This window comes from Aquimarina algiphila, from assembly GCF_947494415.1.
GTDB lineage: Bacteria > Bacteroidota > Bacteroidia > Flavobacteriales > Flavobacteriaceae > Aquimarina > Aquimarina algiphila.
Map to the genome: position 1 here is coordinate 57,672 of NZ_CANLVC010000013.1, position 57,671 is coordinate 115,342.

Annotated in this window: 55 protein-coding genes (2 of these 55 cut by a window edge); 37 read left to right on the forward strand and 18 right to left on the reverse strand. The window is 31.3% G+C overall.

The annotated features are described in order from the left end of the window. From PQF96_RS27220 to PQF96_RS27230, 3 genes are all read left to right on the forward strand, one after another. A protein-coding gene (locus PQF96_RS27220) for a peptidylprolyl isomerase (protein ID WP_271770133.1) crosses the window boundary here: on the forward strand, positions 1-426 show its 3' portion. The gene continues 507 nt to the left of window position 1, outside the view; the window shows 426 of its 933 coding nt (coding positions 508-933); its start codon lies beyond the left edge, outside the window; it ends in the stop codon at positions 424-426. A gap of 315 nt (positions 427-741) precedes the next feature. Next, positions 742-1,536 (forward strand): hypothetical protein, encoded by a 795-nt coding sequence (locus PQF96_RS27225; protein WP_271770136.1) that lies wholly within the window; start codon positions 742-744, stop codon positions 1,534-1,536. An 11-nt stretch (positions 1,537-1,547) separates the two neighbouring features. Beyond that, a complete protein-coding gene (locus PQF96_RS27230; protein ID WP_109438013.1) occupies positions 1,548-2,063 on the forward strand; it encodes a YfiT family bacillithiol transferase in 516 nt (171 codons plus the stop codon). On the opposite strand, the gene PQF96_RS27235 is transcribed toward PQF96_RS27230, so the two are convergent. After that, a complete protein-coding gene (locus PQF96_RS27235; protein WP_271770138.1) occupies positions 2,060-2,587 on the reverse strand; it encodes a GNAT family N-acetyltransferase in 528 nt (175 codons plus the stop codon). The two genes, PQF96_RS27230 and PQF96_RS27235, sit on opposite strands and share 4 nt — an antisense overlap. A gap of 3 nt (positions 2,588-2,590) precedes the next feature. After that, the gene (locus tag PQF96_RS27240) at positions 2,591-3,148 is read right to left on the reverse strand and encodes a thioredoxin family protein (RefSeq protein WP_109438015.1); all 558 of its coding nucleotides are present in this window, start codon (positions 3,146-3,148) and stop codon (positions 2,591-2,593) included. A gap of 152 nt (positions 3,149-3,300) precedes the next feature. Between PQF96_RS27240 and PQF96_RS27245 the strand changes: the two genes are divergently transcribed. After that, positions 3,301-4,167, forward strand: a complete 867-nt coding sequence (locus PQF96_RS27245; RefSeq protein ID WP_271770139.1) for an alpha/beta fold hydrolase — start codon at positions 3,301-3,303, stop codon at positions 4,165-4,167. A gap of 21 nt (positions 4,168-4,188) precedes the next feature. Here the strand turns inward: PQF96_RS27245 and PQF96_RS27250 are convergent, their stop codons facing one another. From PQF96_RS27250 to PQF96_RS27260, 3 genes are all read right to left on the reverse strand, one after another. After that, a complete protein-coding gene (locus PQF96_RS27250; protein ID WP_271770141.1) occupies positions 4,189-6,702 on the reverse strand; it encodes a M14 family metallopeptidase in 2,514 nt (837 codons plus the stop codon). A 91-nt stretch (positions 6,703-6,793) separates the two neighbouring features. Beyond that, positions 6,794-7,183: a PUR family DNA/RNA-binding protein gene (locus PQF96_RS27255; RefSeq protein ID WP_109438018.1), complete on the reverse strand. Its 390-nt coding sequence runs from the start codon at positions 7,181-7,183 to the stop codon at positions 6,794-6,796. Between the two features lie 78 nt (positions 7,184-7,261). Further along, entirely contained in the window at positions 7,262-9,019 is a 1,758-nt protein-coding gene (locus PQF96_RS27260) for an ABC transporter ATP-binding protein (RefSeq protein ID WP_271770142.1), read from the reverse strand. Between the two features lie 141 nt (positions 9,020-9,160). Between PQF96_RS27260 and PQF96_RS27265 the strand changes: the two genes are divergently transcribed. The 4 genes from PQF96_RS27265 (at position 9,161) to yajC (ending at position 12,228) form a co-directional block, all read left to right on the forward strand. Further along, positions 9,161-10,258 carry a Glu/Leu/Phe/Val family dehydrogenase gene (locus PQF96_RS27265; RefSeq protein WP_271770144.1) on the forward strand — a complete coding sequence of 366 codons (1,098 nt, stop codon included), beginning with the start codon at positions 9,161-9,163 and terminating at the stop codon, positions 10,256-10,258. Between the two features lie 231 nt (positions 10,259-10,489). Further along, positions 10,490-11,401 carry a transcription antitermination factor NusB gene (gene nusB, locus PQF96_RS27270; protein ID WP_271770146.1) on the forward strand — a complete coding sequence of 304 codons (912 nt, stop codon included), beginning with the start codon at positions 10,490-10,492 and terminating at the stop codon, positions 11,399-11,401. 49 nt (positions 11,402-11,450) lie between these two features. After that, on the forward strand, positions 11,451-11,930 hold the full coding sequence (locus tag PQF96_RS27275; RefSeq protein WP_109438021.1) for a DUF1573 domain-containing protein: 480 nt from the start codon (positions 11,451-11,453) through the stop codon (positions 11,928-11,930). A 4-nt stretch (positions 11,931-11,934) separates the two neighbouring features. Further along, on the forward strand, positions 11,935-12,228 hold the full coding sequence (gene yajC, locus PQF96_RS27280; RefSeq protein WP_271770148.1) for a preprotein translocase subunit YajC: 294 nt from the start codon (positions 11,935-11,937) through the stop codon (positions 12,226-12,228). Positions 12,229-12,312: 84 nt separating this feature from the next. Here yajC and PQF96_RS27285 read toward each other — a convergent pair whose 3' ends face one another. Beyond that, positions 12,313-13,191, reverse strand: coding sequence for a mechanosensitive ion channel family protein (locus PQF96_RS27285; RefSeq protein ID WP_271770150.1), 879 nt, complete (start codon positions 13,189-13,191; stop codon positions 12,313-12,315). A 126-nt stretch (positions 13,192-13,317) separates the two neighbouring features. Further along, positions 13,318-14,553, reverse strand: a complete 1,236-nt coding sequence (pepT, locus tag PQF96_RS27290; RefSeq protein WP_271770152.1) for a peptidase T — start codon at positions 14,551-14,553, stop codon at positions 13,318-13,320. 89 nt (positions 14,554-14,642) lie between these two features. Here pepT and PQF96_RS27295 point away from each other — a divergent pair, with 89 nt between their 5' ends. Both PQF96_RS27295 and PQF96_RS27300 read left to right on the forward strand, forming a co-directional pair. After that, positions 14,643-15,671: a quinone-dependent dihydroorotate dehydrogenase gene (locus tag PQF96_RS27295; protein ID WP_271770154.1), complete on the forward strand. Its 1,029-nt coding sequence runs from the start codon at positions 14,643-14,645 to the stop codon at positions 15,669-15,671. After that, a complete protein-coding gene (locus PQF96_RS27300; protein WP_408629619.1) occupies positions 15,672-16,304 on the forward strand; it encodes a LysE family translocator in 633 nt (210 codons plus the stop codon). 56 nt (positions 16,305-16,360) lie between these two features. On the opposite strand, the gene PQF96_RS27305 is transcribed toward PQF96_RS27300, so the two are convergent. Both PQF96_RS27305 and PQF96_RS27310 read right to left on the reverse strand, forming a co-directional pair. Next, positions 16,361-16,519 carry a hypothetical protein gene (locus PQF96_RS27305; RefSeq protein WP_271770156.1) on the reverse strand — a complete coding sequence of 53 codons (159 nt, stop codon included), beginning with the start codon at positions 16,517-16,519 and terminating at the stop codon, positions 16,361-16,363. A 175-nt stretch (positions 16,520-16,694) separates the two neighbouring features. Further along, positions 16,695-17,432 (reverse strand): LytR/AlgR family response regulator transcription factor, encoded by a 738-nt coding sequence (locus PQF96_RS27310; RefSeq protein WP_271770158.1) that lies wholly within the window; start codon positions 17,430-17,432, stop codon positions 16,695-16,697. Between the two features lie 57 nt (positions 17,433-17,489). Between PQF96_RS27310 and PQF96_RS27315 the strand changes: the two genes are divergently transcribed. Further along, positions 17,490-19,427: a histidine kinase gene (locus tag PQF96_RS27315; RefSeq protein WP_271770160.1), complete on the forward strand. Its 1,938-nt coding sequence runs from the start codon at positions 17,490-17,492 to the stop codon at positions 19,425-19,427. 280 nt (positions 19,428-19,707) lie between these two features. On the opposite strand, the gene PQF96_RS27320 is transcribed toward PQF96_RS27315, so the two are convergent. The 6 genes from PQF96_RS27320 to PQF96_RS27345 all read right to left on the reverse strand — a co-directional run bounded on the left by PQF96_RS27320 (position 19,708) and on the right by PQF96_RS27345 (position 27,188). Next, the gene (locus PQF96_RS27320) at positions 19,708-20,202 is read right to left on the reverse strand and encodes a collagen-like triple helix repeat-containing protein (RefSeq protein WP_271770162.1); all 495 of its coding nucleotides are present in this window, start codon (positions 20,200-20,202) and stop codon (positions 19,708-19,710) included. Between the two features lie 24 nt (positions 20,203-20,226). After that, positions 20,227-20,910: a TapB family protein gene (locus tag PQF96_RS27325; RefSeq protein WP_271770164.1), complete on the reverse strand. Its 684-nt coding sequence runs from the start codon at positions 20,908-20,910 to the stop codon at positions 20,227-20,229. A 51-nt stretch (positions 20,911-20,961) separates the two neighbouring features. Beyond that, positions 20,962-22,215 carry a hypothetical protein gene (locus PQF96_RS27330; RefSeq protein ID WP_271770166.1) on the reverse strand — a complete coding sequence of 418 codons (1,254 nt, stop codon included), beginning with the start codon at positions 22,213-22,215 and terminating at the stop codon, positions 20,962-20,964. 9 nt (positions 22,216-22,224) lie between these two features. Next, positions 22,225-23,481: an OmpA family protein gene (locus PQF96_RS27335; RefSeq protein ID WP_109438032.1), complete on the reverse strand. Its 1,257-nt coding sequence runs from the start codon at positions 23,479-23,481 to the stop codon at positions 22,225-22,227. A 31-nt stretch (positions 23,482-23,512) separates the two neighbouring features. Continuing rightward, positions 23,513-23,866, reverse strand: a complete 354-nt coding sequence (locus tag PQF96_RS27340; RefSeq protein WP_109438033.1) for a hypothetical protein — start codon at positions 23,864-23,866, stop codon at positions 23,513-23,515. Positions 23,867-24,215: 349 nt separating this feature from the next. Next, complete coding sequence (locus PQF96_RS27345) at positions 24,216-27,188, reverse strand: hybrid sensor histidine kinase/response regulator transcription factor (RefSeq protein ID WP_271770169.1); 2,973 nt, start codon at positions 27,186-27,188, stop codon at positions 24,216-24,218. Positions 27,189-27,463: 275 nt separating this feature from the next. Between PQF96_RS27345 and PQF96_RS27350 the strand changes: the two genes are divergently transcribed. The 26 genes from PQF96_RS27350 to PQF96_RS27475 all read left to right on the forward strand — a co-directional run bounded on the left by PQF96_RS27350 (position 27,464) and on the right by PQF96_RS27475 (position 54,373). Next, complete coding sequence (locus PQF96_RS27350; protein ID WP_271770171.1) at positions 27,464-28,330, forward strand: hydroxymethylglutaryl-CoA lyase; 867 nt, start codon at positions 27,464-27,466, stop codon at positions 28,328-28,330. Positions 28,331-28,346: 16 nt separating this feature from the next. Then, the gene (locus PQF96_RS27355; protein ID WP_271770173.1) at positions 28,347-28,808 is read left to right on the forward strand and encodes a heme-binding domain-containing protein; all 462 of its coding nucleotides are present in this window, start codon (positions 28,347-28,349) and stop codon (positions 28,806-28,808) included. A gap of 131 nt (positions 28,809-28,939) precedes the next feature. Beyond that, a complete protein-coding gene (locus PQF96_RS27360; RefSeq protein ID WP_271770175.1) occupies positions 28,940-30,178 on the forward strand; it encodes a DUF4856 domain-containing protein in 1,239 nt (412 codons plus the stop codon). Between the two features lie 105 nt (positions 30,179-30,283). Then, on the forward strand, positions 30,284-31,405 hold the full coding sequence (locus PQF96_RS27365) for an imelysin family protein (RefSeq protein ID WP_271770177.1): 1,122 nt from the start codon (positions 30,284-30,286) through the stop codon (positions 31,403-31,405). Positions 31,406-31,423: 18 nt separating this feature from the next. Next, entirely contained in the window at positions 31,424-32,785 is a 1,362-nt protein-coding gene (locus PQF96_RS27370; protein WP_271770179.1) for an HTTM domain-containing protein, read from the forward strand. Continuing rightward, a complete protein-coding gene (locus PQF96_RS27375; RefSeq protein WP_271770181.1) occupies positions 32,766-35,243 on the forward strand; it encodes a TonB-dependent receptor domain-containing protein in 2,478 nt (825 codons plus the stop codon). The genes PQF96_RS27370 and PQF96_RS27375 overlap by 20 nt, the downstream gene beginning before the upstream one ends. A 255-nt stretch (positions 35,244-35,498) precedes the next feature. After that, positions 35,499-36,011: a PAS domain-containing protein gene (locus tag PQF96_RS27380; protein WP_109438040.1), complete on the forward strand. Its 513-nt coding sequence runs from the start codon at positions 35,499-35,501 to the stop codon at positions 36,009-36,011. A 113-nt stretch (positions 36,012-36,124) separates the two neighbouring features. Continuing rightward, on the forward strand, positions 36,125-36,991 hold the full coding sequence (locus PQF96_RS27385) for an ion transporter (RefSeq protein WP_143917777.1): 867 nt from the start codon (positions 36,125-36,127) through the stop codon (positions 36,989-36,991). A 271-nt stretch (positions 36,992-37,262) separates the two neighbouring features. Continuing rightward, positions 37,263-37,766: a ferritin gene (locus tag PQF96_RS27390; RefSeq protein ID WP_109438042.1), complete on the forward strand. Its 504-nt coding sequence runs from the start codon at positions 37,263-37,265 to the stop codon at positions 37,764-37,766. A 419-nt stretch (positions 37,767-38,185) separates the two neighbouring features. Further along, positions 38,186-39,025, forward strand: coding sequence for a bifunctional helix-turn-helix domain-containing protein/methylated-DNA--[protein]-cysteine S-methyltransferase (locus PQF96_RS27395; protein WP_271770183.1), 840 nt, complete (start codon positions 38,186-38,188; stop codon positions 39,023-39,025). A 323-nt stretch (positions 39,026-39,348) separates the two neighbouring features. Continuing rightward, on the forward strand, positions 39,349-39,783 hold the full coding sequence (locus PQF96_RS27400; protein ID WP_271770185.1) for a nuclear transport factor 2 family protein: 435 nt from the start codon (positions 39,349-39,351) through the stop codon (positions 39,781-39,783). A 103-nt stretch (positions 39,784-39,886) separates the two neighbouring features. Further along, the gene (locus PQF96_RS27405; protein ID WP_271770187.1) at positions 39,887-40,453 is read left to right on the forward strand and encodes a YdeI/OmpD-associated family protein; all 567 of its coding nucleotides are present in this window, start codon (positions 39,887-39,889) and stop codon (positions 40,451-40,453) included. Continuing rightward, entirely contained in the window at positions 40,453-41,340 is an 888-nt protein-coding gene (locus PQF96_RS27410) for a TolB-like translocation protein (RefSeq protein WP_271770189.1), read from the forward strand. The genes PQF96_RS27405 and PQF96_RS27410 overlap by 1 nt, the downstream gene beginning before the upstream one ends. A 30-nt stretch (positions 41,341-41,370) precedes the next feature. Then, the gene (locus PQF96_RS27415) at positions 41,371-41,919 is read left to right on the forward strand and encodes a DinB family protein (RefSeq protein WP_271770191.1); all 549 of its coding nucleotides are present in this window, start codon (positions 41,371-41,373) and stop codon (positions 41,917-41,919) included. A gap of 45 nt (positions 41,920-41,964) precedes the next feature. Then, positions 41,965-42,348 carry a hypothetical protein gene (locus tag PQF96_RS27420; protein WP_271770192.1) on the forward strand — a complete coding sequence of 128 codons (384 nt, stop codon included), beginning with the start codon at positions 41,965-41,967 and terminating at the stop codon, positions 42,346-42,348. A 132-nt stretch (positions 42,349-42,480) separates the two neighbouring features. Further along, positions 42,481-42,855 carry a hypothetical protein gene (locus PQF96_RS27425; protein WP_271770194.1) on the forward strand — a complete coding sequence of 125 codons (375 nt, stop codon included), beginning with the start codon at positions 42,481-42,483 and terminating at the stop codon, positions 42,853-42,855. A 467-nt stretch (positions 42,856-43,322) separates the two neighbouring features. Beyond that, positions 43,323-43,667, forward strand: a complete 345-nt coding sequence (locus tag PQF96_RS27430; RefSeq protein WP_109438048.1) for a YciI family protein — start codon at positions 43,323-43,325, stop codon at positions 43,665-43,667. A gap of 32 nt (positions 43,668-43,699) precedes the next feature. Continuing rightward, complete coding sequence (locus PQF96_RS27435; RefSeq protein WP_109438049.1) at positions 43,700-44,044, forward strand: YciI family protein; 345 nt, start codon at positions 43,700-43,702, stop codon at positions 44,042-44,044. A 4-nt stretch (positions 44,045-44,048) separates the two neighbouring features. Further along, a complete protein-coding gene (locus tag PQF96_RS27440; protein WP_160114291.1) occupies positions 44,049-45,326 on the forward strand; it encodes an RNA polymerase sigma factor in 1,278 nt (425 codons plus the stop codon). 313 nt (positions 45,327-45,639) lie between these two features. Beyond that, entirely contained in the window at positions 45,640-48,045 is a 2,406-nt protein-coding gene (locus tag PQF96_RS27445; protein ID WP_271770197.1) for a DUF2339 domain-containing protein, read from the forward strand. Next, entirely contained in the window at positions 48,035-49,273 is a 1,239-nt protein-coding gene (locus tag PQF96_RS27450; protein WP_109438052.1) for a DUF3999 family protein, read from the forward strand. Before PQF96_RS27445 ends, PQF96_RS27450 begins: the two co-directional genes overlap by 11 nt. A gap of 354 nt (positions 49,274-49,627) precedes the next feature. Continuing rightward, positions 49,628-50,101, forward strand: coding sequence for a hypothetical protein (locus PQF96_RS27455; protein ID WP_160114292.1), 474 nt, complete (start codon positions 49,628-49,630; stop codon positions 50,099-50,101). A gap of 245 nt (positions 50,102-50,346) precedes the next feature. Next, positions 50,347-51,630, forward strand: a complete 1,284-nt coding sequence (locus PQF96_RS27460; RefSeq protein WP_271770200.1) for an alpha/beta hydrolase — start codon at positions 50,347-50,349, stop codon at positions 51,628-51,630. 66 nt (positions 51,631-51,696) lie between these two features. Then, a complete protein-coding gene (locus tag PQF96_RS27465) occupies positions 51,697-52,962 on the forward strand; it encodes a nuclear transport factor 2 family protein (RefSeq protein ID WP_271770202.1) in 1,266 nt (421 codons plus the stop codon). 50 nt (positions 52,963-53,012) lie between these two features. Beyond that, complete coding sequence (locus PQF96_RS27470) at positions 53,013-53,636, forward strand: DUF6624 domain-containing protein (RefSeq protein WP_271770204.1); 624 nt, start codon at positions 53,013-53,015, stop codon at positions 53,634-53,636. A gap of 86 nt (positions 53,637-53,722) precedes the next feature. Then, the gene (locus PQF96_RS27475) at positions 53,723-54,373 is read left to right on the forward strand and encodes a DUF6624 domain-containing protein (RefSeq protein WP_271770206.1); all 651 of its coding nucleotides are present in this window, start codon (positions 53,723-53,725) and stop codon (positions 54,371-54,373) included. Positions 54,374-54,477: 104 nt separating this feature from the next. Here the strand turns inward: PQF96_RS27475 and PQF96_RS27480 are convergent, their stop codons facing one another. From PQF96_RS27480 to PQF96_RS27490, 3 genes are all read right to left on the reverse strand, one after another. Next, the gene (locus PQF96_RS27480) at positions 54,478-55,191 is read right to left on the reverse strand and encodes a LytR/AlgR family response regulator transcription factor (protein ID WP_271770208.1); all 714 of its coding nucleotides are present in this window, start codon (positions 55,189-55,191) and stop codon (positions 54,478-54,480) included. Beyond that, entirely contained in the window at positions 55,191-56,228 is a 1,038-nt protein-coding gene (locus PQF96_RS27485; protein ID WP_271770210.1) for a sensor histidine kinase, read from the reverse strand. Before PQF96_RS27485 ends, PQF96_RS27480 begins: the two co-directional genes overlap by 1 nt. Before the next feature lie 447 nt (positions 56,229-56,675). Then, on the reverse strand, positions 56,676-57,671 hold the 3' portion of the coding sequence (locus PQF96_RS27490; RefSeq protein WP_109438060.1) for an acyloxyacyl hydrolase. 81 nt of this gene lie beyond the right edge of the window; the window shows 996 of its 1,077 coding nt (coding positions 82-1,077); its start codon lies off the right edge, out of view — the gene reads right to left on this strand; its stop codon occupies positions 56,676-56,678.

A 57,671-nucleotide genomic window follows, 5' to 3' on the forward strand; every position in this document is an offset into this window, starting at 1 on the left:
TTTAGAAGTTTTAATGGAGCAAAAGCAGAGCGAGAGGCAGCAGCTAGAAAAAAATCTGAAGAATTATTAGAAGAACTAGCAGCAGGATTTGATAAAACAGAGAGTGGTTTACGTTATAAAGTAATCCAGAAAGGAGATGGAGTTAAGGCCGAAAAAGGAAAAACTGTTTCAGTACATTATAAAGGAAGTTTAACAGATGGCACGGTGTTTGATTCTTCTTATAAGCGTAACCAGCCTATTGATTTTGCATTAGGTGTAGGGCAAGTAATTTCTGGATGGGATGAAGGAATTGCTTTGTTACAGGTGGGAGATAAAGCACGATTTGTGATTCCACCTTATCTCGGATATGGAGAAAGTGGTGCAGGTGGTGTTATTCCGCCAAATGCAACGCTCATTTTTGACGTCGAGTTAGTAGCGGTAAAGTAGATTTATATCTACCATAAAAAAGTTTTCAAAAGTCCCTGACTATTTCAGGGACTTTTTTAGTATTATCTTTTACGTAAAATGTATTTAAAGTTATGAATATTTATTTTTTATCAAAAAAGGCATGAAATTAACACAGTAAATTATTAAATTAATAGTAGATTTTAACAGTGAAAGCTTTATTTTTAACTTTTTATATTTTTTTTAACAAATTTTTTTTAATTATATTAAAAGTGTTTCTGTTAAAAAATAATATTTGAATAGTAAAATCCCCTAATTTATTTATATTTTAACCCCCAATTGCTAGACCCCCTAGATATGAAACAAGGACTTATCACATTTATTTTTCTCTGTACGCTCCAACTTGCCTTGGGACAGGGAAAAGAAGAAATTCTGGAAAATGTCAAAGATCAGATGGAGATCATTGATAGTTATATAGAATTTGAAACCTTTTATTTAGACCCTGAAGAGTTTTTAGACAAAATGGCTGACCATGGAGCAGAGCTTAATGGATATTACGAACATGAAAGACTTAAGAAAATTGTTAGAAAAGTAGGTACCAGAACAGCAGATGTTGTGACCGAATTTTATTTCTGGAATGATCAGTTAATCTATGTGAACTACAAACAAAGACCATATACAGAATCCAAAAATGCAAATGGTCAGAGGATTTTGGATTATTCTAATGCCTATACAAAGTATGAGTCAAAACATTATTTCAATAATGGTGAAGAGGTTGAAACAAAAAAGATAGGAGAATCTTTAGAAGAGATTACTACAGAAGAAGAATTTGTGAAGTATGCTAATAAAATGAAATCCTTATTGGACAATAAGTTTTATAATAGAAATATCTATGAAAACTTACAAGGGAAATGGATGTTTATTCAGAATACTGATGATTATATAATTTTTGAAGGTACTATACGTTTCAATTTTTATAATGGTAAGTTTGCAAACCGTTTAAAAACAAGAATTGAAGAAGATGTCTTAATTTGTTTCTTTCCGATGGATGATAGAATTTATCGATATAAAATAGGAAGCATAGACAACAATGTACTTACTTTAATCGATCTTTCTTCACAAGAAGAGTTTGTATACGCAAAAGTAGATTAAATGTTAAAATTATGAATCTAAGATATCCTATAGGAGAATTTAAATGCCCAGAAATTATAACTCCTGATCACATACAAAAATGGATATCTGATATAGAAGAACTCCCAGGGAAATTATCTAAGCTCGTTTCTGATTTTACAGAAGCACAATTAGAAACGCCCTATAGAGAGGAGGGGTGGACTGCAAGACAAGTTATACATCATATACACGATAGTCATCATAATGGGTACATAAGATTTAAGTGGGCTCTGACAGAAAATAAACCACTAATTAAGGCATATAATGAGCAATTATGGGCTGAATTATTCGACACTAAATCGGCACCAATTTATTTATCAGTAAATGTAATAAGTGCTTTGCACGCTAAATGGGTTTATTTTTTAAAGGGACTGTCTTCTGATGATATGAAAAAAGAATTTATACATCCAGAAGGAAATGTGAGTATCTCATTAGCAGAAGATATAGGTATATATGCCTGGCATGGAAATCATCATTTGGCACATTTGCAGATTATAGCAGAACTCTAAAGAGTTAATATCATTCTTTGCATTTCTCGATAATTATCCTTTAAACCAGGATAGTCTAAGTTGTAAAAAGAAATGGTCTGAAACCCTAATTTTTGATAAAAAAACAATGCAGGACTTGTCGTCATTACATCAAGCCATATTACTTTTTTGTTCAAAGCTCTTGCGTAATTCTTAATGAATTCAATTCCTTTTTTACCAATCCCTAACCCTATAGATTCTTTTAAGAGGTAAATTTTTTCTAATTGAAGAGCTTCAGAACCATCAAACCCTTCAACGTTTTCATGGGTTCTGATTTTTAACATGCCAAGTGTTTTGTTTGCTTGTTCAATTAGAAAATAAATGATATTATCAATTTTAAAATCTTCTCGAAAAGCATTTCGATTAAAACTTAAATTGATGTAATAGCTTGGATCATCGTTTTTCCAGATGTGGGTATAATGTTCTGGGTAAAACTGTTGACTTACTGAAACTAAACGTTCGATATCATGTCTGGAGCATGTTTTAAAAACAATTTCTGAAGGCATAAACTATTCTTTCCATTTGATATTACAACCAATACTTGGTTTTTGATTTTCAGAAACTTTAGCATTACGAAGCACAGCATCCAATGCTTGACGCAAATCACGACCATTTACGGGAATGCCATTTCCAGGTCTGGAATCATCAAGTTGTCCTCGATAAATTAGTTTTAATTCAGCATCAAACAAATAAAAATCAGGAGTACATGCTGCATCATAAGCTTTTGCAACATCTTGAGTATCATCAAATACATATGGGAATGTGTAATTGTTTTTACGTGCTGTCTTCCACATTTCTTGAGGAGCATCCTGCGGATATTTTTCAATATCATTACTGCTAATGGCAATAAAACCAAATCCTTGAGCTCGATAATCATTTGCAATCCTAACAATTTCCTCATTCACATGAATAACAAAAGGACAATGATTGCAAATAAACATTACAACAGTTCCTTTTTCTCCTTTAATATCTTTTAAAGAAACGTTGTCGTTAGTAATGGTGTCAACAAGCGTGAAATCTGGTGCTATTGTGCCAAGAGGTAGCATATTTGAAGGAGTACGTGCCATAATATTTTTTATTTTTTTGAAAGGATCCAAATTACAATTTTCTATACTAATAAGTCTAAAAAATGGTATCTTAGTTACAACTGAACTGAACTTTATGCAATAAAATATTGTACCCGTTTAGGTGATTCAAAAAATGTTTGGTAAGAAATAATATGACACTACAAGATTGGAAAAATTCAGGGGTTCATTTTTTGTATAAAAAAAAACACAAAATATTCTATAAAGTAGATGGAGAAGGAGAGCCTTTATTGCTTATTCATGGGTTTCCAACATCATCCTGGGATTGGTGTAAAATGTGGGAGTCTCTTATCGAAAAATATGAAGTTTATACCTTGGATATGATGGGGTTTGGTTTTTCTGCAAAACCAACAAATTTTGAGTATACAATTTCGGCTCAGGTAGACTTATGGGAGGTTTTTTTTAAAGAGAAAAACCTTACTTCATTTCATATCCTTGCTCATGATTACGGGGATACTGTTGTGCAGGAGATGCTAGCAAGGTTTAAAGAAAATCCGACATATGAGTTTGATATTAAATCCGTTTGTTTTTTAAATGGAGGCATGTTTCCGGAGACCAACTTTCCAACCTTTACTCAAAAATTATTATTGACACCTTTGGGGAGTATTCTAAAGCATTTTATGGGTAGAAATACGTTAGCTAAGAATTTTAAAAAAATATTCGGAAGAGAAACACAACCCAGTGAATTAGAAATTGACGAGTTTTGGGAAGTAGTAGATTATAATTCTGGCAAAAATATTATTCATAAATTGATAAGATACTTAACAGAAAGAGATATTTATAAAATTAGATGGAGAGAGGCTATACAGTATACAAAAGTACCAAAGCGACTTATAGATGGAGGTGTTGATCCAATTTCTGGAAAACACATGGCAGAATTTTATCAAGAGATAGTTCACGATGCAGATGTGGTTATGTTAGAGAAAATAGGACATTACCCACAGGTTGAAGCTCCTGATGAAGTATTGTCCCATTATTATTCTTTTAGAGAACAGCTATAATTTATTCTTTTTGTATCCTCTTTACATTTCGTCACTAAAGAAGATGGCATTCATTAGTAGCTTATTTGTACCGTACCAAAACGCCCTGAAATTAGTGTTGTCAGTAAATAAAATTACATTTCCTTTTCCAAAATTGTTATGCCTGAAAGGTACTGTGCCTGATAATGAATCTAGATTCTTTTTGCTGATATATCCACTTAACAAAGGCTTTTTTGTATACTGAATCGGATTATTATAGCTCTGTTTATCTGGTTTTATGAATAGTTTTGTATTTCTAAATAGTGAAATTCTATTGTTTTTATATCCAAAATTAATAGGATGAGAGCGATCGATTTTCGCATCAAAAATAGCTCCACCAATTACTTGAGCCCCTCTAAAGTCTCGCTTTTGCTCAAAAGAGATGTTTTTGGCATCATTTTCTGGTGTGGTAAATTCAATTTTCATAAACTCGTTATTCTTAAAGAATTGAGCAGCATTTCTGTATCCTATTAATGTTCCTCCATTTCTAATCCATGTTTTAAGTTTTTCTGATTTTTCTTTATTAAAACTTTGTCTCCAGCTATTAGGAAGTATGAGATGCGTATACCTGGATAAATCAGTTCTTCCAAAATTATCTGTAGTTAATTTTGTAATTGGAATATCATAACGTTGATCCATTAAGTGCCAGATTTCACCAGAATCATAGGGCGTGATCCCAGTACCTGTAAATAAACCAATCCTAGGTAAAGATAATGCTCTAAATTGATTACTCCCCAGATCTATACCTTTAGTTAATCCTGTAGAAACACCAGTGATATCAATGTGATTATTTGTGGACACTTTTTGTAAAAATGCATGTAGTTCTTCTTTGTTTAGTTTCTGGTTTTGAACAGGAACTAGTATTGTTCCATAGTCATATTTCTTGTTTTCTAAAGAAAAAGGGTTCATCCCAACTTTTGCTCGTAATCCTTTTGCTAATATTTGATATAATGCTTTTGGCCCATAGTATTCATGCCATTCTATTAAATATGCATAATTACTTTTGTTGACCGCATTTGCTCTTCGATGAGATAGGTTTGATACTTCAGTTCCTAAATTAGATACAGAGGCATTATCTGTATAATCAAGGTTAAAAGCAAGTGGAAATGTCCATGCAGAAATATCATAGAAAAGACTATCCTGAAAAGTAGTTCTTTTTTCAAAAATAGCTTTAAGTAATCGTTTTTGCTTTTGGTCCTTTGGTATAATATAACTGTATCCTTTTTTAAATGTTTTGCCTTGAGTTGTTATATCTTGTTTAAGTTCATGTATTTTGATTTGATGTCTTTTAAGAATTTCTGCTAAGTGATAGGATGATGCAGCGTCCTTTTCATTACCAAAGATGTAAGCATCTTTTGACAATTCTTTTCTAGCATCATTATAGAAACTACGTTTGTAATCTAGTAATTCTTTACGCATCGTTTTTGCAGCTTCTAATGTAGAAAGTGTAGCTGTAAATTGATTTCTTATAGTAAAAGGAAAAGTAAGGAGTCCGTTATCGGTTTGTTGTGCATGACCTCGAGAACTACCTTGTTCAAATAAAATACCTATACCTCCATTAATATCAGGAAAAGTAGATCCTTTACCATAGTAGAAGTCATCAAAATTTTCTTCTGTATAATACAATGAACCTATGTTATCTAATGCTTTAGCATGGTAATTGGCAATTTTTTTTGTTAATTCCTGATTTAGTTTAGGAGTCAATGGATGAGTTCTGGATTGTATTCCTGGTTGAAAAAAGAAGGTGCTATTTGATCCCATTTCATGATGATCAGTCAAAATATTAGGATACCACTGATGAAAAGTTTTAATACGAGCTCTAGACTCTGGTAATTGAACGGGTAGCCAATCTCGATTCATATCAAACCAATAATGATTTGTTCTGCCTCCAGGCCATATTTCGCTATATTCGCGATCTTGAGGATCCGAATTAATATTTTTACTTTTATTCGTATTTGCCCAATATGCAAATCGTTGTAAACCATCAGGGTTTAATGAAGGGTCGAACAGGATGACAACGTTGTTAAGTAACTCATCGATTTCTGATCCTTGAGCTGCTGCCAAATGATATGCTGCTATTAGCGATGCATTAGAGCCGCTAGGTTCGTTGCCATGGATAGAAAACCCCTGGTATACAATAGCTGGAAGATTTTCCAGATTTAATCCTTCAGACCCATTTTCTGTGAGTTGAATATGTTTTTTTTGAATTTCTTCAAGATTCTGATGATTTTGTTGTGATGTTATAGTAAGTAATAGTATTGGTCTGTCTTCAAATGTACTCCCTCTATCTTCAATCGTGATTCTTGGTGAAGCTTTTGCTAAAGCTTTCATGTAGCTTACAAGTTTATCATGCGTTACATGCCATTTTCCAGGTACATATCCAAGAACACTTTGAGGAGTGGGGATTTCAGGATTATACGTTGTGTTCTTTGGAAGATAATACGCTAAAGAAATATCATTTTGAGAAAAAGATGATATACTGGTAATCGCAAAAAAAATCGTAAAGATATATTTCATTTGAGTTATTTTTTGATGCGTGAATATAAAAAAAACCGCTTCAGTGAATGAAGCGGTTTACATAACTTTAACTTAAGTAAGTTATATTTTTCTAGATATCATCAAAGCTTACATCTGTGAAGCTTTCTGTAGATGCAGTAACTCCTTCTCGGTTACTATTATCTGTGTCTTTTTCATATGATTTTTGAAAATCTTTTTGGTGTCTTTCGCTGATAACTTCTTCTCCTTTTTCTTCAACAATGAAGCTAGTCATCTCCTCTAAGATTTCTGAAAAGCCAACAAAATCTTCTTTGTAAAGATAGATTTTGTGTTTCTTATAGTGAAAAGATCCATCATCATTGGTGAACTTTTTACTCTCAGTTATTGTCAAATAATAATCCCCCGCTTTAGTAGCTCTTACGTCAAAGAAATATGTTCTTCTTCCTGCTCGTAAAACTTTTGAGAAAATTTCTTCTTTATCCATCATTTCATTATCACTCATAATCCGTATTTATTAATTAATTAATATGTTATGATGGTTTCAAAAATCCAAAAAAATTGTTAATCGCACAAAAAAAACTCAAGTTTCTTTTTCGCTAAGTTGTTTTAGATAAAGTTCTTTATAGTAGCCTTCGGTGCTTATTAGTTGATTATGAGTACCTTGCTGTGTTATTTTACCATCTTCTAATACAATAATTTTATTTGCATTTTTAGCAGTAGATACTCTATGACTTACTATAAATGTGGTCTTATCTTTAGAAATTTTGTTAAGATTATTCAAAATTTGCTCTTCTGTCTCGGTATCTACAGCAGATAAACAATCATCAAAAAGCAATATTGAAGGGTTTTTAATTATTGCACGAGCTATAGAAACCCTTTGTTTTTGACCTCCAGAAAGTGTTATTCCTCGTTCTCCAAGTACAGTTTGATATCCTTTGCTAAAATCTATTATGTTTTTATGTACCACGGCATTTTTTGCAGCTTCATGAACTTCATCATCAGTGGCATTTTCATTACCGAATTTAATATTGTTCTGTATGGTATCACTAAACAAAAAAGCATCCTGTGGGACATAACCAATATGTTTTCTTACATCGGTTAAATTTAGGTTTTTTATGGGAGTTCCGTCGATACGTATTTCGCCAGAAGAAACATCATATAATCTGCCTATAAGATCTAATATTGTCGATTTTCCAGAACCTGTTTTACCAATTATACCTATTGTTTCTCCATTTTTAATTTCAAAAGTTAAGTTTTGTAATGCTGTTATATTGGTATCATCATAGGTAAAAGAAACATTATCAAAACTAACATCTCCAATAATAGGAGTATTTTGTGAAACTGTATTAGTAATTTCTGGTTCCTGGCTTAGAAATTCATTAATCCTTACTTGAGAAGCTTCAGCTTGTTGCACAATAGAGCTTACCCATCCAACAGTCGCTACTGGCCAAGTTAACATATTTACAAATATGATAAATTCTACAATTACCCCTAGATCTTGTATAGTGCCATCTATAAATTGTTTTCCTCCAATATAAATAACCAAAATATTACTAAACCCTATTAATAAAACCATTAGTGGGAAAAATAACGCTTGAACTTTAGCCAAATCCAAATTTTTATCTTTGCTGGTATTAGATAATTTTGTGAAATTTTCTTGAGTTTGAGGTTCAATACCATATGCTTTGATTACAGTAATACCACTAAATGATTCTTGAGTAAAAGTGGTTAATTTCGATAAAAACTCTTGTACAATTGTACTACGTTTATGAATAGCAACACTTAATTTATAGATTGATATTGATAATATAGGTAGCGGTGCTACAGTATACAATGTGAGTTCTGGTGCAATACTAATCATATATCCAATTACTACGACAAATAAAGTGATCGTATTTACACTGTACATTATAGCAGGGCCAACGTACATTCTAACTTTAGATACATCTTCACTAATTCGGTTCATTAAATCACCCGTTCTATTTTTCTTATAAAAATTAAGTGATAATTTTTCATAATGTTGAAATACTTCATTTTTTAAGTCAAATTCTATAAATCTTGATACAACAATAAAAGTCTGCCTCATTAGAAATGTGAAAAAAGCAGAAATTAGTACAGCCCCAATAATTAAGAGAATATTAAGGATTAATCCGCTTTTTACTTCGGCAATATCTGTTATATCATTATTTATATATTGTTCTACAACATCTACAGAGTCACCAACTAAGGTAGGAACCATTGTAGCAAAAATTCTTGCAATTATGGTAATTACCAAGCCAATAATAAGTCGGTATTTATATTTTAAAAAGTATTTGTTTAGATGGCGTAATGCGCGCATAAAGGAGAGGTGTTTTGAGATCTATTTATTAATAAATTCGTAAAGTTTAATAGCTTTAGGTTTGAAATTGATAAAAATATGCTATTTTAGCATCCTGATTTTGAATATAATATAATCATAACGTTTTAAAATTCTCATAACATGATAACAGAAGTGTTTACTGCAAACCAATTAAAAAAAGAAGCTCCTGTATTTGGTCAACTATCTTTTGATGATCACGAACAAGTTGTTTTTTGTCAAGACAAAGATACAGGATTGAAGGCAATAATTGGTGTGCATAACACAATTTTAGGACCTGCATTGGGAGGAACCAGAATGTATGATTATGCAACAGAATGGGATGCTCTTAATGATGTACTAAGATTATCACGAGGTATGACCTACAAAGCAGCAATCACTGGTTTAAATCTTGGAGGAGGAAAAGCAGTTATCATAGGAGATCCTAAAAAAATAAAAACTCCTGAGTTAATGAAGCGTTTTGGGAAGTTTGTGCATACGCTAGGCGGAACATACTATACTGCTGAGGATGTAGGTATGGAAACTTCTGATATGGATACAGTAAGAGAAGTTACACCATATGTAACAGGAATTTCTGAAGCAAAGGGAGGCGCAGGTAATCCGTCTCCAGTAACTGCTTATGGAGTGTATATGGGAATGAAAGCAGCTACAAAATTTGCATACGGTACTGATGGATTAGAAGGAAAAAGAATTTTGGTTCAGGGAATAGGTCATGTAGGTGAAGAACTTGTTCGTTTAACATCAGAAGAAGGTGCTAATGTGGTAATAAGTGATATCAATCAAGAAAGATTAACAGAAGTTAGTAGCAAATATGGTGCAGATATTTATAGAGGAGACGATTTATACGCCGAAACAGCAGATATTTATGCGCCTTGTGCTCTTGGAGCAACGGTAAATAATGATACTATAGATAAACTAAAAGTAAAGGTCATTGCGGGTGCCGCAAATAATCAATTGGCAAATGAAAATATTCATGGCTCTTTATTACAAAAGAAAGGAATAGTATATGCTCCTGATTTTTTGATTAATGCTGGAGGGATTATAAATGTATATGCAGAGATTGAAGGATATGGAAGAGACCAAATCATAGCTAAAACACAGAATATCTACGATACTACTTTGGATATTTTGAATAAAGCAAAAGCTACTAATATGACTACAAATGCTGCAGCAATCAGTATTGCCGAAGATAGAATTACTGCCGGAAAAAATAAACAGTAAATGTATTTATAATGGTTAGATAGATTTAAAGAGATCTTGTTCTGACCTATTAGTTATAAGACAAAGTAAAATTTTAAAAATATTACTGGATAAAAATAAAATTTTACGATTGGTAGATTAAAAATAATAGTATTTTTGCAGGGCAAAAGTTAAAATGACTTTTGCCCTTTTTTAATATAAAGTTCTTTGTAATTTTCTATGTTAACCAGAAGACATATTAGAGTAAAAGTTATGCAGTCTCTCTATTCGATAGAGCAGACGCAAAGTGACAACCTAGGAAAAGAAGAAAAATTTCTTCTTTTCAGTATTGATCAGATGTATGAATTATTTCTTATAAATATTCAACTACTGGTAGAAATTAGAAAACAAGCTACTGACTTTTTAGAAAAAAGTCAAAAAAAATACCTTGCTACTTCCGAAGAAAAAAATCCAAATACCAAATTCATAAACAACGAAGTATTATTGTTGTTAGAAAAAAATATTGAGCTCAAAACAGAGCTTGAGAAGAAAAAGATGAATTGTTGGGAATTGGATGATGAGTACGTAGCTATATTATGGAAAGAAATTAAAGAAAGCGATATCTACAAAACATATATGAGTACAAAACTTACTTCGTTTAAAGAGGATAAGGATTTTGTACTGGATATTTTTAAGGAAATCATAGCGCCCAATGATAAACTCTATGAATATATAGAGGATAAAAAATTAACATGGGTGGATGACTTACCTTTGGTAAATACTTCAATTATCAAAATGCTACGCAAAATCAAAGCCTCGCATGATGAACATATGGTATTACCAAAACTATACAAGGATGTAGATGATAAAAAGTTTGCTATCGATATTTTTAGAAAAACAACACTTAATGGAGCAGAGTTTGCTAAGGAAATTGATGGTAAGACCCCAAATTGGGACCAGGACCGTATTGCAGAACTAGATAAAGCAATTATAAAAATGGCCATTTGTGAGTTTGTAAAGTTCCCGTCGATCCCTGTAAAAGTAACAATTAACGAATATTTAGAAATAGCAAAAGAATATAGTACTCCTAAAAGTAGTATTTTTATCAACGGGATTTTGGATAAAATCTCCAAAGAGTATAAAGAAAACGGCAAATTAAACAAAGTAGGCCGTGGACTTATGTAATATTAGAAAAAATAGTATTTTTAACCTCAAATAATTAAAAACCCAAGTAATGAAAAAAGGAATCTTAATTTTGGCCGGAGCTTTTGCGATGACATTTGTTTCTTGTAAAGACAATGCGGCAGAAAAAGTTAAAGAAGAAAATGTAGAGATAGCAGCAGATCGTGATGCAAAAAACGCAGATTTTCCTGTAATGACTTTCTCAGAAATCGAGCACGATTTTGGAACTATCAATGAAGGAGACGTGGTAGAACACAAATTTGCATTTACCAATACAGGTAAAGCTCCATTGGTAATAGTAAGTGCAAAAGGTAGCTGTGGATGTACAGTTCCTGAATGGCCAAAAGAACCAATCGCTCCAGGAGCAACAGGAGAGATGTTGGTTAAGTTTAATTCTAATGGAAAACCAAATCAGCAAACTAAGCAAGTTACTATAACTGCTAATACTGAGTCTGGTAAAGAAACACTTAAGATTAAAGCTATGGTTACTCCAAAGGCTAAACCTGTAAGTGGAACACCAGTAAGCGAATAATTTTATGGATCAAATTCAACAATTTCTACCTTTTATATTAATATTTGTGGTGATGTATTTCTTTATGATTCGCCCACAGATGCAAAAAGCAAAAAAGGAGAAAAAATTTGCTGAAGAGCTTAAGAAAGGAGATCGAGTAGTTACAAAAAGCGGTCTTCATGGAAAAGTCTTTGACTTCAGTGAAAAAAACAATGCTGTTATTATTGAAACAGGATCGGGTAAACTAACTTATGATAGGTCTGCAATTTCATTGGAGATGAGTCAAAAATTAAATCAACCGGCTGCGGATAAGAAGTAATAACTAGCCTACTTGTTAAAAGCGCGATAAAACTAGTATAGTCTTATCGCGCTTTTCTATTTAATAAAAAACAATTTTAAAAGGTTAACTTTTCATGGTAACAATTCGTTGTGGAAGAGGAGCGTCATAATTAGCCTTACCCAAAGCTTCAACGATTCTTTGCCTTGTATCCCAATATACATCCCAATAATCATCACAAGTCGAATACGGCAATGCTAATAGCTCTACACCATTTGGTCCCAGATTGTTTACAGCTACTCTGGGAGCAGGATCTTGCATTACTTTATCATCTTCTTGCATAACATCCAATACAATCTTTTTAGCCTTTTCTATATCAGACCCATATTGAATTCCAAAAGGCATATCGACTCTAAGATTCCCAATAGTAGTAAGATTGGTAATTGTTCCTGCAGTGATTGCTCCGTTAGGGATGATTTCAGTTTTGTTCTGAAACGTTTCTAAAATAGTAACAAATACAGAAATTTCTTTTACAAATCCTAATTTGCCTCCTGTCTCTATAAGATCTCCAACTTTAAATGGTCTAAATACAAGAAGCATAACACCAGCTGCCATGTGACCTAATGAACCATTAAAAGCTCCCCCGATTGCTAATCCGACAGCAGCTAATAGAGCCGCAAATGTTGCGGTAGGAATTCCTACTATACCAGCTATCGAAATAAATAACAGAACTTTTAATAAAAAATTGACTAGAGTTACAAGAAATGGTTTTAAAGTATGATCTACTTTACTTTTATCAAACCCTTTTTTGATCGCTTTCATGATCATTTTTACAATCCAAAGACCAATAATTAGAGCAACAATTCCTCCGACAATTTTTAATCCATATTGCCCTACACCTTCTTGTATAGAATTAAAAAAACCGGTAAGAGAACCCATAATAGTATTTCCCGTTTCTGCAGTAACATCTACTGCGGTATCCAAAACTTTTTCTGTACTTTGCATGATTTATATGATTAAATAGTTAATAAAATAAATCTACTACAATCATAAAATCACCTAAGGCAGGGTATCTCAATAAAAATGAATAAAATCGTCTAAAGTAAATAAAAACCGATAAATCGTTTTATTTTACTTATTAGTAGTTAACTCTGCAATTTTAACAATCACTTCTACAGCTTTGATCATACTTTCTACAGGGACATATTCATATCTTCCATGAAAGTTATGCCCTCCTGCAAAGATATTAGGACAAGGAAGCCCCATAAAACTCAATTGAGATCCATCTGTTCCTCCCCGAATGGGTTTTATAAGTGGAGTGATGCCCAAAGCTTTCATAGCTTCCTCGGCAATATCAACAATATGCATTACAGGCTCTACTTTTTCTCGCATATTGTAATATTGATCTTTAATTTCTATAGATATCACTTCTTTTTCATGCTGTGTATTAATTTCTGAAGCGAGTTTATTCATTACTTCTTTTCTTGCTTCAAAATGTTTTTTATCATGATCTCTGATAATGTATTGTAATTGAGTTTCTTCCACATCACCTTTTATATTGTGTAAATGAAAGAACCCTTCTCGTCCACTGGTATGTTCTGGAGTTTCCATCCTTGGTAAGGAATTGATAAAATCCTGGGCGATATACATACTATTAATCATTTTTCCTTTAGCATACCCAGGATGTACAATCTTTCCTTTAACGGTTACTACTGCGCCTGCAGCATTAAAATTTTCATATTCGAGTTCACCTATTTGACTACCATCCATAGTATATGCCCAATCAGCTCCAAATTTGGTAACATCAAATTTATGCGCACCACGTCCAATTTCTTCATCTGGAGTAAAACCAATTCGTATTTTTCCATGTTTAATTTCAGGATGTTGGATGAGGTATTCCATTGCGGTTACAATTTCAGTAATCCCCGCTTTGTCATCTGCTCCCAATAAGGTAGTACCATCAGTAGTAATCAATGTTTGACCCTTATATTGCTTCAAATCTTCAAAATACTCTGGTGAAAGGACTATGTTTTGTGATGAATTGAGTATAATATCTTTACCATCATAATTTTCTATAATCTGTGGATTTACATTTGCTCCTGTAAAATCTGGGCTAGTATCAAAATGAGATATAAAACCAATTGTAGGAACTTCATGATCTATATTAGAGGGTAAAGTCGCCATAATATATGCGTTCTCATCTATAGTTACGTCTTCAAGACCTATAGTTTTTAACTCTTCTGCTAATTTATTGGCGAGATCCCATTGTTTTTTTGTGCTGGGAGTGGTATTGCTTTCTGGATCACTTTCAGTATCAATAGTTACATAACTAATAAACCGATCAATGATATGTTGTTTTGAAATCATAACAATCAATATTTTATATATCTGAAGAATTCAAAAATACGTTTTTATTAGAACCTTGTATGACTTATTTTTGCGCAAAATTATATTTAATGTATAAATTCCTCATACGTCCTATATTATTCTTATTTGACCCAGAAAATGTGCATCATTTTACCTTTAAAATGATTAGAATCTTATCCAAAATTCCTTTAATGTCATCTGTTTTTAGAGGAATGTATAAGGTTAATGATCCCAGATTAGAAAGAGAAGTGTTTGGATTAACATTTAAAAACCCTGTAGGATTAGCTGCGGGTTTTGATAAAGATGCAAAATTATACAATGAGCTTCATAATTTTGGCTTTGGTTTTATAGAAATCGGAACATTGACTCCGAAAGGACAAAGTGGTAATCCTAAAAAAAGATTGTTTAGATTAAAGTCGGATAGTGCTATTATTAATAGGATGGGATTTAATAATGGAGGAGTAGAAGATGCGGTACAACGACTAAAAAAGAATAAAGGAGTTTTGATAGGTGGTAATATAGGCAAGAATAAAGTTACTCCTAATGAAGAAGCGGTAGAGGATTACAAGATATGTTTTGATGCTCTTTTTGATCATGTAGATTATTTTGTAGTGAATGTGAGTTCACCAAACACACCTAATTTAAGAGCCTTACAAGATAAAGAACCTCTAACAGCATTATTAAATACATTACAGGTAAAAAATAATCAAAGAGCTTCTCAAAAGCCTATTTTACTAAAAATAGCTCCGGATTTAACCAATGAGCAGCTCATAGACATCATTGATATTGTCAAAGAGACCAAAATTGCAGGAGTTATTGCAACTAATACTACAATTTCAAGAGAGAACTTAAATTCTGATCCTGAATTAATAAAAGAAAATGGAGGATTAAGTGGTAAGCCATTAACAAACCGTTCTACAGAAGTTATTCGGTTTTTATCAGAAAAAAGTAATAAAGCCTTCCCGATAATTGGAGTAGGAGGCATACATAGTGCTCAGGATGCTATAGAAAAGATAGAGGCCGGGGCAAGTTTAATACAATTGTATACTGGTTTTATCTACGAAGGTCCCAAGCTGATAAAGGATATAAATAAAACATTGCTACGCAAAACCATATAGATGGATATAAACTACGACATTCTCTATACATTTATTATTGCGTCTACAGCATTAGCAATTTCTCCGGGTCCAGATAATATTTATGTACTCATGCAGAGTATCGTAAATGGTAAGAAATACGGATTTGCGACCGTCATGGGATTAATGGCAGGGTGTTTTGTGCATACTACTTTAGTAGCATTTGGAGTCTCAGCAATAATTAAACAAAGTGACTTGTTGTTTTTTATCATAAAACTTTTTGGTGCTTTATATCTGTTTTTTCTTGCATTTAGAGTATTTCGAAGTGATGATGCTTTGAATTTGGAAGCTGAAACAGTAGAAAAAAAGAGTTTAAGTCAATTATTTAAACAAGGATTTATTATGAATGTTCTAAATCCAAAAGTCTCTATTTTCTTTTTGGCATTTTTTCCAGGATTCTTGTTCAGTAAAACGATAAATAGTGTAGTACAGTTTTATGTCCTAGGTATACTGTTTGTACTTACCGGAATTTTTGTTTTTGGATCTATAGCTGTCATGGCTGGTGCAATATCCGGCTATTTAAAAAAGAACTCAAAAGCGGGTCTGTTTTTAAAATGGTTACAGATCATAGTCTTTATCGGAATTGGGCTTTTTATTCTGATTACTGAAAAATAATAGACTGTCTATTTTTTTTAGACAGTCTATTATTTTTCTAATAGGAAAGATTTATGTTAAAGAACATTATCATCGCTATCATCTTGTTTGCAAGGATGTTGGTATTCGTCTGTTAAATCGTGGCATGGGCCAATAATAGTTCCTCCTTTAAGAGTAGTTAATTGTTTTCTGTTTAATTCTTTTGCTCCTTCTAAATTTAAAATGCTTTTTAACATAATGGTTTATTTTTCGAAAATTAGATTATTTGCGATCCTTTAGAGACATTCACAATTATGTCTATCATAACCTACTATCAGTTGTAAGATGATATTCAAAATTAAATTGAATTAAGGGGGAATAAATAAAGAAATAAATAAGTAAAAAGGATTTTAAGATAAGCGTATAGGGTTATTATTTAAGTGTATCTAAGAGATAAGATAATTGCTCCCTATTTCTAAAAGCAACTTGAATTTTATCTCCATTGGTCAAAATAATCGTTTCTTTCCTAAAAATAGAATCAATATGAGAGGTGTTTATGAGACAAGAGCGATTTACTCTAAAAAAACCACGACTAGACAGTAATTTGTCATAATGCTTCAAGATATTGTTTGCTAAGATTTCTTTTTTGTCTTTTAAGACGATGGTTGTATAGTTACCTTCAGCCTTACATAAAATTATTTCTTCTAGATATACAGATTTATGGTATTGACCACTTTGTATAAGAATTTTTGAGTTCTGCTCTCGTATAAATTCTTGAAAGTGAACGTATTTATTGTGATTACTATGGCGAGACTTGACTTGCTCATATCTGCTGATTACTTTTTCAAGAAGTATAGGATCAATTGGTTTTAACAAATAGTTAAAAGCAAAATGCTCCATAGCTTTTTCATAATAACTATCATATGCGGTAATAAAGATAACCTCAAAATCTTTAGAGTGTATCGCATCTAGAATTTCAAAGCCCATGCCATCGTCTAAATGTATATCCAGAAAAACCAATTCTGGAGAAGAAGAAGAAATAAGAGAAATGCCCTCTTTAACAGTTGTTACCGAACCTACAATATTTAGCTCTAAAACATTTTTTTTCAGAAGTTTAGAGAGATAATTTGATGCATCTTTATCATTTTCAATAATAACAACATTAATCATAAAAATAAATGTAAATTCGTGCACTAAATTTATGTTTACCACGCAAATAATACAACATTGAAACAACTTTTTTTTATTTTAGTTTTTGTATTCTTAAGTTTTGATTCTTATTCCCAAGAAATACTTTCTCAACATACTATTGATACTATGTCTTTTGGAAAATTTAATCGAGTTTATCTTGACTCGATTAAATATAGCTTAGAAAACAACAGGTCTCTTAAGGGATGGACAAAGTATTATACCTTTAAAAGCTATGTTCATTTGTTTAAGCGAGAAAATGATTCTGCTCACTCAGATGCAAAAAAGGCTATAAAAGTATATGATTCTCTTGAAGTTGGGTACCTTGGATCTGACGAAACCATTCATAGAGCATATTATATAAGAGGTTTGCGAGAGTACTTCACTAAAAAACCAATTACTGCATTAAAAACCTTATACAAAGGTTTAAGCTATGCTACAAAGTATCCAAAACCACTCGACCAAAAATCATGGGAATTTTACATTCTAGAACGTATTTCTATCATACATGTTGAATTAGGAGATACTGAGTTAGCTCTTAAAGCTATGCAGAAAGTTGCGAGTGACAAGACGGTTCTGGGTCGTAGGTATGAAGGGGGCAATAATCGAAACTACATTGGGGTTTTGTTTAAAGATTTAAAAAAATATGATTCTGCAAAGGTTTATTTAAAAGAAGCTTTAAGAATGTATAATGATACATCATTACTCGATAATGATAATTATGATAAAGACTATTTTTTTAGAAGTCAAATTGTAGCGTTAGATGCTCTTGGTGATATTGCGTTATATCAAAATCAAAAAGATTCGGCATATAATAATTTTTTAAAAGCGAATAAAATTTTTTCTGACCAAGAGTTAGTCAATTCTGATTTATTACCTAGCATCGCTAAACTAGAATCGCTGACAAGCTATGGTTATATTCTTTTTTATCAAAATGATCTCAATAAGTCTGAGGCTGTATTAAACCAGGTACTGGATTCTCTGAGAAAAAATTATAGTTATAGTAGAGATGAAAGGGATTTATATGTAAGAGTATGTGATTTTATGAATAAAGTGTACTTTAAACAAGGTGCATACGAAAAAAGTACATCTACTTTAAGCGAACTGAATGAATACCTTATTGCCCACAATGAAAAAAATATAGCCAAACAACTGCAACTATATGCTTCTGAATTTGAATTAGAAGAAAAAGATGAATCGATATCAAAACTAGAGGAATTAACAGAGCAACAAACCACCATCGTACAACAAAAAAATATAATTAATTGGGTGCTTGGAGGATTGTTTCTTTCATTTCTAATATTAGGCGTTGTATTGTTCAGACAAAATAAATTAAAAAGTAAATATAAAACTACAATTTTAGAACAACGTTTACTTCGTTCACAGCTTAATCCACACTTTTTGTTCAATTCATTGGGTACAATTGTTTCTTTAACCTCAAACGAATCTAAAAATGTAATACCTTATACTTTAAAATTGAGTAATCTATTACGATCCATATTAGAAAATTCCAGAGAAGAGTTTGTTTCTTTAGAAGAAGAGATACAAACGGTGAAGGATTACTTAGAACTGCAATCTAATTTTTCTCAAAAATTTAATCATGTAGTAGAGATCGATCCAGAGTTGAATGTTCAGAATATTTTGGTGCCTCCTATGTTTATACAACCCTTTGTAGAGAACGCGATAGAGCATGGTATTGCAGCTGTTAAGGATGGTGAAATAACATTAAATATTATCATGGATGATAACGAAAAACTAATAAAAAGTAGTATCATAGATAATGGGGTTGGTTATGCCAAAGGACAGGAAATAAAAGCTAAAAACTCTGGATATGAATCACTATCAGGTTCCATCTTAAAAGATAGATTTAAAATATATTCAAGATCTTTTAAGGTTGATGCGAGGTTTGATGTTATTGAAAATACCGATAATAAAGGGTCTAGGGTTGATGTTTATCTTCCATATATTTTGGAATGATCTTATGTAAAGATTGTTGTCTAAAAAAAGACTAAAAGGTAGGAGTAGTTTTAAAATGGTTTCAGATTATTGTTTTTGTTAGCATAGGAATTTTTATTCTGATTTCTGGGAAATAGGAATAACGAAATAAAACCAAGACATCGCAGCCTTGGTTTTATATAGATAATGTAGTGTAATAGGATTCTATTAAATGATCAACAAGTTGCTAATATTATTTTCCCTTATCAAAGTGTTTTATCACAGCATAATAACCATTAATGTAAATCCCTTTTGACTTAAGTTAATTTTTTAAATCGTAATGTTCTTTAACCTCTTGAAAACTGGGAAAATTAATACCATTAACATTACTACTACTCTCGACCAATATAAATCTAAGCCTTAGATTAGATTGAGTAAAAGTAGAGCGTAAAGTAACCTTTCCAACTTCAATCTGGTCAATTTCTAATATTATATCCTGACCGAGGCTAAGTGGTAGCGTTTCCCAATAATCATTACCAGTTACTGTAACATAGGCAAAAACAAATCCTGAGTCAAATATTTCTTGAGTCAATTCGGGAATATCAAAGACAGTATCTCCATTTGATATCGTCTGGTCTTCAAGTAAAATAGAAACTACGTTTGCATTGCCATCTTGTCCGTTTTGACCATTAACTCCCTGTTCACCTTGCGGACCAGCTGGTCCAATGGCACCATCTTCTCCGTCTGAACAACTAAATGTGAATAAAACAATAAGGATTAAAAAAATGTACTGTGATTTTACTTTTTTTGTTTTCATGATGTAAAAATTTAATTATTTATATTAATTGATTTGATGTAAAATACTCCTGGTAACTAATCTTCCGTTTGATTTTCGAGTTTCTTCTTTGACCATACCTACACCTTCTGAAATCCACTGTTTAGAATAAAAAGTTTTAGCCATGCCCATAGTCAAGGTATTTGTATAGGTAATGACATAACAATCAAAAGTTCCCGCGGGAGTGGTAACCTCCTCTTTGGCAATTACTTTTCTGTCAGACATAGTTGTGGTTGTATTGATATTCATAATACCAGCATTTACTGACATATGTACAGATGCATTAGGAAGCTCCTGGTCTACTTCAAGATGATTGGGGATGGAGATATCATCACCTGTGATACTATATTCCATATCACTATATTGATCCAGTATTCCTGGTGCAATAAAAGATTCTGGATCCAAGTGAGTAGTTCTGCCCGAACAACGAGCTTTAAATGATGAAGAAATGATGTGTTTATTATTTCTACCATCTGTTAAGTCCATTGCAATAGTAATGATACTTTGCCCCCCTGTACTTTCTACTTCTTTGACTCTATACTCGCTAATGATTTCAAGATTTTCTCTTTTGTCATACTGGTATATGGTTAATTTTTTACCTTCTTGAGTAGCATAAAATTTGCTACAGTTATCCTGGGCATATGCCGATGTTAACATCAACAATGCAATTAGTATTAAAATGTTTTTCATGAGTTTATATTATTGATGTAATGTGTTTAAAGAGATTTTTCTCTCTTGAAGTTATCGGTTAAAATAGATTGAAATGATCTCATTACTTTGATCAAAAATATCATAGGTTCTATCGATTGAACTTTTGATATAATCTTCATAATCATTGTCGTTTGCTAAATCAATTATGTCAGCAGAATGAGAATCGAATTTAGAAGTGTCCTCAAAATAGTTCTCAAAACCAGAAAGACTTTCGGGAAGTTGAGGTACAACAAAAGTCTTATCTTCATTATTTGGAATTGCAATAAACCATTCTAAATCTTTTTCTCCTTCTCTAATCATTTCAGTATATATATTGCTAAAAAGGTAATCCCCAGATGTCTGTAATTGTAAATTTTCTGAGCTCGAATCATAGTTAAAATCCCAATCTGGTCTTGTGATAGATATATTATCGGGAAAAGTGCTTGATCGTAATGTTTTACTATGATTTGAATTTGGGTACTCTCCGTCATAGTTAACAATGTACTCATCAATACCTGTTGTGATTTGTAAGCGTTCAGAAAAATTACCTCTTAGATTTACAGTATAATTATTTTCATAGATACCAAGCACCCTAACAGATGAGAAATCGGCTTCATCATCTACAACTATTGGCATGCTCGAAGCTATTGTAAAATCTTCGAGTGTTAATGTCACATCATCTGTTTCTTTATAATTCTCTAACCATTTGTAGGTAAAGGTTGCAGGAGTTGTACTCGTTCTATACTCTATTTTTAAAAAAAGTTTAGAGGCAGAGGCTTCTTTGTTGTATGCAAATGTTCTTGTTATTGTTCCTGAAGAAGGATCAATATCGTTAGTGCTATCAGAAATACCTCTTAATCCATCAATAAAAAAGCTGTTTACCTGTATATCAGATGTTAGAGGTAAGGTGACCTTTAAAGTACCATTTGAAGTAAGGCTTCGATTAGGAGCAGTACCTTTACTGCCAACAGGTACATTTTTGATGGTTGAGAGACTTTTATAGCGATCTGTTTCTAGCAATGTAGTCAGCATAAAACTACTTGCTGAATATCCCTTTGCGGTCAGTGCATAAACCCCTGGAATTTTATTGGTTTCTATACTAGTTAATAACTCACCATTAGCATCGTTAGCTATAATCATATTGGGTAAACTGTTTACACTAAGATTAGAATAATCAAATGTCGCTAATACGATTTCTTGATTTGGATCTATTCCAGGATTGTTGTCATCGCTAGAACAAGACAGGAATGTACTTATTGATAAACAAAATAATAAGGTGTATACAATGTGTTTTGACTTCTTCATGAGTTAAGTTTAAAGTTTTACAAATTCGACTCTTCGGTTTTTTGCTTTTCCTTGTGCTGAATTATTATCTGCAATCGGATTTGCTTCCCCTTTTCCTTCTATTTGGATTCGACTAAAGCGTATATCATATTGCTCAACAAGCATCATTTTAACAGCCTTAGCTCTTTGTTCAGATAATGCTTTGTTCGTTTCAGCATTTCCATCTGAATCTGTATGACCTATAATTTTTATTTGCATATCTGACACACTTTGTAAGGCTTTAGCGACTTCTTTGATGACAGTTTCAGAGCCTCCAGTGATGGTAGCAGACCCTGTTTTAAAAAGGATTGCATTGGTAGATAATCGTCCTTCTGTGACAAGTTTACTTCGATTGTCTTCTCCACTTTTGGCAATCTTGAAATTAGAAATGTATACTTCGTCTTTGTCATTGGCATCTCTCAGTCCTTTAGTATGAATTTTAAATACATTAGCCCCTTGCGGAACCAATCTTGGGACATCCACTATTTTGTTTTCGTTCATCCAAACCCGCATACGTGTTTTATTAATAGCGATAGCAATATGTGATTTTCCATCTATTTGAGTACGATAATCTTTGCCTATAGCATTGCGAATTTGACGTTGTCCATTTGCTACTTTTTCTACAACTCCCGGGGATTCTATAAATTGGCAAGGCGAAAGCTCTACCATACACCAGTTTTTTGATCTTTGAAAACCTGTATTATCTTCTAAAAGAAGTCTAATCCAAGCCTGAGAACTGGTTTTTTTATCTAATCCTTGGGTAAGAAGATCAAACTCGATCGTATAATCCTCTGGTAAAGCTTCTTTAGTTGTTGGAACATACTTGGAATTGCCACCTAAACGGAACCATTTACTATTATTGATGATTACAATTTCGCCTGAACCATTTGTATCCCATTTGACAGGGAAATCACCTTGAAGATCGTTTGTGAAATTATCTTGAAAAACAATAGTATTCCCGGTTACAAAGTCCGAAGCTCGATTAATTTTATATCCTTCTGAACTTATGATCGGAGCTTTATCTTTTGTTTCTTTTTGTTTTTTGTTTTTCTTCTTTTTTCTTTTCTTTTTAAAAATTCCGTCAAGACCTTTATCGGTTTTTTTTTCTGTTTCTCGCTCTACACGTCTTTCAACAGTGCGTTTTGCAGCTTCTTCGGCCTTTTTACCTAGCCTCTCTAATAATTGGGCATTACTTGTTGTAATGCTCAATAGTGCAACAAGAATGCAAAGTGTTTTTGTAGTGTTCATCTTTTTTTGTTTTTTATTCCCCCTATAGTTTTTAATGATCTCTTTGAGCTTCTAATATTTTTTTCTCAATTGCTTTGCCTAATGAATCTTTTTGTTTTTGAGTAAGTTCTTTAGCTTGTAAGTAATACATGTTTTTATATTCTAATTTTTGTTCGGCAGGGAGGTCTGTCTTTTCTAGTAGTTCTAAAAAACCTATCGTTTTCCCATTCGTTTTTCCATCCAAATTTTCCCCAAACAAACCCGATAATACGTTTGTTTGCATATCCAAAAGGTTATCTTGCTTTAGATTATTCTTTTCTGTTTTGGTAGTGCTTGTTTGTTGAGCATTTGTTAATTGGATAGTGAAAAAGACTATTCCTAGTACTAAAATTTGTATTGTTTTCATGTTTTTTACTTTTTAAATTCCACTTTCTTAATTACTTTGTTTTTATGTATAATTTTTAGCGTGTAGGTTCCAGTTTCTAAATGATTAATATTTAAGTATATATTGTTATTAGGGATGCGATTTATGTTGCCTTTATAGTTTTTTGATTTCTTATTCATACAAACACGATCGATACATCAGGTTTGGGATTTAGATGTGATGGTAAAACTAGAATATGTAAAAGCAGTTGATTATGAGGTATGTAACAAAGGCTATGAATTATGTAACATAGCCTGAATAGGGTGAATACCCCTTGTTTTCATAAAGGTTTTATTGCATTATGTTTTACTAAAAGGAGGAATAATAGCTATTAGCTATCTTTTATAGCGTACTCTGTTGGTGTACAAGCATACATTTCTTTAAAACATTTAGTGAAATATGAATGATCATTAAAACCAACAGCATAGCCAACCTGAGATATATTGGTATCAGAACTTTGAAGTAGTTGAGCTGCAAGTTTGAGACGTTGAGATCTTACAAACTCTGAAGAGGTAAGACCTGTTAATGCTTTTAGTTTTCTATGCAATTGCATACGACTCATGCCTATAGCTTTGCTAAATTCTTCTACACTAAAAGAAGATTCTATAAGCTGTTTGTCTAATACTTTCTGTACTTTATTTAAGAAATTCTCATCTATTGGAGTAATTGCTATATCCTTAGGAGTTAAAATAACTTCCTGGCTATAGCGCAATTGTAGTTTCTTTCTAATGGTTATAAGATTAGAAGCTTTTGTAGTGAGTATTTTTTGATTGAAAGGTTTTGTAATGTACTCGTCAGCTCCAATCTGTAATCCTGATAATTCATTTTCTTCACCGGCTTTGGCGGTTAGTAAAATAATAGGAATATGACTGGTACGTTCATCATTTTTTAGCTCATTTGTAAGTTCAATACCATCTTTTTTGGGCATCATAATATCAGAAATGATAATATCAGGAATGTACTGCAAAGCTAATTCATACCCCTCCAAACCATCTTGTGCACTAATGACTTTATAGTGATTTTTGAAATTTTCCTGTAGTAAATGATTAAGATCTTTATTGTCTTCAACAATTAATGCGATAGGAAGTTCTTCATTGGTATGATCGGTATCAGTTTTGTTTGAAGAGGTATTAGTGACTTCATAATGATTCTGATATGGAGATGTATTATCTATATTCGTATTATCTTCTATAACTTTTGCATTTTTGATTGATTTCTTATCCAGAGATATAGATAGGTTAAAACTTGTCCATTCATTTAGTCTACTATCTACGGTTATATTTCCTTCATGCAATTTGATAAGTTCATTAACCAAAGCTAAGCCAACACCCGATCCTGATTGTTCACTATGCGTTTGATAAAATCGTTTAAAAACTAATTGACGTTGTTCTTTGGTTAGACCATCGCCTGTATTTTTTATATCGATAAAAAGTTTATGTTTCTTAATATGTGCATTAAATATAATGGATCCGTTCTCTGGAGTATATTTTATGGCGTTCGAAACTAAATTCGTTATAATTTTGTGTACTGCATCCCGGTCCAACCATCCTTCCTCTTCATGGTTATTAATATAGGTTAGGAAATTAATGTTTTTTAGGCTTGTGGCATATTCAAAATCTTTAATAATAGCATTTATTTGTTGCATGGGATGTACCTTTTGTAGGGATAAAGTCATACTGCCAGCTTCAATTTTGGAAATGTCTAATAATTGATTGACAAGCTCAGAAATCCTATTACTATTATTCAATACCAATTCAAAATCAGATCGATCTTTATCTGTGAGGTTTTTATCGTCTAATTTATTTTGTATGGGACCAGATATTAAGGTAAGTGGAGTTCTAAGTTCGTGTGATATGTTTGAAAAAAAGTGTGACTTTGCTTTGTCAAGTTTCTTTAATTTCTTGTTTGTTTTTTGTCGATTTCGATATAATACAAAGAGAAAGATTCCGACTAAAGTAGTAATGCCCATTCCTCCCATATACAGATTACGCTGACTCTTTTTTTGTTGTTCGGCAAGTTCTTTTTGTGATTTTAACAGCGCTATTTCTTGTTCTTTTTTTTCTGTTTGATATTTGGTTTCGAGTTCAAACGTTATTTTTTTCTTATTTTGAATATTTATGCTATCATTGAGAGATAGTAGTCTTTTATTAATATCATATGCCATTTTATAATCTTTTATACCTGCATATGCTTCTGACAATCCTTCAGAAATTTCTTTGCGCTCTCCCAGGTAATATTCAGTTCCATTGGGAGGAGCTGTAGTTTGTGCGGCATTAAAGTATTCTATAGCCTCATTGAACATTTTTTTTCTAAGATAAAAAACACCATAACTATATTGCATTTGATTTTCAGAAATTCTATTAGAGTTATTATCTGTAATCAATTTTGTTTTTTTTAATAACGGCTCTGCTTTATCAAATTCTCCTATGTAAGAATAATACCGAGCTAATTCGGTATAGACTTCGACAAGTTTAGTGGGTTCACCATAAGACTCATAAAAAGGTAATACTTTGTTTAGATAAAATATTGTTTTTTCAGTGTCTTCTATCTTGTTATAATAATTAGCTCTTAAACGATCAGTATTATTAATCCCCACTTCATTTTTCATTTTTTCATGAACTTCCTGACTCTTATCGAGATACTCTATGGCCTTTTCATTTTTTAAATCAATATAAATTAGTGAAATGTTTTCATAAGCAATTGAAAGATTTCGTGTAATACTATCATTTGCAGAATGTAGGGAATCAATTTTTATATAATACTTTAGAGCATTAGAGTAATCATTTTTTCTATAATATTGATTTCCAATAACAACTAATGCAGAACTTTGCAACGTCCAATCATTGGCTAAAATGGCTTGTTTTAAGGCTAATTGACTATATTTTTCATAGTTCTTAAAGTCTGATTTAGTAACACTTAAAATAGCAAGTTTTCTATATAAGTCAGATTGTAGTTTGTAATTATCAGAATTATTGAGCAGTGAAAGTGCTTTTTTTACGTAAAATAATGAGCTGTCGATTTCTGAGTTGTAATAAAAATAGTTTGAAGATCCGTTATAACCTTTAATAGCGAGATCTTTGTTTTCAATCCTGTTTGATAATTTTATAACCTTATCTTTATAAACTTTTGCTGAATCAAGACTTATTAATAGATATTCGAGTAAAATAGAATTTAATACTTCTAAGCGTTGATTATCGTTTTTTACATTTAATAAGACTGTTTTTAAGGAGTCTGTTTTTTTTGTTTGTTGTCCGAAAATAAAGCACGAAAAAGAGAGCGAAAAGAATAATATTATATTTCGCATAGAATACGATTTGATTAGTTGTAATAAATATAGCAATTATAAATAAATCAAATACTTATATGTGTAAGATATGTAACTAATTGATGTTACATATGCTCTAGAAGAAATATAGAACTGATTAATTTCTTTATGGTAATAATGAGTATGTTTTGGGACCGAGTATTTATCTGAAAAAATATTCTTAAGAAGTTCGATTTATTTTAATGCTCTTGATTCTGAAAAATAATCATACTTTTATACTCAGAATTGAATATTTCTTAGTTTGCTATTCTAAAATGACAGAAAATGTAAAAATAATTGAATGCCCGCGAGATGCAATGCAGGGTATAAAAGAGTTTATTCCTACCGAGAAAAAGGTTCAATATATTCAATCTTTATTAAGATGTGGTTTTGATACTATTGATTTTGGGAGTTTTGTATCTCCAAAAGCAATCCCTCAAATGGTGGATACAGCAGAGGTTCTGTCTAGGCTGGATCTTAGCGATACAAAAAGTAAATTGTTAGCTATTATTGCAAATGTTAGAGGTGCAAATGATGCAGTACAACATGAAGCTATTGATTACCTGGGATATCCTTTTTCTATTTCTGAAAACTTCCAGATGCGTAATACACATAAAACTATTGCTGAGTCTGTTGCTACGTTACAAGAAATACTCAATATTGCTGATAAAGCAAATAAAAAGGTTGTAGCATATTTGTCTATGGGGTTTGGTAACCCATATGGAGATCCATGGGATGTAGATATCGTAGGTGAGTGGACAGAAAAACTTAGTAAGATGGGAGCAAAAATCCTTTCTTTATCTGATACCGTAGGAACATCGACTCCCGAGATTATTGAGTACTTGTTTTCCAATTTGATTCCTAAATATCCAGATATAGAATTTGGAGCACATCTTCATACTACTCCAACGACTTGGTTTGAAAAAGTAGATGCTGCATATAAAGCTGGATGTAGAAGATTTGATGGAGCTATACAAGGATTTGGAGGATGTCCTATGGCAAAAGACGAATTAACAGGTAACATGCCTACAGAACGTATGGTTTCGTATTTTACAACGGTAAAGGCAGATACTAATGTCAGACCGTTAAGTTTTGAGTCCTCTTATAATGAAGCAACAAAGATTTTTAGTACATATCATTAAACAACGAATTTTTAGAATGAAAAAAAGTATCAGAATTGTAGGTTTATTAGCATTATTGGTATTAGTTATTATGCAGTTTATCAGGCCTGATAAAAATGAGTCTGATTATGCAACAGCCGTAGCTTTTTTTGAAAAAGAAACTCAACCTAATGAAGAGGTAAAGTCGATATTAAGAAATAATTGTTATGACTGCCATAGTAATCATACCAAATACCCCTGGTATGCAGAAATAGCTCCTGTGTCATATTGGTTATCAGATCATATTGATGAAGGTAAAGAACATTTTGATGTTTCGGGTTGGGAGCAATATTCTAATAAAAAGAAAGATCATAAACTAGAGGAACTAGTTGAGGAAGTGGAAGAGGGAGAAATGCCTCTTTCCTCATATACCTGGCTTCATGGAAACATAAATGATCAGGAAAAGGAAATTCTAATCAATTGGGTTAATACATTAAGGACTCAATATACTGCAGAATAAGCGTTTACTTTATATAAATGTTATTTCTTTAATTTTATTTAGATTTATTACAAATAAAGTTTGTCAATTCTATTTTGATGAATATATTTGCAAACTTATTAGTTATTGATATTAAGTCTAAATAAAAAGTGATGAAAATTAAAAGTTTACTAAAAGTAGCATGTATATCAGGAGTCTTTGTATTAGGATCTTGTTCTTCAGATGATGATAGTACTCCACCTGTAGATAATTCTGTAGTAGCTCCTGCTACTTATGTTTTTGAGCGTAATGGAGAAAGTTCTATAAGTTTTAGTGGTCAAACAACTCGTATTGCCATGGCTGAAGAAATTATAAGTGCGTTAAAAACAGAGACAAACACAGAAGCTACTTTGGATGCTATGTTTGCACATGTTCAAGGTGTCAACGATTTTTCTGATGCTGATTTAAATGCATCTGATAAAAGTGTAAGAAGTAAAACAGCAGCATCTAGAGACTATTTTTTTTCTAATACGACCGATGCCAATGCTATAAAAGAAACATTTGATGGTTGGATAACAAGTCAGGTAGATGATGTGTTTCCAAACTGGGGAACTACAGCGACACCTGGTGTTGCCGGAGTTATTCAAGAAGCAGGAGGAGGATCAGACAGATATGTAAATGCAAAAGGATTAGAATTAAATCAAGCGTTTGGTAAGAGTTTGATAGGAGCTTTAATGGCAGATCAAGCATTAAATAACTACTTAGGAACTTTGATTCTTGATGAAGGTAGTAATTTGGAAAATAACAATAATGATGTTGTTGCAGATGGTAAGAACTATACAACAATGGAGCATAAATGGGATGAAGCATATGGATATCTATATGGGGCTTCTGCTGATAAAGCAAATCCTAATGCAACGATTGGAGATGATGATAGCTTTCTTAACAAATATATTGGTAGAGTAGAAGGAGATACCGATTTTGCGGGTATAGCAAAAGAAATATTTGATGCATTTAAATTAGGAAGAGCGGCAATAGTAGCAAAGAACTATGATGTTCGTGATGAGCAAGCAGCTATTATTAGAGAAAAAATATCACAAGTTATTGCAGTACGAGCTGTATACTATTTACAACAAGGAAAAACTGCATTAGAAGCGCCTGCAGCTACAATTGATTATGCTAGTGCATTTCATGATTTATCCGAAGGATTTGGATTTATATACAGTTTGCAGTTTACCAGAAAGCCAGATAGTAATGCACCTTATGTGACAAGATCAGAAGTTCAAGGATTGATAGATCAATTGATGGAAGGTACCAATGGACTTTGGGATGTTACTCCTGCAACTTTGCAATCTATTTCTGAAGCAATTGCTGCAAAATTTAGTTTTACTGTAGCACAGGCAGGAAGTTAAAACAATAAACAATTTATAAAGTTTGAAAAAAGAGGTTAGAAATTATATCATTTCGACCTCTTTTTTTACATTTGCAAAACTTTATTAAGAATAAATAAAAATAAGATGAAGAAGTTATTGTTCTCAGTTTGTGTTATAGCATCGATTATAGCAGGCTGTTCATCAGGTGATGATGCCAATGAACCAGGAGGTACTACAGATAGTTTTGATAGAAAGGCATTGTTAACTAATATTGCGGATAATATAGTAATTCCGGCATATCAAAGCTTTTCTAACGATATGACCGCTTTGAAAACAGCAACCTCTGATTTTGAAACTACTACAGATGAAGCAAACCTTGTAATTTTAAGAAATGCATGGATAAAAGCTTATACCTCATGGCAATCTGTTAGTATGTTTGAAATAGGAAAGGCAGAGGAACTTTCTTTACGAAATTTTATGAATGTATATCCGATTGCAGCAGCTGACATCGAATCTAATATAGCTTCAGGAACATATGACCTTGCTTCTGTAACAAAGCAAGACGAACAAGGCTTTGGAGCGTTAGATTATTTGCTAAATGGATTATCAGATACAGACATGGGAATTGTTGAATTTTATTCTACAAATGCAAATGCTGCAAGTTATAAGAAATACTTATCAGATGTAGTAGATCGTATGGATGATCTTAGTGATCAAGTTGTAAATGACTGGAATGGAAGTTATAGGGATACTTTTGTGAATAATAGTGGATCTTCTGCAACAAGTTCATTAGACAAATTGGTTAATGATTTTATTTTTCATTACGAAAAGCATTTACGAGCTGCCAAAATAGGAATACCTGCTGGACTATTTTCAGGATCACCTCTGGATAGCAGAGTTGAAGCTTTTTATAAAGGAGACTTGTCTAAGGCTCTTTTTAATGCTAATCTTGATGCATTACAGGACTTTTTTAATGGTAAACATTTTGGAAGTACTGCCACAGGAGAAAGTTTGAAAACTTATTTAGATTTCTTAAACACTATTAAAAATGGAGATGACTTAAGTACACTCATCAATAATCAGTTTAATACTTCGAGAGCGACAGCATCAAATTTAAATGATGATTTTTCATCTCAGGTACGTACCAATAATAGTTTGATGACAATGACGTATGATGAATTGCAAAAGAATGTAGTTTTCCTCAAAGTAGATATGCTTCAGGCGATTTCTGTAACTGTTGATTTTATGGATACAGACGGAGATTAAATTAGTACTCATTGTTAAATGACTTTTACACTTAACGAATATTTGAAAAAAACAACGGAGGCTGCACCACTTGCAGTCTTTCGTATTTTTTTTGGAATAATGATGCTCATCAGTATTATTCGTTTTTGGAGTTATGGGTGGATTGATAAATTGTACATTCAACCAAAGTTTTTCTTTTCATTTTATGGTTTTGAATGGGTGAAGCCTCTGGGTATATATACCTATATAATTTTTATTATCTGCAGTGTTTCTGCAATTTTTATAACATTAGGATTCAAATATAGGATCGCTATCATTACTTTTTTTCTCAGTTTTACTTATATAGAACTAATGGATAAGACGACATATCTTAATCATTACTATTTTATAAGTTTATTAAGCTTTGTAATGATCTTTCTACCTGCGAATGCATATTATTCATTAGATGCAAAAATAAAAAGAACATCTTATCAATTAATTCCCAGCTGGACAATAGATGTTTTAAAATTACTTTTAGGAATTGTTTATTTTTATGCAGGTTTGGCAAAACTTAATTCTGATTGGTTAGTACATGCTATGCCTCTTAAGATTTGGCTACCTTCTAAGTATGATGTTCCTCTTCTGGGAGATCTTATGCAAAAAGAATGGATGCATTATCTATTTAGTTATTCAGGCGCGATTTATGATCTTACAATTCCGTTTTTATTATTGTATAAAAAAACAAGACCTTTTGCTTTTGCAATGGTAGTTGTATTTCATGTATTAACTCGAGTACTTTTTCCGATAGGAATGTTTCCTTATATAATGATCATAAGTACATTGGTATTTTTTGATACAGGTTTTCATCATAAAGTATTAAGTTTTATATCTAAAGTATTTAAGATAAATAAATCAGAATTTGATACTTATAAGATATTACAGTTTGTTCCAGGAAAGAATAAAATTCTATTCACCTTCATCGCAGTATTTTTTATAATTCAGTTACTTTTGCCGTTTAGATATATGTTATATCCAGGAGAACTATTCTGGACAGAAGAAGGATATCGATTTTCTTGGAGAGTGATGTTAATGGAAAAGGCAGGATATGCTAATTTTAAAATTGTTAATAGCAAAACAAAAGAGAGGTTTTATGTTGATAATGACGACTTTCTTACAGCTTTTCAACAAAAACAAATGGCGTCACAACCAGATTTTATATTAGAATATGCGCATTATCTAAAAGGACATTTTGAAGATCAAGGGCATCAAAATGTACAAGTATTTGTAGAAAGTTATGTGGCACTTAATGGGAGGTTAAGTACTCAATATATAGATCCAGAAGTGGATTTAGGGAAACAAAAAGAATCATTTAAACATAAAAAGTGGATTATTCCATTCGAAGATGAAATTAAGGGATTATAGAATATTTTTAGGGGCATTACTTATGGTAACCTCTGTTTTTGGACAGTATCAATTAAAAGGAACCATAACAGATCTTAATAATCAACCTGTTGTAAATGCCGAGGTATATAACAGAACAACAGGCAATCAGACAATCACAAATACTGATGGTGAATTTGAATTTACAGACCTGAAGGAGGGTGAATATTTGATTACTGTTTTTAGTTTTGACTTTGAAATTCAGGAACAATTGATCAAAATAGAAGGAAATGATGTTTCAAAGAACTTTACTTTAAATCCTTTGGGAGAAGAACTTTCTGAAGTTTTGATTACACAACGAAAGGAGAAGATTTTTGGATTAAAACAACTCAGACCTGTTGAAGGAACGGCTATTTTTGCTGGTAAAAAGAGCGAAGTAGTTTTAGTGGATCAAACGGTAGGTAATTTGGCTTCTAATAATGCGAGGCAAATTTACGCGCAAGTTGTAGGACTAAATATCTATGAAAATAGTGATGCAGGTCTTCAATTAAATATTGGAGGACGAGGATTAGATCCTAATCGTTCTGCTAATTTTAATATTAAACAAAATGGGTATGATATAAGTGCTGATGTTTTAGGGTATCCAGAGAGCTATTATACACCTCCTGCAGAAGCGTTGAGCGAAATACAAGTTGTTCGAGGTGCGGCATCTTTACAATATGGAACCCAGTTTGGAGGATTGGTTAATTTTAAAATGAAACAACCAAATCCAAATAAAAAAATAGAGCTAATATCCAGACAATCATTAGGATCATTTAATCTGTTTACAAGCTTTAATAGCATTAGTGGTACTTTGGGCAAGTTTAGTTATTATACTTATTTTAACTATAAAAAAGGAGATGGTTTCAGACCAAACTCAGAATTTGATTCAAAAAACTTCTATGCAAATATTGGATACGCTTTTACTGATAAGACAAAACTGACTTTTGAGGCTACATATCTGGATTATTTAGCACAACAACCAGGAGGGTTAACTGATACTCAATTCGAAGAAGATCCAGAATTTAGTAATCGATCCAGAAACTGGTTTGATGTAAATTGGAAATTATTTTCACTAAAACTAGAACATAAATTTTCTGAGAAAACTGATTTTAGCCTCAACCTTTTTGGTCTTGATGCTTCTCGAAAAGCAGTTGGTTTTAGAGGAAATCCTTTTGTGTTAAATTCTAATCCAATTACCGATGTGGATGAAACAGATGCTAATGGTAATTTTGTTTTTCCTAGGGATTTGATTGTAGGCAATTTTAGAAATTGGGGAGCAGAAGCTAGATTATTAAGTAGATATACACTATTAGGAAAAGAATCGGTTTTCTTAATAGGATCAAAATATTATCAAGCAAATAATGATTCTCGTCAAGGAGCAGGAAGTTTGGGAACTAATGCTGATTTTGATTTTGCTACACAAGCATTTCCAGACTATCCAAATCAATCAGATTTTGATTTCCCAAACCTTAACGTAGCTGTATTTGGGGAGAATATTTTTAATCTTTCTGATAGGTTTTCAATAACTCCAGGTTTTAGATTTGAATATATTAAAACCGAAAGTGAGGGAGTTTATAATCAAGTTAATTTTGATTTGGCTGGAAATCCTATATCAAATACTACGCTAGAAGATAATAGAACTCTGGATCGTTCATTTTTGCTCTTAGGTCTTGGAGCAAGTTATAAACCTAATACTGGGATAGAAGTGTATGCTAACCTATCTCAGAATTATAGATCAGTTACATTTAGTGATATTAGAGTGGTAAGTCCAACATTTATAATAGATCCAGATATTTCTGATGAAGAAGGTTTTACTGCCGACTTAGGGATTAGAGGTAAAATAGGAGGAAATAAATTGTCTTATGATTTAGGAGGGTTTGGATTGCTTTATGATGACCGCATTGGGATTGTATTAGATGACAGGGCTAATAGAGTTAGAAAAAATATAGGAAAAGCATTTATCTATGGATTAGAAACGTTTGTAGATTGGAATATTCTTAATACATTCTATACAGATAATTCAGATTTTCGATTTAACTGGTTTGTTAATGCTTCTTTTACAGAATCAGAATATATAGAATCAGAGGAAGCTGGTGTAGAAGGTAAAAAAGTCGAATTTATTCCTGTTGTGAATGTAAAAACAGGAATAAAATTTGGATATAAAAACTTTCTGGCTAATACACAATTTACCTACTTGTCAGAACAGTTTACAGATGTAACAAATGCTACTATAGCTCCTGCAGGAGATAGTCGTAGTGGTATTATAGGAGAAATACCTTCATATCATGTCCTCGATTTTTCGGTTTCCTATCGATATAAAAAGTTTAAACTAGAAACAGGAATAAACAATGTTTTAGACACTAACTATTTTACAAGAAGGGCTACAGGTTATCCTGGTCCAGGAATTATACCTTCAGAACCATTAACCTGGTATACAACTTTACAGTTTAAATGGTAGGAAATAATTATTATACTCTATTTATACATTTATGTATAGAGATATAAACGTATAAATAGAGTATCCTTAAACAAGGTTGTTTTTAATATCAATCCAAAGATTACTTATCCATAAGAAATAGTTTTTTTGTGCCTTAGTTTTGTGAAATGGCAATTCTACACTACAAAAATTAACTTTTGTTTAATCAAAGAATTAACTTTTGTTCAATTACCATTCCTGTTTTAATTCAATATTTTTGAAAAAAATGTAGTTGTTATGAGTGAATTTTCTGTATACGACCATATGATGGCAGAATATTATAAGAAAATGTCTAATTATACTTTGCCTTTATTATCATGGGAATTTTATGGAGAGGACCATACAACACTTGGTTTTTTCAAAGATGATATCGGTACGTTAAAGAAAATTACCAAAAACTGGCAATTTGAACGTAATTATTATAAAGAGTTCGTAGAAGAACAATCCGTAATTGTTATTACAAATACAAATCTCAAAATTGTCTATGCTTCCCAGAACATAGAAAAAATGAATGGATATTCACCAGAAGAAGTTATTGGTAATTCTCCTAAAATGTTTCAAGGAAACGATACATGTGTAAAAACATCTTCAGAGGTTAGAGATGCGATAGATAGTGGTATTCCATTTGAAGTATCTATATTGAATTACAGAAAAGATAATACACCATATATGTGTTTGATAAAAGGTTTTCCTGTTCATGATAAACGAGGTAAACTAATCAATTACATTGCTTTTGAAAAGGCCGCTTAGATGGTGTTTTATTAAGACTTGAAAAATTCATTTTATTAACTATTGTTTTCTTTTCTTCTTTTTTTTATTACTCTTGTGATCATTTTATTTGAAGAGTAATAAATTTAATTCATATGGTAAAATTATGTAAAAAAGTAAGTGCAAGTAAATGGTTCCAAAATTCTGTTACTGTTGCTATTTTATTTGCAGGGGTTCTAGTTGGTATAGCAACGTATCCAGATTTCTCTAATAAACATGAGGCAATTTTAGAAATATTAAATAAAATTATTCTAGGTGTTTTTATTATAGAAATTGTGGTTAAAATCATAGCCGAAGGTAAAAAACCATGGATGTATTTTACTGATGGTTGGAACATTTTTGACTTCATTATTGTTGCAGCTGCATTTCTTCCTTTTGGTGGAAGTTCTGTAGCAATATTGCGTTTACTTCGCTTATTAAGAGTTTTAAAACTTATTAAAGCACTACCAAAGCTACAGATGTTGGTGAGCGCACTTCTTAAAAGTGTTCCCTCTATGGGATATGTTTCTATTTTATTAGGACTCCTATTTTATATATATGCTGTTGCTGGTGTTTTCTTTTTCTCAGAAAATGACCCTATACATTTTAAAGATTTACAGACCTCTATGTTATCATTGTTTAGAATAGTTACATTAGAAGATTGGACAGATATAATGTATATAAATATGTTTGGTTGTGAAAATTATGGATATGATGGTAATATGGATTTATGTGTAAACTCCCATGGAGTATCTTCACTTTCCATAAGTTATTTTGTGTCTTTTGTTTTAATTGGAACCATGATTTTCTTGAATTTATTTATTGGAGTAATCATGAATGGTATGGATGAAGCAAAAGCAGAAATGTTGTTAGAAGACCAGCAAGAATCAGGAGGTGGAACAACTAATATTGAAGATATAGAAAGCAAAATAACTGAATTACAAGAACTTTTGATATTATATAAAGTACAGGAAAAAAGATAATCATAAAGCACTTAATAATTTAACCAGAAAATAACTTCATCAAATACCCTCTTTTTTACTTTTTTGTTAATTAAAAATGAACATTGGTATTTAATGAGCTAGTTTGTATATGTATAAACTTTATTTTTTTATCCATAAAACTAATGATCTTCATGGTACTATGGATTCCTTAAATAGTCTGAATTTAAATAAGTGCTGAGGACTATTATAGCATTATTAAGTGTAATAAATTATGTACTTTAGTTATTAGGTTAAAAAACAACATTAAGAAATGATACCAGAGATAGAAAAATTACTAAATGATCAAGTGAAATATGAGGCTAAAGCCTCTGCACAATACCTTTCTATGGCAAGTTGGGCAGATACCCGTGGATATAATGGCATAGCAGATTTTTTTTATATGCAATCAGAAGAAGAACGAGTACATATGACCAAATTGGTTAAATTTATTAATGAACGAAGTGGTCATGCTATTATTCCCGCAATTGATCAACCAAGAGATGATTTTAAATCATTAATGGAGCTTTTTGAAACATTTTTAGAGAGTGAAGAATTTGTTACTGCAAAAATTAATAATGTAATATATGAATGTTTGCAATTTAAGGATTATAACGTGCACAATTTTATGCAATGGTATGTAGCAGAGCAATTAGAAGAAGAAGCAGTTGCTAGAACATTATTGGATAAACTCAAGATCATCGGTGATGACAAATCAGGGCATTATTTATTTGATAGAGATATTAATACTTTTCAGGCGCCAGAGACAGCTAAGTGATTGTTAATAAGTTACAGTAGATAATTTAAAGATTTCTTTTTAGAAGTCTTTTTTTTATTTATTTTCGCACTTTATTTAGATTTAATAAAAATTAAAATAGTGCAAAATTCAAGTATCCCATCATTATATTCTCCTTGCTCTGCTATAGATTGTGAAATAGCATGTGGGGGGAAAAAGAAGAAATGTTGCAAGAAATATAAAAAGAAAGGAAAAAGTAACTGTAAACGATGTCCTAAGCTTTAAAAGAATATAGATATCAAGTTGATAAATACTCTTTGTATTTGATTATCGACTTAAAAAAGCGAATGTGTTGGTAAAATACATTCGCTTTTTTTGTTTTTAAGAATAAATGAGCAAGTTCTGGGTTTTGTAACAATGATAAGAATAGTAATTTTATGTTGTTTTAAAAGCAGATAGAGATGAATGAGCAAAAGATAATTCATTATAATCGTATCGCAGATGCAATAACGTATATCAAACAAAATTTTAAAGATCAACCCAACTTAGATGAAATAGCTGAAAACGTACATGTGAGTCCATTCCACTTTCAACGACTTTTTACAGAATGGGTAGGGGTAAGTCCTAAAAAATTTTTACAATATACTAGTGTTGAATATGCTAAACAAATTTTAAAAAATCAACAAGTTACCTTATTTGATGTCGCCTATCAAACAGGGCTTTCTGGCACAGGGAGACTTCATGATCTTTTTGTAAAAATTGAGGGAATGACTCCGGGAGAATATAAAAACGGAGGAGAAAATCTAGTCATTAATTATAGTTATGCAGAAAGTCCGTTTGGCAAAATTTTAGTAGCATCTACTTCAAAAGGTATTTGTCATATGGCATTTGCAGATAATAGAGATGCTTTTAAAGAGTTACAAAAACGTTTTCCTAGAGCAAGCTTTATTCAGGTTGTAGATAGATGTCAACAGGATGCTTTATTTATTTTTACAAGAGACTGGAAAGAATTAAAACAGATAAAATTGCATCTTAAAGGAACTGATTTTCAATTAAAAGTTTGGGAAACACTACTTAAAATACCTAAAGGTGGATTAACTACATATGGAGCGATTGCTAATCACATAGGTAATCCTAAAGCATCCAGAGCTGTTGGTACCGCAATCGGTAATAACCCCATAGCATTTTTGATACCATGCCATAGAGTGATTCAATCTACAGGAGATTTAGGGCAATATCATTGGGGAAGCACGAGGAAAACAGCTATTATTGGATGGGAAGCTGTAAAAATGGACTCATAAAAAAGGAGTATTCGATTAAAGAATACCCCCTTTTCTGCCATTTACGTTATAGATAAGTTATGGGCATATTTTTATTATAAAACGATGTAAAGCAATAATACCCTACCTCTTGTTCATTTTATTTGAATTCATACATTGGGTCTTTGTAACATCTATCATATCAAAGGATTATGTTTTTTTTATGAATATGATCAAAAATCTTTTTCTAAATTAGACCGAGTACGCTCTTGTTTTATATTAGAATCATATAGTAAGTACTATCCTAAAATAATACAAAAGGGGATAAAAGTGATACATTATAAATAATTTAAATTTCTTATAAAATGAAAAATATCAACTTTTTTAGAGTATTGGTACTAATATCCTGTTTGAGTTGTACTCCAAAAAATAATCAATTAAGTGATGGTGAACAAAGTAGGGTTATAAAAAAAATGATTGAAGCTGTTAATGACAAAAATGCTGAAAAGTATGTAAATAATTTTGCTGAAGATGTACAAGTTTATGTGGATGGAAAACAAAAGATAATAGGGAAGAAAGTATTACAAGAAAATAGAGCCAAACATTTTAAGAGGTATCCAAAAGTAAGTTCAAAAATAGAATATTTAATAGAGATTGATAATAAGGTAATTATGCATGATAAAGTATGGCTAGATGATGTAGCAGGAGAGGGAAAGGATATTGTAGAAATATTTACCTTTAAGAATGGTCAAGTATACAGAGTGGATGTTGTTCAACCAAACGATTTGTTTGCGAAATAAAAATAAAGAGTGTTGTGATGAAATTTGGTTGCCCTCTGGATGTATATGGTACTTTTGTTAACCCCCTTGTTTTAATAATGATTCATTAACTATACAGAAATTAATGAAAAATTTCGAAAAAGTATATTTTGTGGATAGAAATGAGTGGCGTAATTGGCTTCAGAAAAACTTTAGGAAAGCGGATGAAATTTGGTTGATATATCCTAAAAAATCTTCAGGAAAACCACGCATTCTATATAATGATGCAGTTGAAGAAGCCCTCTGTTTTGGATGGATAGATAGTATTGTTAAAAAAGTAGATGATGAGCATACTGCTCAAAGGTTTACACCAAGAAAAGCCAATAGCATATATTCACAACCTAATAGAGAGCGATTGCATTGGCTTACTCAACAAAAAATGTTACACCCTTCAATACAAGAAATTAGTAAAAAAATACTTCAGGAGGATTTTGTATTTCCAACAGATATTATGGAAAAAATCAAGAAAAATAATATAGCTTGGAGTAATTATCAAAAATTATCTATATCCTATAGAAGGATTCGTATTGCTTATATTGATTCAGCCAGGAAACGTCCTGAAGAATTTGAGAAAAGATTGACAAATTTTATAAACAAAACCTCCCAGGGTAAATTGATAGCAGGCTTTGGTGGGATAAAAAAATATTATTGATGAGACATTTATTTTTTATTATAGTAATGCTTTGTATTACATGTAAAGTTGAAGCACAAAAATCACATTTATATCTAAAACAGACTCCGCCTTCTACTACTCCAGAAATTTTTGCTCCTGGTATAATTTCTAAAGAAAATGAATACGAGTTTGGTTCGGTTTTTTCAAAAGATGGTACTGAATTTTTCTATGGAGTGGATACAGGAGAAAACTCTGAAATAAGATATTCAAGATTAGATAATGATTCCTGGACAACTCCAATAACTATTATTTCTCACGATATATATGGTTTTAATGATCCTTTTTTATCTCCAAATGAAGATGAATTATATTATATATCAGATATGCCTTTAGATGGAATTGGAGAGAGGAAAGACCATGATATTTGGTATTCCAAAAAAGAAAAAACAGGATGGTCAAAACCCATAAACGCCGGAGAAAATATTAATACTAATAAAAACGAGTATTATATTTCTTTTACCAAAACAGGCACAATGTACTTTAGTTCTAATAAAGTTGGTAAGGAGAATCATAATTTTGATATTTATGCCTCAGAAAGAGTATCAGGTCATTTTCAGAAAGCCGTAAGGTTACCAGAAACAATAAATACAAATGCATATGAAGCAGATGTATTTATAGCTCCTGATGAATCTTATATTATTTTTTGCGCTACCCGAAAAGAGGGACTAGGACGAGGTGATTTATACATAAGTTTTAAAAATAACGATGGTACTTGGACAGAATCAAAAAATATGGGAGCTTCAATAAACACCAATGGCCATGAATTGTGCCCTTTTGTAAGTAGAGATGGAAAATATTTCTTCTACACCAGCAATAAAGATATTTACTGGGTAGATGCCAAAATAATTTATTCCTTAAAAGAATAAGGTGTTGATAGTTAATAAATAATTGAGTTTATGTATAAAGATAAAATAATAGCATTCCCTTCTAAGAAGGAATACCCTGTTTATGCAGAAATGTATATGGATCATATAAAAAAGGATGGAAATCTTTTGACACAGTTATATGATAATTTTAATACTATCAAGAAATTTGTTGCTTCATTATCAGAAAAAGAATTGAATTATAAATATGCAGAGAATAAATGGTCAATAAAAGAAGTATTGGTTCATATTATAGATGACGAAAGAATTTATGGATATAGGGCACTTACTTTTGCTAGAAATGATAAAACCTCTCTCCCTGGATTTGAGGAGAAGGACTATACACGATATGCTGATACCTATACTAGGACGATAAAGAATATTATGCAGGAGTATGAGGCAGTTAGAATGTCTACAATAACACTCTTTAATGGCTTTTCTGACGATGCATTATTACGAATAGGTACCGCTAATAATAATAAAACTAGCGTGAGAGCATTAGGATATCATATAGCAGGACATGAATTGCACCACATTAATATCATAAAAGAAAGGTATTTAACAAAAAAAAATAAAGCATAACATTAAAAAAAGTGTTAAATTTAGGCTTGTTTAATACCCAAAATTATGCAGTCAAAGCACGCCCTTATCATTCTTTTGTTTTCTATAACAATATTCACAAGTTTTAAAAATACTCCTGATTATCAAGAGCCTACCGTAAAAAGCGAAAATGTAACTCCAAATAGTAATGACCCTGATGGATTGGTAGGGAAATGGATGATGGAAGGTGATCCCGAGACCTATATTGATCTACGCTCAAATGGTGCTGTCATAGAGAAATCTATAGGAGAACCATTAGAACGATATTGGTCTATAAAAGAAAAAAAACTCTGTTTAAAAGCAAGTTTAGCAAGTGATTCAGAAGTATGTATAGAATATGTGTTAGAACAAGATATACTTACCCTCACAATAAATAAAATGAGACTTCAGTATATAAGAGCAAAGAAATAGAATACTGGTATAAACTTTGTTATATAAGATATAGTATTAGTTCTGATATTCTTTTTTGATATACAAGAATGCCCAAAAACCTAAGGTTACCAAAAAAAAACTTAAATTTATACCCTTAATAAAATTTAAATTATGAAAAGATCCCAATCTATCACCGTAATTTCTGCAGTATTTCTATTAGCTATGTCTCTTACAAGTTTTTCAGGAAAACAAGATAATATAACTGTTAATACTGTGGAAACTCTTGAAATCCAGAAAACTTATGGATTAATAGGAACATGGACCCTGCATGGTGATCCAGAAATAGTACTTATATTTAAGCCTGATTTTACAGTTACAGAAAAATCAAAAGATCAGACAAAAGAAAGTAAATGGTCTGTAAATGAGATGGATAACGAGATTTGTATTGGAACTGCAAAATGTGTTTATTTTGAAGTTACAGAAATAGCTCTTTTTCTTGTTAACGGTGACAAAAGATTTATGTATACTAAATCAATGAAGAAATAATACATTCATATTTTTTACCTCACTTTTTTTAATATACACAGTATTGATTTTTATAATTTATACGAGGTATTGATCTTCTAAACTCCTTAAAAATTAGATTCGAATAGTTATAACTAGGTGTAAGGAATAATCTAAATGAATACATCTTTTTAGCATAGAAAAGGTAGTAGTTTCTCTGTTTCTATTTTTAAGGACATATTCTTTCTTGATTATATTTCAAGCATTTTACACTATATTTATTTCTACATTTTAAATTTCATAATGAACTTTTAAAATAATCAAAAATTATTTCTTAATAATCAAATAACTTTTACACAGCAGATAATCTGAGTTAAAACTATATGTATAGTCTACGGTTTATAAAGTAAAAGAGTAGATTAAAATAATAATATTAGATTGTCCAAATATCAAAAATGAGTTCGTTATAGTAGTGTGAAAAATAAATAAACAATTAAAAAAACAATCACATGAAAGAATTTATGTTCCTTTTTAGAGGAGGAGACGAAGTATGGAATACAAAGTCACCAGAAGAACAACAAGAACACATGCAACATTGGCAACAATGGATCGAAGGGATTGCCCAACAAGATAAATTTATTAGTGGAGAGCGCTTACATTATTATGGCAATACCGTTATGAACGATGGAAAAGTGATTGACCGTCCTTTAACAGAAGGCAAAGAATTGGTTGGTGGATATCTTAGAATAAAAGCCGATTCTTTAGATGAAGCTACTGAAATAGCTAAGGGTTGTCCTGGATTTGAATGGGACAATAAAGCAGTAGAGGTTCGCGAAATTTGGCCAGAAAACTAGAATAAAGGAAGTAATCAATTAAAATCGAACTTATGAAAGAGTTTATGTTTATTATCCGCGGTGGACAGGAAGAGTATAATGCCAATTCTCCAGAAGAAATGCAAAAGCATATGGAACATTGGCAAAGTTGGATGGGAGGGTTGGCAGAAAAGAATCAATTGATTGGAGGACAACCTCTAATGAATGAAGGAAAAACACTTACAGAAGCAGGTGAAAAAGTAATTGATCGACCATTTGCAGAAGGCAAAGAATTAGTAGGAGGATACTTGATTATTAAGGCAGACTCATTAGAATCGGCAGCTCTTATTGCCAAAGAATGTCCGAGTTTTGAATATAAGTGTAGTGTAGAGGTTCGTGAAATAAGCCCATTAGAATAGTTTTTTGAAAAAAAAGAACTCTATAGATCATACGTTAAACCATCTTTTTAGACAAGAGTCTGGAAAGATGGTTTCTGTATTGATTAAAATCTTTGGAACCGAAAACATCGAAATGGCAGAAGATGTAGTGCAAGATGCATTAGTTAAAGCTTTGGAAACATGGAAATATAGAGGAATGCCCGATAATCCAAGAGCATGGTTATATCGTACTGCAAAAAATAAAGCTATTGATATCATAAGACGTAATAAGCATAGTCGTGTTATTGATTTCTCAGATCCCCAGAAACAACTTTTAACATCAGGATACACTCTTACAACGACAATGAATAATTATTGGCAGGAGGAACATATTAAAGATGATTTCCTGGGAATGATGTACGCATGTTGCCATCCTGATATTTCTCAAGAGAATCAAATTACCTTTATCTTAAAATCATTATGCGGATTTAGTACCAAAGAAGTTGCAAAATCTTTTCTAACAAGTGAAGATACTATTTCAAAGCGTTTATATCGTACCAAAGAATTTTTTAGAAAACATAAAATAAAACCAAAAATCCCGGCTTCTGAACAAATCTCTTTAAGAACACATACGGTATTAAGTGCTATTTATTTGATGTTTAATGAAGGATATAACTCTACACATAACGATCAACTAATTCGTAAAGATTTAATCAGCCAGGCAATGTCACTTTGTAAGTCATTATTATCTGTAAAACGAACTCAGTTACCAGAAGTTTATGCTTTAATGGCTCTCATGTGTTTTCATACTGCTAGAATTAATAGTCGGCTTACAGAAAAAGGAGAACTGATTTTAATTACAAAACAAGATCGATCCAAATGGGATAAAGAATTTATAAATTCAGGACAGAAATATCTAAATAAAGCTGCTTTTGGAGAAGGATTAACCACGTATCATTTGGAAGCAGCAATCGCATATGAGCATTGCAATGCTAAAGAATATAAAGATACAGATTGGAATAAAATACTTGAGTATTATAAACTTTTGTTGAAGATAGGAAATGATCCTATTGTATTTTTAAACCAGTGCTTAGTTATTTTAGAACTGAAAGGGCCTAAAGAAGCCTTAATTGCTCTCAAAAATGTCGAAAACAATACAATGCTTAAAAAATATTATGTATATCACGCTACATTAGGAGAAATTCAACAACGTTTAGGACATAATACCAAAGCTATAGAACATTATCAAAAAGCAGTACAACTCACTCAATCAAAACCAGAAAAACAATTTCTAAAAGATAAAATTGCACATATTTTAAATTGAAAATGATCAGGATTTAAAACTATAATTCGATTGTTTCAGAAAATCTTTATACCTTTTCAGGATGATATAGTACCTGTTTTGATACTTTATATAAGATTAATTATTGGGTTTCACGGGAAACCGGGTAGTATAAATAGGAAATGTCATAGATATTTGTAAGCTTTTAAATGCGATATTTTACTTTTGATGATATAGACTTAATAGGACAAGTTTTATATGATTATTTTGTCAATGGTATAAAGTAACTAAATAACTAATCAACCTATGCCTGTTTTGTGACAACGGGGTATTTGGTAAATGAGAATACAATAATATGGGAGACAATCAAGATCAGATACATCAACTTCTGGAAAAACTTGAGATCTTACTAAAAAGACAACAAGATTTCTCAACACAAATACAAAATCTCAAAGATGAGATTTATCAATTAAAAACTTCATCCTTAGAGCAAAAAGAGGTAGAAACAGAAATTGTACCCGAGGTTTCACAAGTCATAGAAGTAGTCGATGAGGTAAAAGAAGAAAAAATCCCTGTTGTCGATACCATTAAAAAAGAAGAAGCGGTACAAGCAACAACAAAACCTTTATCAAACCCAGTATCAAAGGTCAATACTCCAAAAAAGAAATCTAATCTGGAAAAATTTATCGGAGAAAACCTTATCAATAAGATTGGTATAATAGTTATCATAATTGGTGTGGCAATAGGTGGTAAATATTCCATAGAGCATGATCTAATAAGCCCATTAACCAGAATTGTATTGGGATATTTAATGGGAGTAGGGCTTTTAGGAGTTGGTATGAAGCTTAAGAAAAAGTACAAAAACTTTAGTGCTGTATTGGTGAGTGGTGCCATGGCTATTATGTATTTTATAACTTTTTTAGCGTATAATCTATATGGTCTCATTCCGCAAACACTTACGTTTGTACTTATGTTACTATTTACCGCATTTACCGTAGTAACAGCATTACATTATAATAAACAGATTATTGCTCATATAGGATTGGTAGGAGCGTATGCTGTTCCATTTTTGTTAAGTGATGGTTCTGGCAGAGTGGTAATACTTTTTAGTTATATGGCTATAATTAATGCGGGGATACTAGCTATAGCGATAAAAAAGTACTGGAAAGCTTTATCGTTCTCATCCTTTTTCCTTACCTGGATTATTTTCTTTACATGGTATGTCGGACAATATGATATTGAAGAACATTTTACGCTTGGTTTATTATTTTTATTTATCTTTTTTATAACATTTTATCTGATGTTCCTCATATATAAACTGAGAAAAAAAGAAAGCTTTCGGACTAGCGATGTTATTTTACAATTAAGTAATTCATTTGTTTTTTATGGCATTGGTTTTTCAATGTTAAAAGACCATGAGACAGGAGAACAATTACTTGGAGTTTTTACCTTAGGAAATGCAGTGGTTCATTTTGTAGTTAGTGTTATTATTTACAGATTAAAGTTGGCTGACCGTAACCTGTTTTATTTTGTGTCAGGAATGGTGCTTATTTTTATTACAATAGCTTTTCCTGTACAATTAGATGGAAATTGGGTGACATTATTATGGGCAGGTGAGGCTGCATTATTGTTTTGGATAGGGCGTACTAAAAAAGTGCCTATTTATGAAATTTTATCCTATCCATTATGGGGATTAACTTTTTTTAGCCTTATTCACGATTGGTCAATGGGATACTATAGATATGAACCTACGTCTGAAACTGCATTAACACCGGGTCTTAATATTTATTTAATGACATCAGTATTGTGTGTTTTATCTTTTGGATTTATCTATTGGACTCATCGGAAAGAAAAACTTTCTTTCCCTTGGCCTAAACAATCCTGGTTATATACAATGCTTACCATAGGACTTGCATTATTATTGATATGTACAAGTTATTTTTCATTCTGGATAGAAATAGATAATTATTGGAATCAAGCTCGTTTGGAGACACAACAATTACTTTTTTCACAAGATAGTAATACTTATGAGTACACTATAGTATCAAATATTAGAAACTTTGGATCTATATGGCTAATTAACTATACCCTGTTTTTCCTTGTCTTGTTATCTTTTGTAAATATTAAAAAAATCAAAAATAATATTTTCGGATATATTACTATTGGATTTATGATGCTTGCGCTCTTTGTTTTTTTAACCAGAGGGTTGTATGTATTAAGTGAATTTAGAATGGCTTATCTCGAGTTAAAAGATACAGAATTTAGTGTTGGACTATGGTCTTATCAAGGAATACGATATGTGTCATTCTTATTTATAGGAGTGTTTTTATATACTTTCTATATCTATGTACGTCAAAAATTTCTGGATAGGACTTTTAAAATTGCTTTTGAGATTATATTACATGGTACGTTACTTTGGATAGTAAGTAGTGAATTAGTTCACTGGCTCGATCTTGCAAATTATGCAGGAACATATAAGTTAGGATTAAGTATTCTATGGGGAGTATATGCCCTGCTACTTATAGTTTTGGGAATCTGGAAAAGAAAAAAATATTTACGTGTCCTGGCGATCATACTTTTTGGAATTACACTTATAAAACTATTCTTCTATGATATTTCGCATTTAGGCACTATTGCAAAGACTGTCGTGTTCTTGTCTTTGGGGATACTTCTTTTGGTAATTTCATTCTTGTATAATAAATACAAACACATTATTACAGATGAGACCGATATTAATACACAACAATCAGATGAAGAATAACATTAAGGTTTTTATATATACGATTTTATTAGGATGTTCTATTACATATGCACAAATGCAAGATTACTCTTATAAGAGTAAATTGACCGGCGTTAAAGATGTTTGGCATTCTATAGCTTTACCTGATGAGGTGTTTAGTAAAGTTTCTCCCGATCTTTCAGACGTTAGAGTTTTTGGAATTACTTCTAAAAATGATACTATAGAAGCTCCTTATATTTTGAGATTAAAAAATGAAAAAGTATCAAGAGAGAGAATCCCGTTTACCATTTTAAATACAACCTATAATGATAAAGGGTCATATATTACTATGGAAGTCCCTACAAAACGATCTATCAATCAGATAACTCTTAATTTTAAGAAATCTAATTTTGATTGGCTTGTTACACTCGAAGGGAGTCAGGATCGTAAAGAATGGTTTACAATTACTGAAGATTATCGTATACTTTCTATTAAAAATGAGCTTACTAATTATAAGTTTACTACGCTACAATTTCCTAAAGCACAGTATAAATATTTTAGAATATTAGTAAAAAGTAACCAAAAACCAATTTTACAGTCTTCTGAAGTTATTAAATATGAAAAGAAAGAAGCAAGCTATCGTAATTATGAAATAACAAATTTTAATATCCAGAATCCAAAGGATACCAAGCAAACAATTATAGATGTAAAACTACAGAAAAAGGTACCTGTAAGCTACATTTATGTTGAGGTACAAGATACTTTTGATTACTATCGACCAATATCTATCCGATATGTTACAGATAGTATTCAAAATCCTAAAGGAGAATGGATATTTCGATATCGCGAACTCAATAGAGGGATACTCAACTCAATCGAAAGTAACGGTTTTGTAAACAAAAGTACTATTGCACAAAAACTTAGAATTGTAGTTGATAACCATGATAATCAACCACTAAAAATTAGCAAAGTAAAGGTGAAAGGATACCAGCATGAACTAGTTACACGTTTCACCGATTCTGCTGCATATTATTTGGTTTACGGAAATAATAAAGTAGAAAAACCCTTTTATGATCTCAATTATGTCACCACTAAATTACCAGAAGGAATAACAACTATATCTCCAGGAGTAGCTCAGACCATCAATTATGAAGAATCATCAGGAGTAGAACCTTTATTTACTAATAAAATATGGTTGTGGGCTATAATGTTGATTGTCATTTTACTACTAGGAGGGTTTACACTATCCATGATCAAAAAAAGTAAATAATACTATTTGACAAAACGTATTCTTTAATTCATCTATACTATTAGAAATACGATTTTTTAATGTGCTTATGGAAACCCGTAAGTAATTTTTAAAATTATTATTTATGTTAGCAATCTCACACCCTCAATAAATTTTTAGGTCGCCAATATGTATTGTTTTATCTATTAAACAATATTGTATTTGTTTTACAGAATACTTTGATATAGTAAGATAGTTACTATTTCAAAATAAGTAAAATAAGAAATTGATCAATAGAATAAGATGAATGAAAGTTTGAGGTTATAGGCTTTAATCAACCAGAATTAAGAATATATCCTTAAATATCTAAGTGTAAGTTTGTAAAGAATAGTTGTAATGATGGCTCAATTATTATCCATATTTAATGTTTTGTTTTCTAAAAATCAGCAAGAAAATCTAGTACATGATGATAGTAGAATATTTTTAACATCTACTCATACTACCTCAGGTAGGATATTAATGATAGAAGAAGAAGCATATGCAGTTTGGGCATATTTATTAAATCCAGATAAAGAAAGTATTGATTTTGATGGTTTTTTATGCGCTGTAGTGGATCCATTGTCTTCTGATATTCATCCGTATGAAATTACAAAAGGAAGAAGAGACGCGCCATTACCTGCAACATTTGCCAATAAATATAGCTATATCAAAAATCTAAAGAAAAAAGATATCAGGGTGCATTGGGAAAAAGAATGTGCAACTATCTCTATAAAGAAAAAAAAATACTTAGTTATGGATATCAACGCCAAGACAAGTTATTCAAAAGCATTAGTAAAGGATTGCACCTATGGAAAACATTTAGAATCCTAAATTAACAAGAGATTAGTATCCAAACAAGACATGATTTTCTTTTCCTAATGAGCGTACATCTTAGGTTTCTCTAAACGACATTATTACTTCGATCAAATACAAATACTTACCTTTTTACAGGATGTCGAGAATGACATATAACTTAGAGATATGATCATGTCGTTCAGCAAAAAAAATGTTTTTATACGTTTTATGAGTTTATATTAGAGGATAACACCAAAATAAACAATCGTAAAACAAAGAGTATGAACAAAAACTATGGCTATCTAAATAAATGTACATTTCTAATTTTTACAATCATCTTACTTAATGGTTATTCTTTTAGTATAGAAGCCCAATCTTTAGAAAAACAGGAGCCTATTGTTTTTGGTGTTAAAGACAGTATATATTCTAAAGTTTTAAAGGAACAAAGAGAGATCTGGATACATGTTCCTCAAAATGAAGGAAACATACTATTCGAAAAAAGTATATATCCCGTTGTGTACCTATTAGATGGAGATGCCCATTTTTATTCAGTAACCGGTATGATTAAGCAATTAAGCTCTGTTAATGGCAACCGAATTTGTCCAGAAATGATTGTGGTAGGAATTCCAAATACCGATAGAAACAGGGATTTATCTCCTACAAGGATGGAAAATCGAAGAAATTCAGGAGGAGGAGAGGCTTTTACTTCTTTTCTAAAAGATGAACTCATGCCATATATAGAAAGTAAGTATCCAACAAAACCTTATCGAACGCTTATAGGACATTCTCTGGGAGGATTGATGGTAATAAATACCTTAATTAATCACCAAGAACTTTTTAATAATTATATAGCGATTGATCCAAGTCTTTGGTGGGATGATCAGAAAATTCTAAAACAATCGATTAAAGCTTTAGAGAATAAAAAATTTGATAAAAAATCATTATATGTTTCTATAGCCAACACAATGAAAAAGGGAATGGATACTATTAGAATAATGAAAGATACCTCAAGAAGTGCAGAACATATTAGATCCATTTTTAAATTCAAAAATAATGCTTTATCAAACAGCAAAAACAAATTAAACTTTAAGTGGAAATACTATGAAAAAGAAACCCATGGCAGTGTACCATTAATTTCTGAATATGATGCATTACGTTTTTTATTTCCTTGGTATGAGTTTAAAGGATTCCAAGAATTTTTTAATTCTGAGTTAACCGTTACAGCAAGTGATTTTATTAATCGTATTACAAAACACTATGATAATATGTCGAATCATTTTGGTTATACCGTGACTCCCGATGAATCATTAATCAATCAATTTGGGTATAGTTTTATAGGAGATACGGCTAATTCTAAAACTCATGAAATTTCCTATGCTTTTTTTAAGCTTAATATCAAGAACTATCCAAAAAGTGCCAATGTATATGATTCTATGGGGGATTATTACAAAACTCAATCAGATACAATCAAGGCCATCCAAATGTTTGAAAAGGCATATGCAATTGGAAAGAGTCGGTTTACCAAAAGCAAATTAGAAAAATTAAAAGCAAAAAAAACGAATTGAAGTCTTCATAGCTAGAGATCGCCAATTAAATAATTAGTTTTTACAATAATTAAAAAAATAGATGATATGAAGAGGATAAGCATCATATTATTCCTGTGTATTACTGTGACTAGTGCTCAACAAAATGTACAAGAAAAGTATTTTAGGCATTTAAGATATAACCATGTATCACCTCATGTAGAATTAAAAGGGATTCATGAAATAAATTTTCAAGAAGCACAACAAACATCGCACTATGTATTTAGATATAACAAAGTAAATCAACTGAAAGAGATCATTAATTATCACTATCACGATCAGCGCAGACATCCTTTGTCAACCATTGGGGTATACAGAACAGTTTTTAGGTATACAGATACTTCAGAAGTCCGCATTTTTTTCGATAAAAAAGGAGATCGAATGATGAATGATAGACAGGTGTATAAAGAGCAATATACATTTGATAAAAAGAAGTTTAAGTACAAATTAAATTTTTATGATCTCGATGATAACCCAATGGAGTCTAATTGGAAAATAGCGAGATATCAATGGAGTAAAAACAGAAAAATGGTTATAGAAAAAAGATATAACCTAAAAAATAGACATGTCAATATCTCACCTTACTTTGATTTTGGAATAACAGGGATTTTATACCAAAAAGATGGAGCTCCAAAAGGGAATTATAATCTTAATGAACAATTAGAAATTCAAGAAAATGATGTTGGAGTGGCTTCATATCAAGATGTATATGATGATATAGGAAATCATATTCAGTATTCGTATCATGATAAAAATGATAAGTTAGTAAAAAACCAATGGGGATTTGCAATAGGAAAAAATGATTATGATAACATCGGAAATAATACTAAAAGATCCACTTTTGATGAAAATAACAATTTAATAGATACCCGGGATTTGCCATCTAATAGGATTATTGAAGTGGCTTCTGCTGCTGGTAAAAAAGATACCTTGGAGATTAAAGAAAAAGCATTAGGGTACCTGATCGCTCTACAGGAATTAAAACCTGACCTAATGAAAAGTGTGTTTCATGAGGATTTAGCTAAAAGAACATTGGGGTATGATCCCAAAGAAAAACAACAAATAATAAGAGAGACCAGTTATAAACAAATGGTAAAATTTGCCGAATCATGGAATCAGTCAGGTGTTAAATTTCCTCCAAAACCAAACAACAAAGTCATTATCCTGGATATTTATAATCATGTTGCCAGTGTCAAACTTATATCTGATAATTGGGTCGAGTATTTACATCTGATTTATATAAATGATAATTGGCAGATTATAAATCTACTATGGCAACATAAAGATGTCCGAAAGTATAAAATGAAAGAGTAAATAGAAACAAGTTTTATTAGTTAATACAAATAATAGAAGTTATCAGAAATATGAAAAAAATGATCTTGTTAGCAGTTTTAGGAATTTTATCTAATACACTTCATAGTCAAATTGAGCAGACAAAAAAGGAAGAATTAGATTCATTAAGAAATGAATTGGAAGTCCTTTTTATGAAAGATCAAACGTTTAGAAGAATTTATATAGAGGCAGAAAAGAAACTAGGTAAAAATTCTAATGAAATGGAATACTTCTGGGAAGTTGTCGAATCCCAAGATAAGGTTCTGGAAATACAAGTGATTAAAATAATTGAAAAATACGGTTGGTTAGGAATATCTCAAGTAGGGAAGTTGGCCAATACTGCTATATGGGCAGTTTTACAGCACGGTTCGGTTGAATCAAAAGAAAAATACTCTCCTTTGTTAAAAGAATCTGTTCTAAAAAAGGAATCACAACCTATGCATTATGCCAGACTCGTAGATAGGATGTTGATCAATGCCGATAAGCCACAAATATATGGTACTCAATATAAGTATGATTCGAAAGGGAAAGGAACTTTTTTTACAGTAGAGCAACCAGAATACATTAATCAAAGAAGAAGAAAATTAGGACTCAAAACTATCCAGGAGTTTGCTAAACAAGTAGGTATTGAATGGAGTGTTTCTCAAAAGAAATAAGTAACTAGTTTCAAAATTTTTTTCTGGATAAGTAATTTTTTCTAAAACCTTGCTGAGAACTAATGATTTATGAAATTGTATAAACTATGAAAAAAATAAACCTAGTAGTTATAGCAGTTTTTTTTACTATAACCATATCATTTGGTCAGGAAAAACGGCATAATCAATATCTTATAAAGGTGTTAGACACGATTTATCATTTAGATCAAGATCCTATAGATGAAGCTAGAAGACTAAGGGAAAAATATGGGCTTGAATCAGAAGAAGTCAAAAAACAGAATAAAATATTTCTAAAAAATCAAATGATTACTTTACCCAAAGTAATGAATATTATTGATACTTATGGTTGGTTAGGAACTGATATTATTGGCGAACAAGGTAATACTACACTTTTTTTAGTAATTCAACATGCAGATTTAGATACTCAGGTAAAATATCTGCCAGTCATGAGGGAAGCAGCGAAAAAAGGGAATGTATACCCTAGAAATTTAGCATACCTAGAAGATAGGGTAGCGTCAAAACAAGGAAAACTTCAGATATATGGTAGTCAGGTAAAGTATTATCCAGAAACCAAGGTTTTTGATGTTTGGCCAATAGTAGATCCTATGAATGTAGATGAAAGAAGGAAATCAGTCGGATTAGGACCACTTGCAGCCCATTTGAAGACTAGATTTAAATTAGATTGGGATCTTAAAAAACAGCTCAAAAGAACTGCTGATTTTAAGGTGAACAGATAAAATTATACTAAGAAACATATAGTAATCTTCATTTAACTTATGAATGCCAGAATATTAATATTGAGCTGTATCAGAAAAATATAATAAGTAAGTCCCAGTTCTTTCTATTTCCAAGCCTTTTTTCCGGTTTGATAGATTTTTTCTAGAGCTTCATCTCGATATATCCGTCCGATTGGAATTATATTATCTTCTATTTCAATAACGTTTCCTTGGATTCCTTTTGCATGGTGAAAATTAATTATAAAAGATTTATGTACCTGTATAAATTGAGAAGAAGGCAATAATTCTAACATTCCAGAAAGTGTTTGATATGTAACAAAAAATCTATCTTTTAGAACCACTTTGATATAATCTTTTAAACTTTCGATAAATAAAATATCTGTGTAGTTTACCTTAATTTTTTTATTATCAACTTTAAAGAAAGCAGCATCAGTACTATCACTTGTTTTTTGAACATGATTAATCTGTTGTCTTACTTTTTCGATAGCTTGTACAAAACGGTAAAAAGGAATTGGTTTTACAAGATAATCAATGGCATTAAGTTCGAATCCTTCTACCGCATAGTGACGATGGGCGGTAGTGAAAATAACTTTAGGAGATGAAGAGATCGCTTTTAGAAAATTAATCCCATCTAGCATAGGCATTTGTATGTCTAGAAAAATTAGATCAATGGTTTCTGTACTAAGAAATTCAATAGCAGAGAGCGCATCATCAAACTTTCCAACTTCTGATAAAAAATCTAATCTATTGATATAATCAGAAATTACATCTTGAGCCAAAGGTTCATCATCAATAATAATACATTTTATAGTACTCATCAGTTATATAATTGAATGCGAAGGTCTACATAGAATTTGTGGTTACGCTCTTCTAATCTAAAGGTATGCCTTTGAGGGTAAATAATCTCTAATCTTTTAGATAAATTTTGTACTCCAATACCATGCTTAGTATTATCTTTTTTCGAATTAGCCACAGGATTGATGGTTTTAATACATAAACCTCCTTTGTTGAATGCTATTTTTATATATATATCAACATCTCCTCTTTCATTTAGCGAACAATGTTTGAAAGCATTTTCAACTACAGGAATTAATATAAGGGGAGTTATCATAATGTTATTAAAATCACCGTCCATTTCCATTTTCAGATGAAGTCGATTTCCGAAACGTAATTTTTCTAATTCGATGTAATCATTAAGATGCTGTATCTCTTTTTCTAAAGAAATCTTGTCTTCTGCACCTTCATATAAAGTATAAGATAATAGATTCGATAATTGTAGCAGAGCTTCTGGAGTTTTTTTTGATCCTTTTAATGATAATGAATATAGATTATTTAAGGTGTTAAAAAGAAAATGAGGATTAACCTGAGACCTTAGAAAGTTTAATTCGCTAGTTTTTTGTTCGTTTTGAACTTTTTCTAATCTAATCTTATTTTCATAATAATCTCGTAAAATTTTTATTGCGGTTGGAGGACCAAACCATAATAATATGGATCTGGCTAAACTTAATATTCTGGAAAATGAAAGATAATCATTAGGGAGATCAGATACGTTTAACAAAACAGGATAGATAAAATAGTATTGAGATAGTCTAACCAATAATGCGTTTATGAGTAAAAGAGGAATGAAAATTAAAAAATAAGGTAAGTAACGTTTATTACCGATATACTTGGGCCACAAATAATACATATGTACATAATAGAATGGAATTTCTATAAGACATCCTAAATAATTATAAAAAGCCTTAGTGAAAGGAATACCATACATCACATCCATTAATACCCATATCAGTAAATAGAATATCCAAAATAGAATATGTTTTAAGATTCGGTTTTTAAAAAAAAAGCTAGTAATCATAGTATGTATAAAGCATAATGGGATTCTTGGTAAATACTAGTTGTAATATCGCAAAAGTAAGGGGATTAGACTATTATTTTCTCTCAACTACATTTTTTACTCGATGAACTAAAATGAATGCAAATGAATTTTGAGTTTCATCTGGTATAGTAGCATCTTTATAAAAATGCTATAAATAATTACATAATGATGTATAATCACCAACATATAAAAAAATAATTCTGCGTTTTATGACCGTAAGCAGTTTTTATTTCATTATCTAAGAAAAAACTATATTTGCCACTGAGTTATAATTGTAATTATAGCTTAACGTAAACCACTTTTTAAAAACGGAGTATGTTTTAAACGTACTCCGTTTTTTGTTTTGTAGCGATGATTCTATTTTATAAATTAAATAATGAGGTGAAAAGATGAGGTGTTTCAGGAAGCTAAAATTGTAAGTAAAATTCATTTAATTATATAGATTAATCTACCATCCATATGATCTGCGGTACGACCATAAGCGATTAATGATGCTCCGATGGTCCACCGGTTAGCAATACGATACCAAAGTGAATACCGTTGATACATCCAATTATCTTGTATGTTTCTAGGACGAGTTATATAAAATCCAAATTGTTGTAAGAAATAGAAATTTCCTACCGAGAAATGATGCCCTGCTGTAACAGCAGAGGAAAAAGAAGAATCATCTAGTTGACGCTGTTGCACCTGTTTACGATCAGACCAATCATACCAAAATTCTGTACCAAGATTAAAACCATTGATCCCAGAAAGTGGTTTTAAAGCACCTGCAGAAATACCAAAAAGAGGGTGGTTAGTAGATTCAGCTTCGCGATCTGCAGATCTTAAGCTAGCGAATGCTCCTAAGTAGTAACTCCAGGAACGACTAAATTGTTTTAATTCTGCGGGTTTTGGTTGAGGTGAGGTATAATCAATTATTCGATCTACTCCTATAGAAAGCGTAGGGAAATTCATTCCTTTGTTAGGTTGTTTTTGTCCTCCGTTAGAAATATGATTATAATTTCCAGATAGGTTGATCGCATATTTATCATTGATATGATAATTAAGCGTTAAGGACAAAGCTAGATAAAAGCTAAAATGTGTACTAAAAAGGACATTGTCAGGATTCGATTCTTCATCAAAAATAGTATCCAGATATGTTGCTCCTATTGATCCTCTTAAAGAAAGTTTTAAAGGTCCACGATATATAAAATAGGGTTCTACAAAATAATTTAGATTATAAGAGTTACCTAAAACTTCTGGATTAGCATAATTGAAATATGCAAAAGAAAATCCGCTTCTTCCATAACAAAAACAAGTTTTCCAAGCCTTATCACTTGTTCGTAGCTTGCTCATTTCTATCTGAAATCCATAAGGATTAGTTTGCGAAATCGGTTTTAGATCTGGAGTATGCGCAATAATAAAACCATAGTGAGATTTTAC

Excerpts from the sequence above, each read along its gene's own strand:
- nusB (WP_271770146.1), top strand. The coding sequence starts at position 10,490 with ATGCAGTCTCTCTATTCGATAGAGCAGACGCAAAGTGACAACCTAGGA.
- PQF96_RS27255 (WP_109438018.1), bottom strand. The coding sequence starts at position 7,183 with ATGAGTGATAATGAAATGATGGATAAAGAAGAAATTTTCTCAAAAGTT.
- PQF96_RS27230 (WP_109438013.1), top strand. The coding sequence starts at position 1,548 with ATGAATCTAAGATATCCTATAGGAGAATTTAAATGCCCAGAAATTATA.
- PQF96_RS27335 (WP_109438032.1), bottom strand. The coding sequence starts at position 23,481 with ATGAACACTACAAAAACACTTTGCATTCTTGTTGCACTATTGAGCATT.
- PQF96_RS27395 (WP_271770183.1), top strand. The coding sequence starts at position 38,186 with ATGAATGAGCAAAAGATAATTCATTATAATCGTATCGCAGATGCAATA.
- PQF96_RS27460 (WP_271770200.1), top strand. The coding sequence starts at position 50,347 with ATGAACAAAAACTATGGCTATCTAAATAAATGTACATTTCTAATTTTT.
- PQF96_RS27305 (WP_271770156.1), bottom strand. The coding sequence starts at position 16,519 with ATGTTAAAAAGCATTTTAAATTTAGAAGGAGCAAAAGAATTAAACAGA.
- PQF96_RS27475 (WP_271770206.1), top strand. The coding sequence starts at position 53,723 with ATGAAAAAAATAAACCTAGTAGTTATAGCAGTTTTTTTTACTATAACC.
- PQF96_RS27285 (WP_271770150.1), bottom strand. The coding sequence starts at position 13,191 with ATGCAAAGTACAGAAAAAGTTTTGGATACCGCAGTAGATGTTACTGCA.
- PQF96_RS27400 (WP_271770185.1), top strand. The coding sequence starts at position 39,349 with ATGAAAAATATCAACTTTTTTAGAGTATTGGTACTAATATCCTGTTTG.
- PQF96_RS27350 (WP_271770171.1), top strand. The coding sequence starts at position 27,464 with ATGACAGAAAATGTAAAAATAATTGAATGCCCGCGAGATGCAATGCAG.
- PQF96_RS27295 (WP_271770154.1), top strand. The coding sequence starts at position 14,643 with ATGTATAAATTCCTCATACGTCCTATATTATTCTTATTTGACCCAGAA.
- PQF96_RS27265 (WP_271770144.1), top strand. The coding sequence starts at position 9,161 with ATGATAACAGAAGTGTTTACTGCAAACCAATTAAAAAAAGAAGCTCCT.
- PQF96_RS27260 (WP_271770142.1), bottom strand. The coding sequence starts at position 9,019 with ATGCGCGCATTACGCCATCTAAACAAATACTTTTTAAAATATAAATAC.
- PQF96_RS27345 (WP_271770169.1), bottom strand. The coding sequence starts at position 27,188 with ATGCGAAATATAATATTATTCTTTTCGCTCTCTTTTTCGTGCTTTATT.
- PQF96_RS27485 (WP_271770210.1), bottom strand. The coding sequence starts at position 56,228 with ATGATTACTAGCTTTTTTTTTAAAAACCGAATCTTAAAACATATTCTA.
- PQF96_RS27430 (WP_109438048.1), top strand. The coding sequence starts at position 43,323 with ATGAAAGAATTTATGTTCCTTTTTAGAGGAGGAGACGAAGTATGGAAT.
- PQF96_RS27320 (WP_271770162.1), bottom strand. The coding sequence starts at position 20,202 with ATGAAAACAAAAAAAGTAAAATCACAGTACATTTTTTTAATCCTTATT.
- PQF96_RS27385 (WP_143917777.1), top strand. The coding sequence starts at position 36,125 with ATGGTAAAATTATGTAAAAAAGTAAGTGCAAGTAAATGGTTCCAAAAT.
- yajC (WP_271770148.1), top strand. The coding sequence starts at position 11,935 with ATGGATCAAATTCAACAATTTCTACCTTTTATATTAATATTTGTGGTG.
- PQF96_RS27375 (WP_271770181.1), top strand. The coding sequence starts at position 32,766 with ATGAAATTAAGGGATTATAGAATATTTTTAGGGGCATTACTTATGGTA.
- PQF96_RS27245 (WP_271770139.1), top strand. The coding sequence starts at position 3,301 with ATGACACTACAAGATTGGAAAAATTCAGGGGTTCATTTTTTGTATAAA.
- PQF96_RS27340 (WP_109438033.1), bottom strand. The coding sequence starts at position 23,866 with ATGAAAACAATACAAATTTTAGTACTAGGAATAGTCTTTTTCACTATC.
- PQF96_RS27465 (WP_271770202.1), top strand. The coding sequence starts at position 51,697 with ATGAAGAGGATAAGCATCATATTATTCCTGTGTATTACTGTGACTAGT.
- PQF96_RS27480 (WP_271770208.1), bottom strand. The coding sequence starts at position 55,191 with ATGAGTACTATAAAATGTATTATTATTGATGATGAACCTTTGGCTCAA.
- PQF96_RS27250 (WP_271770141.1), bottom strand. The coding sequence starts at position 6,702 with ATGAAATATATCTTTACGATTTTTTTTGCGATTACCAGTATATCATCT.
- PQF96_RS27445 (WP_271770197.1), top strand. The coding sequence starts at position 45,640 with ATGGGAGACAATCAAGATCAGATACATCAACTTCTGGAAAAACTTGAG.
- PQF96_RS27425 (WP_271770194.1), top strand. The coding sequence starts at position 42,481 with ATGAAAAGATCCCAATCTATCACCGTAATTTCTGCAGTATTTCTATTA.
- PQF96_RS27235 (WP_271770138.1), bottom strand. The coding sequence starts at position 2,587 with ATGCCTTCAGAAATTGTTTTTAAAACATGCTCCAGACATGATATCGAA.
- PQF96_RS27370 (WP_271770179.1), top strand. The coding sequence starts at position 31,424 with ATGACTTTTACACTTAACGAATATTTGAAAAAAACAACGGAGGCTGCA.
- PQF96_RS27415 (WP_271770191.1), top strand. The coding sequence starts at position 41,371 with ATGTATAAAGATAAAATAATAGCATTCCCTTCTAAGAAGGAATACCCT.
- PQF96_RS27420 (WP_271770192.1), top strand. The coding sequence starts at position 41,965 with ATGCAGTCAAAGCACGCCCTTATCATTCTTTTGTTTTCTATAACAATA.
- PQF96_RS27360 (WP_271770175.1), top strand. The coding sequence starts at position 28,940 with ATGAAAATTAAAAGTTTACTAAAAGTAGCATGTATATCAGGAGTCTTT.
- PQF96_RS27225 (WP_271770136.1), top strand. The coding sequence starts at position 742 with ATGAAACAAGGACTTATCACATTTATTTTTCTCTGTACGCTCCAACTT.
- PQF96_RS27470 (WP_271770204.1), top strand. The coding sequence starts at position 53,013 with ATGAAAAAAATGATCTTGTTAGCAGTTTTAGGAATTTTATCTAATACA.
- PQF96_RS27410 (WP_271770189.1), top strand. The coding sequence starts at position 40,453 with ATGAGACATTTATTTTTTATTATAGTAATGCTTTGTATTACATGTAAA.
- PQF96_RS27455 (WP_160114292.1), top strand. The coding sequence starts at position 49,628 with ATGATGGCTCAATTATTATCCATATTTAATGTTTTGTTTTCTAAAAAT.
- PQF96_RS27365 (WP_271770177.1), top strand. The coding sequence starts at position 30,284 with ATGAAGAAGTTATTGTTCTCAGTTTGTGTTATAGCATCGATTATAGCA.
- PQF96_RS27275 (WP_109438021.1), top strand. The coding sequence starts at position 11,451 with ATGAAAAAAGGAATCTTAATTTTGGCCGGAGCTTTTGCGATGACATTT.
- PQF96_RS27450 (WP_109438052.1), top strand. The coding sequence starts at position 48,035 with ATGAAGAATAACATTAAGGTTTTTATATATACGATTTTATTAGGATGT.
- PQF96_RS27300 (WP_408629619.1), top strand. The coding sequence starts at position 15,672 with ATGGATATAAACTACGACATTCTCTATACATTTATTATTGCGTCTACA.
- PQF96_RS27390 (WP_109438042.1), top strand. The coding sequence starts at position 37,263 with ATGATACCAGAGATAGAAAAATTACTAAATGATCAAGTGAAATATGAG.
- PQF96_RS27310 (WP_271770158.1), bottom strand. The coding sequence starts at position 17,432 with ATGATTAATGTTGTTATTATTGAAAATGATAAAGATGCATCAAATTAT.
- pepT (WP_271770152.1), bottom strand. The coding sequence starts at position 14,553 with ATGATTTCAAAACAACATATCATTGATCGGTTTATTAGTTATGTAACT.
- PQF96_RS27380 (WP_109438040.1), top strand. The coding sequence starts at position 35,499 with ATGAGTGAATTTTCTGTATACGACCATATGATGGCAGAATATTATAAG.
- PQF96_RS27240 (WP_109438015.1), bottom strand. The coding sequence starts at position 3,148 with ATGGCACGTACTCCTTCAAATATGCTACCTCTTGGCACAATAGCACCA.
- PQF96_RS27330 (WP_271770166.1), bottom strand. The coding sequence starts at position 22,215 with ATGAAGAAGTCAAAACACATTGTATACACCTTATTATTTTGTTTATCA.
- PQF96_RS27355 (WP_271770173.1), top strand. The coding sequence starts at position 28,347 with ATGAAAAAAAGTATCAGAATTGTAGGTTTATTAGCATTATTGGTATTA.
- PQF96_RS27435 (WP_109438049.1), top strand. The coding sequence starts at position 43,700 with ATGAAAGAGTTTATGTTTATTATCCGCGGTGGACAGGAAGAGTATAAT.
- PQF96_RS27405 (WP_271770187.1), top strand. The coding sequence starts at position 39,887 with ATGAAAAATTTCGAAAAAGTATATTTTGTGGATAGAAATGAGTGGCGT.
- PQF96_RS27325 (WP_271770164.1), bottom strand. The coding sequence starts at position 20,910 with ATGAAAAACATTTTAATACTAATTGCATTGTTGATGTTAACATCGGCA.